Origin of the sequence: Paenibacillus sp. GSMTC-2017, from assembly GCF_016019935.1 — a bacterium.
GTDB lineage: Bacteria > Bacillota > Bacilli > Paenibacillales > Paenibacillaceae > Pristimantibacillus.
Map to the genome: position 1 here is coordinate 1 of NZ_JAECMT010000009.1, position 56,443 is coordinate 56,443.

The 56,443-nt window shown below is 43.7% G+C and carries 70 protein-coding genes, 1 rRNA gene and 1 other annotated feature (2 of these 72 running past the window's edge); of the genes, 4 read left to right on the forward strand and 67 right to left on the reverse strand.

Going from position 1 to position 56,443, the window contains the following annotated elements:
* The 3 genes from I6N90_RS23445 to I6N90_RS23455 form a co-directional block, all read right to left on the reverse strand.
* Positions 1-609, reverse strand: a 16S ribosomal RNA gene (locus tag I6N90_RS23445); the annotation flags it as partial.
* A 433-nt stretch (positions 610-1,042) separates the two neighbouring features.
* Positions 1,043-1,267, reverse strand: coding sequence for a hypothetical protein (locus I6N90_RS23450; protein WP_197938245.1), 225 nt, complete (start codon positions 1,265-1,267; stop codon positions 1,043-1,045).
* Between the two features lie 128 nt (positions 1,268-1,395).
* Positions 1,396-2,022 carry a stage II sporulation protein M gene (locus tag I6N90_RS23455; RefSeq protein WP_197938247.1) on the reverse strand — a complete coding sequence of 209 codons (627 nt, stop codon included), beginning with the start codon at positions 2,020-2,022 and terminating at the stop codon, positions 1,396-1,398.
* 171 nt (positions 2,023-2,193) lie between these two features.
* Between I6N90_RS23455 and pdaB the strand changes: the two genes are divergently transcribed.
* The gene (pdaB, locus tag I6N90_RS23460) at positions 2,194-2,994 is read left to right on the forward strand and encodes a polysaccharide deacetylase family sporulation protein PdaB (protein ID WP_197938249.1); all 801 of its coding nucleotides are present in this window, start codon (positions 2,194-2,196) and stop codon (positions 2,992-2,994) included.
* Positions 2,995-2,996: 2 nt separating this feature from the next.
* Here the strand turns inward: pdaB and I6N90_RS23465 are convergent, their stop codons facing one another.
* Positions 2,997-3,620: a KinB-signaling pathway activation protein gene (locus I6N90_RS23465; protein WP_332262510.1), complete on the reverse strand. Its 624-nt coding sequence runs from the start codon at positions 3,618-3,620 to the stop codon at positions 2,997-2,999.
* Between the two features lie 222 nt (positions 3,621-3,842).
* Here I6N90_RS23465 and gerD point away from each other — a divergent pair, with 222 nt between their 5' ends.
* A complete protein-coding gene (gerD, locus tag I6N90_RS23470) occupies positions 3,843-4,526 on the forward strand; it encodes a spore germination lipoprotein GerD (RefSeq protein ID WP_197938251.1) in 684 nt (227 codons plus the stop codon).
* A 145-nt stretch (positions 4,527-4,671) separates the two neighbouring features.
* Here gerD and I6N90_RS23475 read toward each other — a convergent pair whose 3' ends face one another.
* The 6 genes from I6N90_RS23475 to rplM all read right to left on the reverse strand — a co-directional run bounded on the left by I6N90_RS23475 (position 4,672) and on the right by rplM (position 9,848).
* Positions 4,672-5,778, reverse strand: a complete 1,107-nt coding sequence (locus tag I6N90_RS23475) for an Mrp/NBP35 family ATP-binding protein (protein WP_197938253.1) — start codon at positions 5,776-5,778, stop codon at positions 4,672-4,674.
* Between the two features lie 104 nt (positions 5,779-5,882).
* Positions 5,883-6,677, reverse strand: coding sequence for an N-acetylmuramoyl-L-alanine amidase CwlD (cwlD, locus tag I6N90_RS23480; RefSeq protein ID WP_197938255.1), 795 nt, complete (start codon positions 6,675-6,677; stop codon positions 5,883-5,885).
* A 137-nt stretch (positions 6,678-6,814) separates the two neighbouring features.
* Positions 6,815-7,981, reverse strand: coding sequence for a sulfate adenylyltransferase (gene sat / locus I6N90_RS23485; protein WP_197938256.1), 1,167 nt, complete (start codon positions 7,979-7,981; stop codon positions 6,815-6,817).
* Between the two features lie 117 nt (positions 7,982-8,098).
* Complete coding sequence (locus I6N90_RS23490) at positions 8,099-8,794, reverse strand: phosphoadenylyl-sulfate reductase (RefSeq protein ID WP_197938257.1); 696 nt, start codon at positions 8,792-8,794, stop codon at positions 8,099-8,101.
* A gap of 203 nt (positions 8,795-8,997) precedes the next feature.
* Positions 8,998-9,390 (reverse strand): 30S ribosomal protein S9, encoded by a 393-nt coding sequence (gene rpsI, locus I6N90_RS23495; protein WP_197938258.1) that lies wholly within the window; start codon positions 9,388-9,390, stop codon positions 8,998-9,000.
* Positions 9,391-9,410: 20 nt separating this feature from the next.
* Complete coding sequence (gene rplM / locus I6N90_RS23500) at positions 9,411-9,848, reverse strand: 50S ribosomal protein L13 (RefSeq protein WP_197938259.1); 438 nt, start codon at positions 9,846-9,848, stop codon at positions 9,411-9,413.
* 573 nt (positions 9,849-10,421) lie between these two features.
* Between rplM and I6N90_RS23505 the strand changes: the two genes are divergently transcribed.
* Together I6N90_RS23505 and I6N90_RS23510 are read left to right on the forward strand one after the other, a co-directional pair.
* The gene (locus I6N90_RS23505) at positions 10,422-11,390 is read left to right on the forward strand and encodes a DUF4097 family beta strand repeat-containing protein (protein ID WP_197938260.1); all 969 of its coding nucleotides are present in this window, start codon (positions 10,422-10,424) and stop codon (positions 11,388-11,390) included.
* Positions 11,391-11,627: 237 nt separating this feature from the next.
* Positions 11,628-12,593 carry a DUF4097 family beta strand repeat-containing protein gene (locus I6N90_RS23510; protein ID WP_197938261.1) on the forward strand — a complete coding sequence of 322 codons (966 nt, stop codon included), beginning with the start codon at positions 11,628-11,630 and terminating at the stop codon, positions 12,591-12,593.
* 58 nt (positions 12,594-12,651) lie between these two features.
* Here I6N90_RS23510 and truA read toward each other — a convergent pair whose 3' ends face one another.
* A complete protein-coding gene (gene truA / locus I6N90_RS23515; RefSeq protein WP_197938389.1) occupies positions 12,652-13,392 on the reverse strand; it encodes a tRNA pseudouridine(38-40) synthase TruA in 741 nt (246 codons plus the stop codon).
* 125 nt (positions 13,393-13,517) lie between these two features.
* Positions 13,518-13,883: a 50S ribosomal protein L17 gene (gene rplQ / locus I6N90_RS23520; protein ID WP_197938263.1), complete on the reverse strand. Its 366-nt coding sequence runs from the start codon at positions 13,881-13,883 to the stop codon at positions 13,518-13,520.
* 42 nt (positions 13,884-13,925) lie between these two features.
* The gene (locus tag I6N90_RS23525) at positions 13,926-14,870 is read right to left on the reverse strand and encodes a DNA-directed RNA polymerase subunit alpha (RefSeq protein ID WP_197938265.1); all 945 of its coding nucleotides are present in this window, start codon (positions 14,868-14,870) and stop codon (positions 13,926-13,928) included.
* A gap of 127 nt (positions 14,871-14,997) precedes the next feature.
* Positions 14,998-15,393 carry a 30S ribosomal protein S11 gene (gene rpsK, locus I6N90_RS23530; protein ID WP_197938267.1) on the reverse strand — a complete coding sequence of 132 codons (396 nt, stop codon included), beginning with the start codon at positions 15,391-15,393 and terminating at the stop codon, positions 14,998-15,000.
* Between the two features lie 19 nt (positions 15,394-15,412).
* Positions 15,413-15,781 carry a 30S ribosomal protein S13 gene (gene rpsM, locus I6N90_RS23535; RefSeq protein ID WP_197938269.1) on the reverse strand — a complete coding sequence of 123 codons (369 nt, stop codon included), beginning with the start codon at positions 15,779-15,781 and terminating at the stop codon, positions 15,413-15,415.
* Positions 15,782-15,800: 19 nt separating this feature from the next.
* The gene (rpmJ, locus tag I6N90_RS23540; protein WP_003333770.1) at positions 15,801-15,914 is read right to left on the reverse strand and encodes a 50S ribosomal protein L36; all 114 of its coding nucleotides are present in this window, start codon (positions 15,912-15,914) and stop codon (positions 15,801-15,803) included.
* A gap of 42 nt (positions 15,915-15,956) precedes the next feature.
* Positions 15,957-16,172 (reverse strand): translation initiation factor IF-1, encoded by a 216-nt coding sequence (gene infA, locus I6N90_RS23545; RefSeq protein WP_006037922.1) that lies wholly within the window; start codon positions 16,170-16,172, stop codon positions 15,957-15,959.
* A 3-nt stretch (positions 16,173-16,175) separates the two neighbouring features.
* On the reverse strand, positions 16,176-16,457 hold the full coding sequence (locus I6N90_RS23550) for a KOW domain-containing RNA-binding protein (RefSeq protein ID WP_197938271.1): 282 nt from the start codon (positions 16,455-16,457) through the stop codon (positions 16,176-16,178).
* 2 nt (positions 16,458-16,459) lie between these two features.
* The gene (map, locus tag I6N90_RS23555) at positions 16,460-17,224 is read right to left on the reverse strand and encodes a type I methionyl aminopeptidase (protein WP_197938273.1); all 765 of its coding nucleotides are present in this window, start codon (positions 17,222-17,224) and stop codon (positions 16,460-16,462) included.
* Entirely contained in the window at positions 17,224-17,874 is a 651-nt protein-coding gene (locus tag I6N90_RS23560; protein WP_197938274.1) for an adenylate kinase, read from the reverse strand. The genes map and I6N90_RS23560 overlap by 1 nt, the downstream gene beginning before the upstream one ends.
* 93 nt (positions 17,875-17,967) lie before the next feature.
* Entirely contained in the window at positions 17,968-19,269 is a 1,302-nt protein-coding gene (gene secY, locus I6N90_RS23565) for a preprotein translocase subunit SecY (RefSeq protein ID WP_197938276.1), read from the reverse strand.
* A complete protein-coding gene (rplO, locus tag I6N90_RS23570) occupies positions 19,270-19,710 on the reverse strand; it encodes a 50S ribosomal protein L15 (protein ID WP_197938278.1) in 441 nt (146 codons plus the stop codon).
* Between the two features lie 161 nt (positions 19,711-19,871).
* A complete protein-coding gene (gene rpmD, locus I6N90_RS23575) occupies positions 19,872-20,051 on the reverse strand; it encodes a 50S ribosomal protein L30 (RefSeq protein ID WP_116050228.1) in 180 nt (59 codons plus the stop codon).
* A gap of 13 nt (positions 20,052-20,064) precedes the next feature.
* Positions 20,065-20,562, reverse strand: coding sequence for a 30S ribosomal protein S5 (rpsE, locus tag I6N90_RS23580; protein WP_232243296.1), 498 nt, complete (start codon positions 20,560-20,562; stop codon positions 20,065-20,067).
* A gap of 24 nt (positions 20,563-20,586) precedes the next feature.
* The gene (gene rplR, locus I6N90_RS23585) at positions 20,587-20,955 is read right to left on the reverse strand and encodes a 50S ribosomal protein L18 (protein ID WP_197938281.1); all 369 of its coding nucleotides are present in this window, start codon (positions 20,953-20,955) and stop codon (positions 20,587-20,589) included.
* Positions 20,956-21,015: 60 nt separating this feature from the next.
* Positions 21,016-21,558, reverse strand: coding sequence for a 50S ribosomal protein L6 (gene rplF, locus I6N90_RS23590; RefSeq protein ID WP_197938282.1), 543 nt, complete (start codon positions 21,556-21,558; stop codon positions 21,016-21,018).
* Between the two features lie 31 nt (positions 21,559-21,589).
* Positions 21,590-21,988 carry a 30S ribosomal protein S8 gene (gene rpsH, locus I6N90_RS23595; RefSeq protein WP_197938283.1) on the reverse strand — a complete coding sequence of 133 codons (399 nt, stop codon included), beginning with the start codon at positions 21,986-21,988 and terminating at the stop codon, positions 21,590-21,592.
* Between the two features lie 32 nt (positions 21,989-22,020).
* Positions 22,021-22,206: a type Z 30S ribosomal protein S14 gene (locus I6N90_RS23600; protein ID WP_197938284.1), complete on the reverse strand. Its 186-nt coding sequence runs from the start codon at positions 22,204-22,206 to the stop codon at positions 22,021-22,023.
* Between the two features lie 26 nt (positions 22,207-22,232).
* Positions 22,233-22,775, reverse strand: a complete 543-nt coding sequence (gene rplE, locus I6N90_RS23605; protein ID WP_197938285.1) for a 50S ribosomal protein L5 — start codon at positions 22,773-22,775, stop codon at positions 22,233-22,235.
* Between the two features lie 31 nt (positions 22,776-22,806).
* Positions 22,807-23,160: a 50S ribosomal protein L24 gene (gene rplX, locus I6N90_RS23610; RefSeq protein WP_197938286.1), complete on the reverse strand. Its 354-nt coding sequence runs from the start codon at positions 23,158-23,160 to the stop codon at positions 22,807-22,809.
* A 51-nt stretch (positions 23,161-23,211) separates the two neighbouring features.
* The gene (rplN, locus tag I6N90_RS23615; protein ID WP_197938287.1) at positions 23,212-23,580 is read right to left on the reverse strand and encodes a 50S ribosomal protein L14; all 369 of its coding nucleotides are present in this window, start codon (positions 23,578-23,580) and stop codon (positions 23,212-23,214) included.
* Between the two features lie 48 nt (positions 23,581-23,628).
* Positions 23,629-23,892, reverse strand: coding sequence for a 30S ribosomal protein S17 (rpsQ, locus tag I6N90_RS23620; RefSeq protein WP_197938289.1), 264 nt, complete (start codon positions 23,890-23,892; stop codon positions 23,629-23,631).
* Positions 23,893-23,946: 54 nt separating this feature from the next.
* Positions 23,947-24,147, reverse strand: coding sequence for a 50S ribosomal protein L29 (rpmC, locus tag I6N90_RS23625; protein ID WP_197938291.1), 201 nt, complete (start codon positions 24,145-24,147; stop codon positions 23,947-23,949).
* On the reverse strand, positions 24,137-24,571 hold the full coding sequence (gene rplP, locus I6N90_RS23630; protein ID WP_197938293.1) for a 50S ribosomal protein L16: 435 nt from the start codon (positions 24,569-24,571) through the stop codon (positions 24,137-24,139). The genes rpmC and rplP overlap by 11 nt, the downstream gene beginning before the upstream one ends.
* 2 nt (positions 24,572-24,573) lie before the next feature.
* The gene (rpsC, locus tag I6N90_RS23635) at positions 24,574-25,239 is read right to left on the reverse strand and encodes a 30S ribosomal protein S3 (RefSeq protein WP_197938296.1); all 666 of its coding nucleotides are present in this window, start codon (positions 25,237-25,239) and stop codon (positions 24,574-24,576) included.
* 13 nt (positions 25,240-25,252) lie between these two features.
* Positions 25,253-25,588 (reverse strand): 50S ribosomal protein L22, encoded by a 336-nt coding sequence (gene rplV / locus I6N90_RS23640; RefSeq protein WP_197938298.1) that lies wholly within the window; start codon positions 25,586-25,588, stop codon positions 25,253-25,255.
* A gap of 43 nt (positions 25,589-25,631) precedes the next feature.
* On the reverse strand, positions 25,632-25,913 hold the full coding sequence (gene rpsS, locus I6N90_RS23645) for a 30S ribosomal protein S19 (RefSeq protein ID WP_197938300.1): 282 nt from the start codon (positions 25,911-25,913) through the stop codon (positions 25,632-25,634).
* A gap of 67 nt (positions 25,914-25,980) precedes the next feature.
* Complete coding sequence (rplB, locus tag I6N90_RS23650) at positions 25,981-26,811, reverse strand: 50S ribosomal protein L2 (RefSeq protein WP_197938302.1); 831 nt, start codon at positions 26,809-26,811, stop codon at positions 25,981-25,983.
* A gap of 17 nt (positions 26,812-26,828) precedes the next feature.
* Entirely contained in the window at positions 26,829-27,122 is a 294-nt protein-coding gene (gene rplW, locus I6N90_RS23655; RefSeq protein ID WP_197938304.1) for a 50S ribosomal protein L23, read from the reverse strand.
* Entirely contained in the window at positions 27,122-27,745 is a 624-nt protein-coding gene (gene rplD / locus I6N90_RS23660; RefSeq protein WP_197938305.1) for a 50S ribosomal protein L4, read from the reverse strand. Before rplD ends, rplW begins: the two co-directional genes overlap by 1 nt.
* Positions 27,746-27,773: 28 nt before the next feature.
* A complete protein-coding gene (gene rplC / locus I6N90_RS23665; RefSeq protein ID WP_197938306.1) occupies positions 27,774-28,424 on the reverse strand; it encodes a 50S ribosomal protein L3 in 651 nt (216 codons plus the stop codon).
* Between the two features lie 41 nt (positions 28,425-28,465).
* Positions 28,466-28,774, reverse strand: a complete 309-nt coding sequence (gene rpsJ / locus I6N90_RS23670; protein ID WP_197938307.1) for a 30S ribosomal protein S10 — start codon at positions 28,772-28,774, stop codon at positions 28,466-28,468.
* 799 nt (positions 28,775-29,573) lie between these two features.
* The gene (locus I6N90_RS23675; protein WP_197938308.1) at positions 29,574-30,368 is read right to left on the reverse strand and encodes an ABC transporter ATP-binding protein; all 795 of its coding nucleotides are present in this window, start codon (positions 30,366-30,368) and stop codon (positions 29,574-29,576) included.
* On the reverse strand, positions 30,368-31,282 hold the full coding sequence (locus tag I6N90_RS23680; protein ID WP_197938309.1) for an ABC transporter permease: 915 nt from the start codon (positions 31,280-31,282) through the stop codon (positions 30,368-30,370). Before I6N90_RS23680 ends, I6N90_RS23675 begins: the two co-directional genes overlap by 1 nt.
* 81 nt (positions 31,283-31,363) lie before the next feature.
* Positions 31,364-32,362: an ABC transporter substrate-binding protein gene (locus I6N90_RS23685; protein WP_197938310.1), complete on the reverse strand. Its 999-nt coding sequence runs from the start codon at positions 32,360-32,362 to the stop codon at positions 31,364-31,366.
* Between the two features lie 300 nt (positions 32,363-32,662).
* Positions 32,663-33,853, reverse strand: coding sequence for an elongation factor Tu (gene tuf, locus I6N90_RS23690; RefSeq protein ID WP_197938311.1), 1,191 nt, complete (start codon positions 33,851-33,853; stop codon positions 32,663-32,665).
* A gap of 114 nt (positions 33,854-33,967) precedes the next feature.
* Positions 33,968-36,043: an elongation factor G gene (fusA, locus tag I6N90_RS23695; protein WP_197938313.1), complete on the reverse strand. Its 2,076-nt coding sequence runs from the start codon at positions 36,041-36,043 to the stop codon at positions 33,968-33,970.
* Between the two features lie 29 nt (positions 36,044-36,072).
* Positions 36,073-36,543 (reverse strand): 30S ribosomal protein S7, encoded by a 471-nt coding sequence (gene rpsG, locus I6N90_RS23700; protein WP_137186572.1) that lies wholly within the window; start codon positions 36,541-36,543, stop codon positions 36,073-36,075.
* Between the two features lie 65 nt (positions 36,544-36,608).
* A complete protein-coding gene (rpsL, locus tag I6N90_RS23705) occupies positions 36,609-37,031 on the reverse strand; it encodes a 30S ribosomal protein S12 (protein WP_197938315.1) in 423 nt (140 codons plus the stop codon).
* Between the two features lie 650 nt (positions 37,032-37,681).
* Positions 37,682-41,308, reverse strand: coding sequence for a DNA-directed RNA polymerase subunit beta' (rpoC, locus tag I6N90_RS23710; protein WP_197938316.1), 3,627 nt, complete (start codon positions 41,306-41,308; stop codon positions 37,682-37,684).
* Positions 41,309-41,408: 100 nt separating this feature from the next.
* Positions 41,409-44,954, reverse strand: coding sequence for a DNA-directed RNA polymerase subunit beta (gene rpoB, locus I6N90_RS23715; protein ID WP_197938318.1), 3,546 nt, complete (start codon positions 44,952-44,954; stop codon positions 41,409-41,411).
* A gap of 384 nt (positions 44,955-45,338) precedes the next feature.
* On the reverse strand, positions 45,339-45,938 hold the full coding sequence (locus tag I6N90_RS23720) for a class I SAM-dependent methyltransferase (protein ID WP_197938320.1): 600 nt from the start codon (positions 45,936-45,938) through the stop codon (positions 45,339-45,341).
* 127 nt (positions 45,939-46,065) lie between these two features.
* Positions 46,066-46,425, reverse strand: a complete 360-nt coding sequence (gene rplL, locus I6N90_RS23725) for a 50S ribosomal protein L7/L12 (RefSeq protein ID WP_197938322.1) — start codon at positions 46,423-46,425, stop codon at positions 46,066-46,068.
* Between the two features lie 88 nt (positions 46,426-46,513).
* The gene (gene rplJ / locus I6N90_RS23730; RefSeq protein ID WP_197938324.1) at positions 46,514-47,017 is read right to left on the reverse strand and encodes a 50S ribosomal protein L10; all 504 of its coding nucleotides are present in this window, start codon (positions 47,015-47,017) and stop codon (positions 46,514-46,516) included.
* 56 nt (positions 47,018-47,073) lie between these two features.
* Positions 47,074-47,237: a sequence feature (ribosomal protein L10 leader region), on the reverse strand.
* 20 nt (positions 47,238-47,257) lie between these two features.
* On the reverse strand, positions 47,258-47,950 hold the full coding sequence (rplA, locus tag I6N90_RS23735; protein ID WP_197938326.1) for a 50S ribosomal protein L1: 693 nt from the start codon (positions 47,948-47,950) through the stop codon (positions 47,258-47,260).
* Between the two features lie 129 nt (positions 47,951-48,079).
* The gene (gene rplK, locus I6N90_RS23740; protein WP_197938328.1) at positions 48,080-48,505 is read right to left on the reverse strand and encodes a 50S ribosomal protein L11; all 426 of its coding nucleotides are present in this window, start codon (positions 48,503-48,505) and stop codon (positions 48,080-48,082) included.
* 63 nt (positions 48,506-48,568) lie between these two features.
* Positions 48,569-49,102 carry a transcription termination/antitermination protein NusG gene (gene nusG / locus I6N90_RS23745; protein ID WP_197938330.1) on the reverse strand — a complete coding sequence of 178 codons (534 nt, stop codon included), beginning with the start codon at positions 49,100-49,102 and terminating at the stop codon, positions 48,569-48,571.
* Positions 49,103-49,126: 24 nt separating this feature from the next.
* Positions 49,127-49,336: a preprotein translocase subunit SecE gene (gene secE, locus I6N90_RS23750; RefSeq protein WP_197938332.1), complete on the reverse strand. Its 210-nt coding sequence runs from the start codon at positions 49,334-49,336 to the stop codon at positions 49,127-49,129.
* An 18-nt stretch (positions 49,337-49,354) separates the two neighbouring features.
* A complete protein-coding gene (gene rpmG / locus I6N90_RS23755; RefSeq protein ID WP_082967189.1) occupies positions 49,355-49,504 on the reverse strand; it encodes a 50S ribosomal protein L33 in 150 nt (49 codons plus the stop codon).
* Between the two features lie 294 nt (positions 49,505-49,798).
* Positions 49,799-50,452: an RNA polymerase sporulation sigma factor SigH gene (sigH, locus tag I6N90_RS23760; protein ID WP_197938334.1), complete on the reverse strand. Its 654-nt coding sequence runs from the start codon at positions 50,450-50,452 to the stop codon at positions 49,799-49,801.
* A gap of 178 nt (positions 50,453-50,630) precedes the next feature.
* Entirely contained in the window at positions 50,631-51,161 is a 531-nt protein-coding gene (locus I6N90_RS23765; protein WP_197938336.1) for an NYN domain-containing protein, read from the reverse strand.
* Positions 51,162-51,164: 3 nt separating this feature from the next.
* A complete protein-coding gene (gene rlmB / locus I6N90_RS23770) occupies positions 51,165-51,920 on the reverse strand; it encodes a 23S rRNA (guanosine(2251)-2'-O)-methyltransferase RlmB (protein WP_197938338.1) in 756 nt (251 codons plus the stop codon).
* Between the two features lie 48 nt (positions 51,921-51,968).
* Complete coding sequence (locus I6N90_RS23775) at positions 51,969-52,424, reverse strand: ribonuclease III domain-containing protein (RefSeq protein ID WP_197938340.1); 456 nt, start codon at positions 52,422-52,424, stop codon at positions 51,969-51,971.
* On the reverse strand, positions 52,421-53,833 hold the full coding sequence (gene cysS, locus I6N90_RS23780; protein ID WP_197938342.1) for a cysteine--tRNA ligase: 1,413 nt from the start codon (positions 53,831-53,833) through the stop codon (positions 52,421-52,423). Before cysS ends, I6N90_RS23775 begins: the two co-directional genes overlap by 4 nt.
* Positions 53,833-54,492, reverse strand: coding sequence for a serine O-acetyltransferase (cysE, locus tag I6N90_RS23785; RefSeq protein ID WP_197938344.1), 660 nt, complete (start codon positions 54,490-54,492; stop codon positions 53,833-53,835). Before cysE ends, cysS begins: the two co-directional genes overlap by 1 nt.
* 493 nt (positions 54,493-54,985) lie before the next feature.
* Positions 54,986-56,443, reverse strand: partial view of a glutamate--tRNA ligase gene (gltX, locus tag I6N90_RS23790; RefSeq protein WP_197938346.1) — the 3' portion only. It continues 3 nt past the right edge of the window; 1,458 of the gene's 1,461 nt are visible here — the last part of the coding sequence; the start codon falls outside the window, past its right edge — the gene reads right to left on this strand; it ends in the stop codon at positions 54,986-54,988.
* Position 56,443: a 1-nt sliver of a 2-C-methyl-D-erythritol 2,4-cyclodiphosphate synthase gene (gene ispF / locus I6N90_RS23795; RefSeq protein WP_197938348.1), read on the reverse strand. Its footprint extends 491 nt past the window's final position; just 1 of its 492 coding nucleotides falls inside the window; its start codon lies beyond the right edge, outside the window; the stop codon is cut by the window's right edge — 1 of its three bases falls inside, at position 56,443. Before ispF ends, gltX begins: the two co-directional genes overlap by 4 nt.

Below are 56,443 nucleotides of genomic sequence, written 5' to 3' on the forward strand. Positions count from 1 at the left end.
GACTTAATTAACCGCCTGCGCGCGCTTTACGCCCAATAATTCCGGACAACGCTTGCCCCCTACGTATTACCGCGGCTGCTGGCACGTAGTTAGCCGGGGCTTTCTTCTCAGGTACCGTCACCTTGAGAGCAGTTACTCTCCCAAGCGTTCTTCCCTGGCAACAGAGCTTTACGATCCGAAAACCTTCATCACTCACGCGGCGTTGCTCCGTCAGACTTTCGTCCATTGCGGAAGATTCCCTACTGCTGCCTCCCGTAGGAGTCTGGGCCGTGTCTCAGTCCCAGTGTGGCCGATCACCCTCTCAGGTCGGCTACGCATCGTCGCCTTGGTGAGCCGTTACCTCACCAACTAGCTAATGCGCCGCAGGTCCATCTATAAGTGACAGATTGCTCCGTCTTTCCCGATTCGGCCATGCGACCAAATCGTGTATCCGGTATTAGCATTCGTTTCCGAATGTTATCCCAGTCTTATAGGCAGGTTACCTACGTGTTACTCACCCGTCCGCCGCTAACTATCAGAAGTGCAAGCACTTCATCAAGCCCGCTCGACTTGCATGTATTAGGCACGCCGCCAGCGTTCGTCCTGAGCCAGGATCAAACTCTCCAAATTGGTGTTTGACTTGCTCATTACTTATACCGCATTGGAAATCAAGATTTCCAATCGGCGTTTCAATCAACCTCTAATCGCGGTCGCTCATCGCTGAGTTACTTCGATAAAGATTGAAACATATTGCTTTTTCATTTATCCGTTAGGATCAATGAGGCAGTTTCGCTCGTTGTTCAGTTTTCAAAGAACAATCACTTCTTGTTTGTTTCTTGTTTGTCGGCGCTTTGTTTCAGCGGCGACTTTTATAATATATCACAGGTGCCTAGCTGATTGCAAGTCTTTTTTTTCGAGATTCGACATTTTCTTTCGTTTGTCTCATTTCGTTGTCGACACTTACTAAAAGCGGCGAGATCTAATATAACATAGGGGTCCAATTAAATGCAACCCCTTTTTTTCATTTATTTTAAAAAACGTTATATCAACATGAAAAAGCATGTTACGAGCGGTGTGAACGGACATTTAGCGCGTAACGAGAAAGCTCTTTAGGCGAAGCTATACGGGCATACATCCTAAATATGATCTTGTACCTTCTTGTTATCGCCCCTTTAATATCTCCATCTAATCTAGAATCACTTAGATCTAGCAGCATTTCATCTAACTCTTTACGTAGTACATAATCGAGTTCCTTACATTCCTTATCGTTGAATAGTATTCCAAGCATAACGAATAGCGGCCTCCTTTGGGATGTATAGCGCGTATAGACCGTCCTGAGACGAACAAAAAAAGCGGCTCCTCTCGCAAATGCGTTGGACACCGCCTTACTGTTATGCTCAAATATTGGAAATAATATTACAAGGAAAGCAACCAAACTGTAAATGTACTTTCAATTATAGAAGCAACAAGCAACGAAACCGTCAAAATAACGATCATTGGTACTGTTCTAGTGACGAAGTCTCCAATGTCTTTACCAGTAGCTCCAAGCTTTGATCTTACAAATAAAAGATTACCTGTTGCTCTTAGTATTAACGTTCCGAATTTCATTCCGTATGCGCAAGCAATGATAATAGCCGGAATTTCAATAATACCGTGTGGCAATAATCCTTTAAAGATAACTTCCAAAACGGTATGTGATCCAGGTGTTTCAGATATCCTTTGAAGCAAATAACCAATGATCATGCCATTTACAGCTAGAAACAGGAGCGGTAACAACCCAAAAAAAGCTCCCAAGTACATAATAAGTATTGATTTAATGGCATTATTCAAAAAGATAACGATCATCATTGTTAATGTAGGATTCGCACTTTGATCAACCATTCCCTTCAGTTGTCCTAATCCTGCTAGTTGTCCCTCCAAGAAGGCATGAAACTCCGAATTGGTGCCGCCAATGATAATACCAGCAAAAAAGACCATGAACGAAAATATGATATACGAACGCATTTGCTTCAAATGTAGAACGATTGCACTTAACTTAAACATTAAACAGCCTCCCATAATAGATATGCATAATTAATCATCACTCTCATCCATTACTGCTTGTTATGAAATTAGAATGAATAACTTTTATGTACGAGCATAGATTGTACTACTAGTGTAAAATGCTGACGCCCTTGATTAGAGGCGAAGCGAATGAGAGGAGCATACTTCCCAATGAACGTATTTTATGTAATGAACGGAAAGAAAATTAAAAGGTACTTTTTTATCGCTATCGCTCTCGTCTTTTCTATTGGCATCATATATGCCGAACGCGATAACATCACTGTCTTCGCACCACAACAACCCGCAGCTATATACAGTGTTCCTACAGATAAGAAAGTTGTTGCGCTAACTTTCGACATAAGCTGGGGTGATAAACGTGCGGAGCCGATTTTGGAAGTGTTGAAAGAAAAAAAAATCACGCAAGCGACCTTCTTCCTATCCTCTCCTTGGAGCCAGTCACATCCTGAGCTGGTCAAAAAAATTCAAGATGCGGGCTACGAAATTGGAAGCCACGGTCACAAACATGATTTCTACAGCAAACTTACCGAAGAAGAAATTAGAAAACAGATTACTACTGCAAACACCATTTTAACTGATTTAACTGGTAAAAAGCCGAGCTTGATCCGTCTTCCTAATGGTGATTTCGATAAACGTGTACTCCGCATCGCCGAAGAACTTAAATACACAGTCATTCAATGGGATACGGACTCGCTAGATTGGATGAATATCGGTACCGAAAAAATCGTTAACCGTGTCGTAACACGAACACATCCAGGCGATATTATTCTCATGCACGCAAGCGACTCGGTTACTCAAACACATATTGCGTTACCTGCTATTATTGATCAGCTCCGCGGTGACGGTTATGATTTCGTTAACGTTTCTCAGTTAATTTCACAAACCGATGCTGAAGGCAATGCTGTTCAAGACAAAGTATCTTCAACGAAGCAAATCAGTGCTTCAGAAAAATAAAGTTATACGGCCGTCTTAGCAGGAGCTTCTGCTGGTGCGGTCTTTTCTTTTTTCACAAGACGGTGCATCATCATATTTTGGTATGCATTACAGATAAACAACGGGATCATCATAAAAGCAATTGCGGGTATGTCTGTTTCACCTTGAATGGCTGGCCACGCTTCGATAAACGTAACGAAGAACAGTACAAACATAGTTGGAACAAAAGCACTTTTATTCGTCTGCTTCACTTTTAATCTAGCTACAAGCAATGATGCAACAAGCAATATTAGCGGTAATACCCAGAAGAACCAGTTGTTTGTACGATTTTCGTAGAGCACATACCCTAGACCAAATACTGCAAATATTGTTGTATAGGCTTGCAAAGCATTCCACAAATACTTTTTGCGGAACACGCTAAGTGCAATATAACTCAGAGTCAGATAAGCAAAAAAGCCCATTTGACTAAACGCACCTATCATTAAACCAGCAGTAACCATCATAATCAGATTGATCCCATTATTGTCAAAACCAAAGAAACTAACGTTACTATTCGTTGACAGTATAATAAAACCGCTGATGATACAAACTACAGCCCCAATACCCATGGTGCTCCAAAATAAAAAGAACCAATTCCGTAAACTCACGTGATATATCCTCCCAATTGTGCTTTTTCCCGCAGGTTTTCCCTTTATTTTACCACGATCACAACAAAAAGCTAATGCTTGTCCATGATAAAACAGTGAACAATGCGCATATTAAAAACGATCATGTGCTATACCGTCGAATGACGTTGGCCATAGGCATGCCGGATTACGTGCATCCCCATTATCATACCGAGCTTTAACATAGAAGGGAGCAAGCGACATATGCGCATTCGCTGGATTATGTGGTCGTCTCTAATGGCTTTTGCACTTTTGTTGACCAGTTGTGGAGGCGGCGAGTCATCTGGTAGTAATCAACAAATGAACTACAAGGACATGAAAACGATGGTTATTGACATTTTGAAAACGGAAGATGCTCAGAAGGCACTTCAGCAATCAGCAGAAAAGCTTTCTGGTTATTCCGCTCAACCGTCTAAACTTCTTTCCGTTCAAGATCAAGAAGAAGTTCGATTGGCTGTAAAAGATGTAATCAGTGCCCCAGACTATGATAAAGTAATCAAAAAATTAATGACTGATACGCGATTTGCTGGGGAATTTGCTAAATCCGTTAACAAACAAAACAAGGATATCCATAAGGAACTTATGAAAGATCCGGCTTATCAAGCTGAATTGGTAAAAACGATGAAGGCTCCCGAAATGGAGAAGGTCATCATGGATTCATTAAAGAGTCCTCAATATCGCAAAGAAGTTATGGCTATTATGCAGGAATCAATGCAAAACCCCCTCTTCCGACTTGAAGTGCTCGATTTGTTGAAAAAAGCAGTACAAGAAGAACTTCAACCAAAACCAGATGAGAAAAAGAAAGAAGGCGGATCTGGGGGAGAGCAAAAAGGACAAGAAGAGGAACAAAAAGGGCAACAGGAAGAACAATCTTCAGATAGCGAATAACAACGGTTGACACTAGTTATAAAAATAGCCCGATCCCACATCTAGACGCGTTGCTAACGCTTTGGATGTCAGGATCGGGCTTTTATTTAAACAGCAAGTGATGATAATAATTATATTAAAATTTGAATGAATTACATCTTATTTGCTACACGCGTCTTAGAACGTTATCTGCAAGTTCTAAGTAGAGCTTACCCGTCTCGGATTCCGCTTTATAGACGGATGGTGAGAAATCTGCTTCAGATGGATGATTGTCAGGAGCACCGAGTGGTATTTGCGCAAGCAAATCACTATGAAGTGTCTCTGCTAGCCTTGCTCCGCCTCCACGTCCGAATACATATTCCTTTTCACCTGTCAGCTTTGACTCGAAGTAGGACATATTTTCTACAACACCAATAATTTCGTGATCAGTCTTAATTGCCATAGCACCAGCACGTGCTGCAACAAATGCAGCGGTCGCATGTGGTGTTGTGACAATGATTTCTTTGCTTTGCGGGATGATCTGGTGAACATCCAGCGCAATATCGCCCGTACCCGGTGGTAGATCGAGGAGCATATAATCAAGCTCTCCCCATTCGATTTCTTGGAAGAAGTTACGCAACATCTTACCTAGCATCGGACCACGCCAAACGATCGGGCTATTGTCTTCTACAAAAAAGCCCATCGAAATCACTTTTACACCATAACGCTCGATCGGAATGACTCGATCGTTCACAACTTCTGGGCGTTCCTCAATTCCCATCATGTCAGGAACGCTGAATCCGTAGATGTCGGCATCAATGATGCCGACGCGTTTGCCCCTGCGGGCTAAGGCGACCGCAAGATTGACGGTCACCGTTGACTTGCCGACGCCGCCCTTACCGCTCGCGACGGCGATAAATGTTGTTCCGCTGCTAGCCGAAAGCAGCGGACTAGCGAGATCAGCCCCGTGCCCTTGTACGGGGCTGGCAGCTCCTTCGCCGGCGCTACTTCCCGCCGGCGCCGCTTTTGCTGCGGGCGCTTGCGCAGCGCCGCCCGCTACAGCTTGCGCTCCCTCGTCCCGAAACCGGCAATGCACGGTTTCGGCGCCGAGGGGCGCAAGTGCCTCGCGAAGCGAGGCCTCAAGCGCGGGCTGCGCAGCCGCGCTCGCTCCTAGAACCGTCAACGAAACTTGACGGTTCCGAACCATGACATCGCGGAAGCTGATGCCTTCCGCGGAATATTTCTTAGCCATCAAAGCTTCGATGGCTTCTAGTGCTTGTTCTCGTGTCAACATAATATGTGTCCCACCTTTATGTATTAAGAAAACTATGTCTCTAGTATAACACAGGATGTCCGTCTACTATGAGTCTCTATTCTGCCTCAATTACAGCTAAATCGCTAATTGCCATTTTGTAATTCCAACTCTTGATTAGCATTCCCACTCAACTTTTCACCTGAATGATATCGAAGCACACCTTGGTAAATAGACGCTGCCACTTTACGTTGATACTCTGCATCAACTAGTCGTTCAGCCTCGCCAGGATTAGATAGAAAACCAACCTCAACTAGTGCGGTCGGTATATCTTTGATGGCCTTCATCAAATACACGCCGTTTACAACCGCTGCTATTCTAGTCGTATTTTCTAAATTGCGCTTGATCTCATCCTGAATGAATGCTGCTAATACACGATTGTCTGGGTGGTTTCCAGGTTGATAAAACGTCTGTGCCCCCGACCATTTTTGCTGCGGAATGCTGTTCATATGTATACTAATAACCGTCGCCGGATTATTTTCGTTAATAAGCGCCGCCCTACGCTTTAAATCTTCTGTCTTCCGTTTACTATAAGCATGTGCATCGCCTGTCGCAAGATCATAATCTCCTTCTCTCGTCATAATGACAACTGCTCCAGCTTGCTGCAAATAATCACGCAAGTATAGAGCGATAGCCAAGTTCAAATCCTTTTCAATGGCTCCTTGCTTGCTGACTGCCCCACCATCCGCGCCTCCGTGCCCTGCATCAATGGCTATTGTCTTACCCGAAAGCGGCAATGTCCAATAGGTCCACGTACTAGCCGATGGTATGTTCTGCCGTAGCATAATGGCTGTTAGTACAACGACAAGAACAGCGATTCCAATACGAACTGCTCCCTTGTATGTCATCCAAATTACGAAATGCCGTCTTATTCGGCGCATCAAAAAACCACCTCGTCCTCCATGAAATGAATAAGCGTCATGAAAGACTATCCCGTAGGATAAGCCTTATGCGCACATTCATATATATGGGACGAGATGGTCAATTATGTTCTTATTAATTGATCTGCGCGGCTTCCTTATCCAACAGGCTGCTCGGACATACCTTCTATCAATATTTTTGCAACTTCTGGACGTGAAAACTCTGGTGGCGGGCATACCCCGTCACGCAATAGAGCACGAACTTTAGTTCCTGACAATGTCAGATGAGACGTTTTGTCATGCGGACATGTTTTGGAAGTCGCCATGTTGCCACAAGTCGTACAGAAAAAACTATGTTCAAAATATAGTGGTGTAATGCCAAGATCTTCTGCTGGTATCGACTTGAGCAAGTCTTGCGCCTCATAAGTTCCGTAGTAGTCACCTACACCCGCATGGTCACGGCCTACGATAAAATGGGTACAACCATAATTTTTCCGAACGATAGCATGGAATATTGCTTCACGTGGCCCTGCGTAACGCATTGCTGCTGGGAACACTCCAAGAAATACACGATCGGCCGGATAATAATTATCAAGAAGAGCTAAATAACTTTTCATTCGAACATTAGCTGGTACATCATCGGATTTTGTTTCACCCACAAGCGGATTCAAAAATAACGCATCTACGATTTCCATAGCTGTCTTCTGAATGTACTCATGTGCCCGATGAACGGGATTACGTGTTTGGAATCCAACAACCGTTTTCCAACCCTTCTCCGCAAATAAACGACGGGTTTCCGCTGGGTCGAAATAAAACTCTTGAAACTTCACAGGTTGCGGACGATTTAATACTGTTATTGCACCACCAACATATATAGAAGAGCGCTCAAGTAGCTTTTGCACACCTGGATGCTCCAAATCATCCGTTTTAAACACATTTATCGCTTCTAGCTTTTGATCTACGTTATAAATGCTCTCAATCGCAATAATGCCATACGTTATACCATCTTCACCGATCAATGCGGAACGCTCGCCAACTTTAAGCTCGGCCGCTTTATCTACATCAACAGCAAGTGTAATCGGAATACTCCAGACAAGACCGTTCGCAAGTCTTGTCTTCTCGATAACAGATTTATAATCTTCTTCATTCAAAAAACCTGTAAGCGGGGAAAAAGCACCTACCCCTATCAAATCTAGATCAGAAATAGTCCACGTATTAATCGTAATTGAAGATAATAACTTTGCTTCATTAAGAAGTGATTCACGTTCTGCGCCTTCGGCGATCCGGTTAACCAGTACACCGCCATGTGGTGAAATTTGACTCATTTTCGTTGAAAGCCTCCTCAAAATTTTACGTTAGTAAAATTGACTTCGTAAGCATAAACATAAGTTTTTCGTAAGAAAAACTGACTTCGTATGCACAAGCTTAAATTTGAGCAATTCTTATTTATGAAGTCCACATTCTGTTTTCTCTTGACCTGACCAACGACCTGCACGCGGGTCCTCACCTGGCATTACTTTGCGTGTGCAATATTCACAACCAATACTTGGGTAATGCTGGTCATGCAACGGATTATATATAACATCATTCTCACGGATGTAGTTCCAAACATCTTCAGTTGTCCAATTGGCAATTGGATTAAACTTCACTAGTCCAAACTTGAGATCATATTCGATTTTTTTCGCGTTAGCACGTGTCGGTGCTTGATCACGACGAATACCTGTAATCCAAGCCTCATACTTAGTCAAAATATGAGTTAGTGGTCTTACCTTGCGAATATCACAACATTTATTGGCATCTGTCTTCCACAATTCCTCGCCAAACTGTGTAACCTGTTCCTCAGGTGTAATTTCCGGTTTCACTTCAACAAATGGAATGCCTGGGTAACGTTCGATCATACGATCACGTGTTTCGTAAGTCTCTTTAAAATGAAAATCAGTGTCGAGGTAAAAAATATCAGTTGTAGGGCTGACTTTCTGTAGCATATCAACCAGAACAACATCTTCTGCCCCAAAGCTGCATGCGAAGGTGATGTTAGGGAATGTCTCTACAGCGAAACGAATAATTTCCTCTGGTGTGGCATGCTCAAGCTCAACAGCCTTCTGCGCAATAAGCGCTTCTTTTTCAAATAAATTCATGAGACGCGACCTCCGTTTTTAATTCCAAGTAAAGTAGTCTGTATTATCGATTATAAACCTTTCATTAACGTAGTTCAATAATAAGTTTACATTTTGTAGTACTTTATTCCAAAAACAAAAAAAGAGTCCAAATACTAAAAGACTCCATAAACAAAAAAGAGTCCTTGACCAATAAAGGCCAAAGACTCTTTTGTAAAAGAATATTAACGTTTCGAGAACTGTGGAGCGCGACGTGCCGCTTTAAGACCGTATTTTTTACGCTCTTTCATACGTGGGTCACGCGTTAGGAATCCTGCACGCTTCAAAGCTGGGCGTAATTCAGGATCTGCTTTAAGCAATGCACGGGAAATACCGTGACGGATTGCTCCAGCTTGTCCAGACATTCCACCACCGTTAGCGATAACTAGCACATCGTATTTCGACAATGTGTCAGTCAACACAAGCGGTTGTTTTACAATCAGCTTGAGTGTTTCCAAACCGAAATATTCATTCAAATCGCGTTTATTAACAACAATTCGTCCTTCACCCGGCACAAGACGTACACGTGCAACAGAGTGTTTACGACGACCGGTTCCATAGTATTGCACTTGAGCCATGAAACGTGTCCTCCTCTTTATTACCCGCGAAGCTCGTAGACTTCAGGGTTTTGTGCTTGATGTGGATGTTCCGCACCTGCGTATACTTTAAGTTTAAGCTTCATTTGGTTGCCAAGACGGTTCTTAGGCAACATGCCATGCACAGCCAGTTCGATTACACGCTCTGGTTTGTTTTTGATCATTTCATGTGCAGGTGTAACTTTCAAACCACCTGTGTACATGGAGTGACGGTAGTACATTTTGTCTGACATCTTCTTACCTGTCAAAACAATTTTCTCAGCGTTGATTACAACAACGAAATCGCCAGTATCAACGTGAGGCGTAAATTGCGGTTTGTGTTTGCCACGGATCAGGCTTGCAGCTTCGCTAGCCAGACGACCGAGCGTTTTGCCTTCCGCATCAATGACGAACCATTTACGCTCAACTTCATTTGGCTTAGCCATATAGGTGGTACGCATGGATGATCCTCCTTAATTTCATACATTAATCGTTTTTATAACAACGTAAACGTTGGTTTGTTATTCATTATAAAGCCTTACTTTTGGCGGCCATTCTTAGTCGGGGCTGTGGGAGAGCCACTAAGAAAGCACAAGTTATATACTACTATATATAGTGCCTAGATGCAAGTCATTTTTCATATTCTTATTCATTTTCAGGTAGTTATTTTTTCCTCTTAATTACAGAAGTTTATTATCGCTACTACTTAGGCTTCTCAATCAGTGCATTTCCCGTTGAATACTAAAAAAATAATGATTCCACCAAATTTATGCAACTGGTGAACTATCGATAATCTAGTTATATTTCGTACCACGAATTTAAACGATCTTTATTAGAATCAGTGCTTGTTTACTACGTTAAGCGTTATGCAAGCAACAAACTACTTTTTATACCCTAGACCTAAGTCGGGGTATTCGATACATCATCAGTCTGTTCCACCCTATTCCAATCGTTGGTAATATGAAGTCATACTATGAGCGTCCAAGGCATCCAAAGATGCGGGAGCCAACAAAACGATAGGAGAGAAAGATACAATGAAAAAGCGATCAAAACTAGGAACCCTCCTCGTAATTATAGGAATAATCGGTTTAGTGTATGTTTACTTTAACGATGGAAATTCTCCTCTTGATGGTATGAAATCCTTCTTCACATCCGAGATCAATGATCAGCAAACGGCTGATATTAGCAAAATATCTAATGTTAACATTAAATCAGATATCCTTGATGTCCAAGTCGTACACGGTAATCAATCAGAAGCTGTCATTACTGTACAAGGCCTTGCTTCTAAATCCATAACTTCAAACCTGAATCTGACCGTAAATCCTAAGGGGGATACATTAGAGATTAATTTAAAGGGAAAAGATAAAAGTTTCTTCGGTTTCGACTGGAATAATGTGAGAATGACTGTAGAACTTCCTGAGAAGGATTGGAACATACTTACCGTTGCTACCGAAAATGGTGACATTAAAATAGATCAACTTGTATTTAATGATGTAAACCTTCAATCCGATTATGGAGATATTAACACGGATCAATTTACGGCATTAACTTCGTTAACCGCTAATGTTAATAGTGGAGATCTTCATTTTTACAAACTTACTGGCAAAAATGTCGATCTTAAAGTCGATGGAGATGTTTACTTCAAAGAATTTAAAGTAGATCAAATAGATTTCGATGTAGATCGTGGCGATGTAGCATTCATTGATGGCATCAGTCAGATTCATGGGGTAGTAGGTAAAGGTGACATTACGATCAAAACAGATGATCTTCTACAAGATACGGAAGTAGAAACCGATGACGGTGATATTTACATTCAATTAAAAAATAAACCCTCTTCCCTGGCAGTCAAGATGATTACTGGATCGGGAGATACTCACATAGGTAAAGATGGTTTCATTTATGAAGAGGGTTCTGCAGGCTCCAAGGAGCTCAAGGGTGCTTTCGGCGATGGACATATCAAACTAAGTTTGCAGTCGAATTCCGGTGATATTGCTTTGAAATAACGACGTAAACATGAGAACTGGCGCTTCTATAAGAGATGGTTCTCTTTTTAAATACTTAGTATTCTCAAGTCTAGATGCTCATCAGTCCTCAGACCTAGTGGATACTCCATCAGTAGGATGTTTTATTACTACAATATCATTGGTACAATTTAGAAAGAGATTGTAGTTACTGTGTATTGCTATCTATGCCATATTCATCATTAAACGATAAACACATTTTAACAAGGAGTGAATGCAGTGAAGGGGAAAAAAACTTTAGGTATTTTACTAATCGTTATAGGGGTAGTCGCATTATTTAATATGATTAACTTTGAGGGGGAATCACTGTTGAAAAAAGTGTTTAAATCATTTACGAATGACCTTTCAATGGAAGAAAAATATGATCTTGATGATATCAAACACCTATCCGTAGAAGATAGTAGTATTAACATTACTGTATTACAAGGAAACTCATCTCAAGCTGTCGTACGTATGGAGGGTTCCGTCAGTAAAAACTTGTTTGATGACTATAAGCTGGAAGGTCAAAGAGATGGAGATACTTTGCATATACGAACAAAATCTGGTGATGGATGGAACTGGTTCACCTGGTCTACTGTCAAGCTAACAATCGAGCTTCCACCTAAGCAATGGGAAGAAGTAACTATAAATAGCAGCAGTGGTAATATAACTGTCGATCAATTGTTATCAGCAAAACTTTCACTTAAAACAAGCTCCGGAAACATCAAAGCCGAAAAAATCGATGGTCACGATTTGAGTCTTAGAACTTCCAGCGGTAATATAAAGTTGTTACAAGCAACTGGAGATGAGCTCGAGCTTAAATCATCTAGTGGTAACATCACAATCGAAGAATACAAAGCAACACAACTTGATCTACATTCCGTTAGCGGCAATATTAAAGCGATTGAAGGTACCTCTGAAATAGTAGCCCAATCAACATCAGGTAACATTACAATTGAAAGTGATGATCTCTTATACGATGCAGATCTAAAATCAACTAGTGGAAATGTATCCGTTGCTCTACGTAATGATCCGACGTCATTAGCGATTGACTTTAATGCTGGTTCAGGAATTGGGAAAATTAAAAAAGATGCATTTGTTTACGAGGATAACGATAAAGATCGCGACGACTTTAGAGGAGCTTTTGGAACAGGTGACACTAAACTAAAAGTTCGTACATCTTCAGGAAATTTTACACTAAAATAATAAATGGGCCCTCCTTTAGTCGATTTCACGACTCTTGGATGGCCCATTTTATTTATTGCTAATCGTTATATTCTACATCTACAAGCATTAACCCATGTGCTACGGCAGTTGGACCAGCAAGTGATCTTGATTTCCCTTCCAAAATACGTTTCATGTCTTCCGGCTTCAGCTTGCCTTGGCCTACCCATAGCAATGTCCCCATAATGACGCGTACCATGTTATACAGGAATCCGTTCCCCGTCACGATCATATGAACCGCTTGGTCCTCCCGTATGAAGTAAGCCTCGTAGATCGTCCGGATATGATGTGGCTTCGTCGAATGTATGGACGTATAAGAAGTGAAATCATGAGTGCCTACCAAATATGAAAGTCCTTCCTCCATCGCATCCAGATCTAGCTTAGTTGGATGATGGAATCGATAGGCCCTTCCGAATACATTCGGAAATCTCCCCGTATCGATCGTATAACGATAAGTTTTACGTTTTGCAGAACGTCTAGAATGGAACTCAAGCGGCACATCCCAAGCTTCCAGTATGACAATGTCTTTTGGAAGTCTTGTGTTCAGTGCAATTGCAAAACGTTCCGTTGGAATCGACGAATTCGTATGAAAATTAAACACCTGTCCTAACGCATGCACGCCGGCATCCGTCCGCCCCGATCCGATAATTGATATCGTCTCACCGCTCAATCGATGTATCGCCTTTTCAAGCTCATCTTGAACGGTTCTCCCAAACGGCTGTGATTGAAAGCCATTAAATTCAGAACCATCATAGCTTACTTTCACGCAGATGTTACGCATCTCATCACCCTCTACCATTCCTCTAAGCGTTCTTCAAAATAAAAAAAGGTGGCCGCAAGGGTCCACCCTTTCTCATAACACAAGAAAAGATAAGGTGAACCTTATCTTTTTCTTCTATTGTGATACTAAACGCGGTCAACTAGTTCTAGGTAAACCATAGGCGCAGCATCGCCGCGACGAGGTCCTAGCTTAAGGATACGCGTGTAGCCACCAGCACGCTCCGCATAACGAGGAGCTAGCTCGGAGAATAGCTTTTGGATTGCGTCTTTTTCACCATCAACGGTTTCACGACGTACAAAAGCTGCTACTTGACGACGAGCATGAAGATCACCTTTTTTAGCTTTAGTGATCAACTTTTCAGCGATTGAACGAACTTCTTTCGCTTTAGCTTCAGTCGTTTGGATACGCTCATACAGGAATAGATCAGTAACGAGGTCACGGAACAATGCTTTCCGTGCACTAGCGTCACGTCCCAATTTTTGATATGCCATTTTGTTTTCCCCTCCCTTGCTCGGTCTTAACTTGCTGTTTTACTACTCTTCCATGCGTAGGCCAAGACCAAGTTCTTCAAGCTTCTCTTGAACTTCCTCAAGGGATTTACGGCCCAAGTTACGGACCTTCATCATATCCTCTTCGGATTTCGTGATTAGCTCTTGAACCGTGTTGATGCCAGCGCGTTTCAAGCAGTTATATGAACGTACGGAAAGATCAAGTTCCTCGATAGTCATCTCTAGAACTTTCTCTTTTTTGTCCTCTTCCTTCTCAACCATGATCTCCGCGTCTTTGGCTTCATCCGTTAATCCAACGAACAAGTCCAAGTGCTCGGTTAGAATTTTAGCGCCAAGGCTTACAGCCTCTTCAGGGCGGATGCTGCCATCCGTCCAAACTTCAAGCGTCAGCTTATCGTAGTTAGTTACTTGACCGACGCGAGTGTTTTCTACGCTATAATTAACGCGAGTAATCGGCGTGTAGATCGAATCGACAGGAATTACACCAATCGGTTGATCGTCGCTCTTGTTCCGGTCCGCTTGCACGTAACCGCGTCCCCGATTAGCAAAAATCCGCATATGGAGGCGCGCTCCGGAGGCCAAGGTCGCAATGTGAAGATCAGGGCTTAAAATCTCAACATCGCTATCAGCTCGAATATCGCCCGCTGTTACGTTGCCTTCGCCGTCTGCGTCGATCTCCAGCACCTTCTCTTCGTCGGAGTGGATCTTTAACGAGAGGCCTTTCAAGTTCAGGATGATTTCCGTTACATCTTCAATCACTCCTGGAACCGTTGAAAACTCATGCAGTACCCCGTCAATTTGCACTGACGTTACAGCTGCACCAGGCAAAGACGACAACAGAATTCGGCGAAGCGAATTTCCAAGCGTCGTGCCGTATCCGCGTTCCAGCGGTTCGACCACGAAACGTCCGTAGGTTCCCTCATTGTTCAGTTCTACGGTTTCGATTTTCGGCTTTTCGATCTCAATCACTAATAGTACCCTCCTTCAAACGTCGCTCCGTTACCTAGTCGTTTTATTATGTCAAACCTCGTAGTATGCCAAACCTTCACAACCATTATTCACAAGTTGTTGTCATTTGATACCACCGTGGAATCAACTATACGCGACGACGTTTCGGCGGACGGCATCCGTTATGCGGAACTGGGGTTACATCCTTAATGAGGTTAACTTCCAATCCAGCAGCTTGAAGCGAACGAATCGCAGCTTCACGGCCAGCGCCTGGTCCTTTAACCATTACTTCAACCACTCTCATGCCATGCTCCATTGCCGCTTTTGCTGCGGATTCAGCAGCCATTTGAGCTGCGAACGGCGTGCTTTTACGGGAACCTTTAAATCCAAGGTTACCTGAGCTTGCCCAAGAAATTGCATTACCGTGTGGGTCTGTAATAGTAACGATCGTATTGTTAAACGTCGAACGAATGTGAGCGACGCCAGTATCAATATTTTTCCGATCGCGACGTTTTGTGCGAACGACTTTTTTTGGTTTAGCCATTGTCCATTATCCTCCCTTCTTATTTCTTCTTGTTAGCTACAGTCCGACGAGGACCTTTGCGTGTACGCGCATTTGTTTTCGTACGTTGACCGCGAACAGGAAGACCGCGACGGTGACGAAGACCACGGTAGCAGCCGATCTCAGTTAGACGCTTAATGTTAAGTGAAATTTCACGACGTAGGTCGCCTTCCACTTTAACGTTTTTGTCGATGGCTTCGCGCAAACGAGCCAGCTCATCTTCAGTTAGATCGCGAACACGAGTGTCCGGATTAACTTCAGATGCAGCAATTATTTTCTGTGAAGTTACTTTGCCGATTCCGAAAATATACGTCAGGGCGATTTCAACGCGCTTGTCGCGCGGAATATCTACACCAGCTATACGTGCCATGGGCTATATTCTCCTCCTTCTATCCTTGTTTTTGTTTGTGTTTCGGATTTTCACAAATCACCATAACGTTGCCTTTGCGACGAATGACTTTGCATTTCTCGCAGATCGGCTTAACCGAAGGTCTAACCTTCATTGTGATTACCTCCCGAATCTTTCGTAGTAAGCCGCACGCGACTTACTTACGATAGGTGATGCGCCCTCTTGATAAATCATAAGGCGATAACTGTATTACCACTTTGTCTCCCGTCAAAATGCGGATAAAATGCATTCTGAGTTTGCCGGAAACATGTGCGAGAATCTGATGACCGTTCTCCAGCTCCACCTTGAACATGGCATTTGGCAACGGTTCTACGACCGTACCTTCGACCTCAATGACGTCTTCCTTAGCCAACCGTCATTCTCCTTTCGCATGCGCAAACTTCTGAATCACATAACGTAACTTGGTATTGGTCACCCTGCCTGTTTCTAGCAAGCTGTTTATTACCTCTTGACTAACGACAGGCTGTAACTTAAGATGCAGAACGTTCTTTTTCTTCGGTAAATCGAATTTCCGCTTGTCACCGTCAGCAATCATAACGAATCTGTCGTCGATGATTGCAATAACAACTGCCAAGCTTTCTTCGTCTTTCCCTCGAAGCACTTTGACGAACTGACCAATCTGGGGACGCGCATCCATTATCAAACCTTTGGCTGCTGCGGCAAAATGGTCAATATTTCAAAGCCGTCCTCCGTTACGGCAACTGTATGCTCAAAATGAGCGCACCATGTGCCGTCTTGTGTTACGACTGTCCAATCGTCTTCGAGCGTGCGAACATATCGTTCACCGATATTGACCATTGGCTCGATTGCAAGCACCATACCCGGCTTTAGCCGCGGCCCTCGATCCGGGATGCCATAGTTCGGTATTTGCGGCTCTTCATGAAGTTCCGCGCCGATTCCGTGCCCTACGTATTCCCGAACAACAGAGAAACCTGCTGCTTCAATTACCTTTTGTATAGCGTGCGATATCGTATAGAGCCTGATATCTGGTTTAATGAGCGCAAGTCCCGCATAAAGCGATTCTTCCGTTACATCAAGCAGTCTCTGAACTTCAGGCGTTACTGTTCCAACCGCATAGGTCCAAGCAGAATCACCATGATAGCCTTCATACTGCGCACCGATATCAATACTAATAATATCGCCTTCGTTCAACTTGCGAGATCCAGGGAAGCCGTGTACCAGCTCGTCATTTACAGAAGCGCATATGCTGGAAGGAAATCCATTGTAACCCTTAAAGGATGGTGAAGCGCCTTGGCTTCTAATGTACTTTTCTGCAATTGCATCAAGCTCACCAGTGGTGACACCTGGTTTAACTGCAGCGGCCATTAGACGATGCGTTTCCGCAACGATGCGTCCGGCTTCCCTCATATATCGCAGTTCCGTTTCGGATTTGCATATAATCATTACAATGTACCTTTCAAGCAGGAAACAATATCGGATGTAACGACATCGATATCCTTCTCGCCATCGACTTCGCGCAGGAGACCCTTACTGCTGTAATAATCAAGAAGCGGCGCAGTTTTGGATGAATACTCATCCAAACGAGTGCCAACTTTCTCTTCTGTATCATCAGAACGTTGATACAGCTCCCCACCGTCTTTGTCGCAGATACCTTCGACCTTAGATGGGTTGAATATTACATGGTAAGTTGTACCGCAAGTTTTGCAGATGCGTCTGCCAGTTAAACGGGCAAGCAACAATCCGCGGTCAATTTTTAAATCTACAACATGGTCGATGTTGCGACCCAATTCCGACAACATAACATCAAGCGCTTCAGCTTGTTGCAATGTGCGGGGGAATCCGTCAAGCAAAAACCCTTTTTGGCAATCGTCAAGAGCAAGACGCTCTTTCACGATACCATTTGTTATTTCATCTGGAACAAGTAGACCTTGATCTACATATTCTTTAGCTTTCAAACCAAGCGCCGTGCCTTGCTTCATAGCAAGACGGAAAGCGTCGCCTGTCGAAATGTGCGGAATACCGAATTCTTCTACGATCCGCTCAGCTTGTGTTCCTTTGCCGGCTCCCGGAGGGCCCATGAATAAAATGTTCATTACCGTGTTCCTCACTTTAAACACAATAGGCCCGTTCGGGCTCCGCACCTCTCGAATTGCGCTAGGCGCGGCAGCCCGCATTCGAACCTAAAGTTATTTATTGATAAACCCTTTGTAATGGCGTTTGATCAACTGGCTCTCAATCTGTTTCATCGTATCAAGCGCAACACCGATAACGATGAGAAGCGAAGTGCCACCAAGCTGTACTGAGCGCGGTAATCCAGCCAATGTTCCGAATGCTACTGGAAGAACAGAGATTACTGCCAAGAAAACCGCACCAGTCAACGTAATACGCGATAATACGCGAGTTAGGTAAGATGATGTTGGTTTGCCCGGACGAATGCCAGGAATGTACCCGCCATTTTTCTTCATCTGATCAGCCATTTGAACCGGATTAATTTGCACGAATGTGTAGAAGAAAGTAAAACCGATAATCAGCAATACGTACAATACCATACCAAGTGGTTTGTCATAGTTCATATTGTCGATAATCCATTTTGCCCAAGGTTGTGTTGACCAGAAGTTCGCAATTGTAATTGGGAACAAAATCAGGGAAACCGCGAAGATGACCGGGATAACCCCTGCGCCATTAACCTTCATCGGAATGTGAGTTGATTGACCACCATACATTTTGCGTCCTACAACACGCTTAGCGTACTGTACTGGAATTTTACGAATACCTTGTTGGATAAAGATAACTCCAACGATGATCGCAATTACCGCAAGTACAATTAGAACTGCTTTTGCAATGTTCAAGAACAAAGCATCTTGAGCATCTACAAAAAGATGACTATACAGCGTACGAATTTGAGCAGGAAGACCTGCTACGATCGCTGCGAAGATCAAAACTGAAATACCGTTTCCGATACCTCTCTCCGTAATTTGCTCACCAAGCCACATCAAGAATGCAGTACCTGCAGTCAAAATAATAGCAATTAGCAAGTAATCAACGAAGGTAGCGCCTGGAATCATTTCAAGACCGAAAGAGCGGTTAAACCCGATCGCTGTAGCGAAACCTTGCACCAAACCAAGAATAACTGTACCGTAACGTGTAATTTGCGCTAACTTTTTCTTACCGTTTTCGCCTTCTTTAGCCCACTCTGCAAACTTTGGAATTACATCCATCGACAACAACTGCACAATGATGGAAGCTGTAATGTAAGGCGTAATTCCGATTGCTAGAATGGAGAACTGGAAGAGCGCTCCGCCAGAAAATGTGTTGAGCAAACCGAACAAGTCTGATCCGGCCATATCTTCATTCTTGAATACATCTTTGTTAACACCTGGTACCGGAATAAAAGATCCGATACGATAAATGAATAAGATGAAAAGTGTGAACAAGATCCGCGAACGCAGATCCGCTACTTTCCATATGTTGGACACGGTTGTGAACAATTAGATCACCTCGGTTTTACCGCCGGCAGCCTGGATTTTCTCTACCGCAGATTGAGAGAACTTAGTAGCTTTTACAGTGATACCTACATTCAATTCACCATTACCCAAGATCTTAATTCCTGCCAATGGATTTTTTACAATCCCTTGCTCAAGAAGAACCGCTGGTGTAACTTCTGTACCTGCTGCAAAGCTGTTTAGATCTTCAATGTTGACAATCGCATACTCGGTACGGAAACGGTTATTAAAGCCGCGCTTAGGAACTCGACGGTACAAAGGATTTTGTCCACCCTCGAAACCAGGGCGAACGCCGCCGCCGGAACGAGCGTTTTGACCTTTATGACCTCTGCCGGCTGTTTTACCGTTACCGGAACCGATACCGCGACCTTTACGCTTAGGAGCGCTAAAGGATCCTGCTGCTGGTGCTAACTCATGCAATTTCATCGTTCGTGCACCTCCTTATAGATTTCGTAAAAACCCGCTATTTTTTCCAAATAAGAAATTGTAAGTTCCGAGGTTATCGGAACAATACATTCTTATTGGCGATAAGAACTACCGATTAAACGCGGTCGTTCATCCTCGAATTGCTTCGAAGGACGTTTTTATCACACTTCTTCAACTTTGACCAAGTGGCTAACATGGTTAACCATGCCGCGAATAGCCGGGTTGTCGTTAAGAACGACAGATTGACGAATTTTGCGAAGGCCGAGCGATTCAACCGTTGCACGTTGTTTCTCGTTGCGGCCAATCAAACTGCGAACGAGAGTGATTTGCAATTTTGCCATCGTATGTGCCTCCTTAACCCAACAGCTCTTCGACTGTTTTTCCACGAAGCTTGGCAACATCTTCCGCACGCTTAAGACGGGAAAGACCTTCTAGCGTCGCGTTTACCATGTTCAAGGAATTCGAAGATCCAAGAGATTTCGTTAAAATGTCGCCTACGCCAGCCAGTTCAAGAACTGCACGAACTGGACCGCCTGCGATAACACCAGTACCTTCAGAAGCTGGCTTCAGAAGTACTTCACCTGCGCCGAAATGTCCGAGCACAAGATGCGGAATTGTAGTTCCAACTAGTGGAACAAGGATCAGGTTTTTCTTAGCGTCTTCAATACCTTTGCGAATAGCATCAGGTACTTCTCCCGCTTTACCGATCCCTGCGCCTACGTAGCCTTTGCCGTCTCCGACAACTACTAGCGCGCTAAAGCTGAAACGGCGTCCGCCTTTTACAACTTTTGCTACGCGATTGATATGAACAACTTTTTCAGTCAAATCTAACGTATTAGGATCTACACGCAAGTCGATTAACCTCCTTATTGATTATTAGAAATTCAAGCCTGCTTCACGAGCTGCTGTTGCCAGCGCTTGAATTCTGCCGTGATACAAGTAACCGCCACGGTCGAATACGACCTCAGTTACGCCATGTGCTTGTGCGCGTTTCGCGATCAAATCGCCGACTTTCGCAGCAGCATCAACGCTACCGCCGTTGCCGATTGCTTCAACTAGTTCTTTGTCCTGTGTGGACGCGGATACTAATGTTACACCTGCTACATCGTCGATCAATTGTGCGTACATATGCTTGGAGGAACGGAATACAGACAGACGCGGACGTGCTGCTGTGCCGTTAATTTTTTTACGAACACGAAGGTGTCTTTTCAGACGAGCCTTGTTTTTGTCGCCTTTCGTAATCATGCAAGGTTCACTCCTTTCCGTATGCCTTAAACCGCTATCTTAAGCGAGCCTTCTGGCTGCTTATTTTTTCTTACCAGCTTTACCTTCTTTACGAAGGATGCGCTCGCCTTCATACTTGATACCTTTACCTTTATACGGTTCAGGTTCACGTACGGAACGAATTTGAGCAGCAACTGCACCTACACGCTCTTTATCAATACCGCGAACAGTGATCTTCGTGTTAGCTGGAACTTCAAACTCGATATTGCTCTCAGGAGCAATTTCAACCGGATGAGAGTAACCAACGTTTAGAACGATTTTGTCGCCGGATTTGCTTGCACGGTAACCTACGCCTACTAGCTCCAAATTTCTTGTGAAGCCATCAGTTACGCCAGTAACCATGTTTGCGATGATACTGCGAGTTGTTCCATGCAAGGAACGATGCAATTTATTATCGGAAGGACGTTCAATTACGATTTCTGTTTCCGCTACGTTCACTACCATATCTTTGTGAATCTCACGGGAAAGCGTGCCTTTAGGTCCTTTTACAGTAATGATTGTGTTTTCCAAGTTGATGGAAACGCCGTTAGGCACTTGGATTGGTTTACGACCAATACGGGACATTGTTACACCTCCTGTCTTTGTGACTTATTTCTTACCATACGTAGCAGACAACTTCGCCGCCGGATTTAACCTGACGAGCTTCTTTGTCTGTCATGATACCTTTAGACGTAGAAATAATTGCTATTCCTAGTCCACCAAGTACACGCGGAATTTCAGTTGATTGCGTGTAAACGCGCAGGCCTGGTTTGGAGATACGCTTCAAACCAGTGATTACACGCTCTTGGCTAGGGCCATATTTCAAGAAAATACGGATAATCCCTTGTTTGCTATCTTCGATATATTCAGCGTCGCGGATGAAACCCTCGCGCTTCAAAATTTCAGCAATTTGCTTCTTCACTTTCGAAGCGGGCATTTCCACGGTCTCGTGACGAACGACATTCGCATTACGAATACGTGTCAGCATATCTGCAATCGGATCAGACATAACCATTTATGTGAACCTCCTTCCCGAACTAGGCTTGATTACCAGCTTGCTTTTTTAACGCCAGGAATCTGACCTGCGTGTGCTAACTCGCGGAAACAAATCCGGCAAACTTTAAACTTTTGCAAAACAGAGTGCGGACGGCCGCAACGCTCACAGCGCGTGTACGCACGCACCTTAAATTTCGGTGTGCGTTGTTGCTTCACTATCATCGAAGTTTTTGCCACTGGGTATTACACCTCCTACAAGTGGATTACTTCGCAAACGGCATGCCCATTTGGGTAAGCAATTCACGAGATTCTTCGTCCGTTTTTGCCGTCGTGACGATGACGATGTCCATACCGCGAACTTTATCAACTTTATCATACTCGATCTCTGGGAAGATCAATTGCTCTTTCAATCCGAGCGTATAGTTTCCGCGACCGTCGAATGCTTTAGTTGATACACCGCGGAAGTCACGTACACGTGGAAGCGAGATGTTGAACAATTTATCAAGGAAGTGATACATACGCTCACCGCGTAGTGTAACCTTTACCCCGATTGGCATGTCTTCACGAAGCTTAAATCCAGCGATGGACTTCTTAGCGCGAGTAACAACTGGCTTTTGACCAGAGATAATACGAAGCTCTTCAACAGCTACATCAAGAATTTTGGAGTTGGAAACTGCTTCGCCAACACCCATGTTGATAACAACTTTCTCAATTTTCGGAACTTGCATTACCGAAGTATAGGTGAACTTCTGCATGAGAGCAGGAGTGATTTCATTAAGAAACCGACCTTTCAATCTTGCTGTCATTGATCATGGACCTCCTTTCCTACCATAACGATTAGTCAATCACTTCTCCGGAACGTTTTGCGATCCGAACTTTTTTGCCGTTTTCCAACGTTTTGTACCCAATGCGAGTTACTTTTCCGCTCTTCGGATCAGCATGCATTACATTTGATACATGAATTGGAGCTTCCTGCTCGATAATTCCGCCTTGCGGGTTCGTTTGGGAAGGACGCGTATGCTTCTTCACCATGTTTACGCCCTCTACAAGAACGCGATTTTCACGCGGGTATGCTGCGATGATGCGGCCCTTCTTACCTTTGTCTTTACCGGTAATTACGATAACCGTATCGTCCTTTTTAACATGTAGCTTGTTGTTATGGGATTCCAATACTTTTTTAAGCCTTGGCATTTGTTACACCTCCTGCTCGCTTAAGCTTTCAGGTTTTATCTGTTCAAGCAATTAGATTACTTCTGGCGCTAGCGATACGATTTTCATGAAATCTCTATCACGTAGTTCACGAGCAACTGGTCCAAAGATACGTGTGCCACGCGGGCTCTTATCTTCTTTAACAATTACTGCTGCATTCTCATCAAATGCGATGTAAGAACCGTCTTTACGACGAACCGAACGTTTAGTACGAACGATTACCGCTTTAACAACGTCACCCTTTTTGACAACGCCGCCTGGTGTTGCTTGTTTGACTGAGCAAACGATTAGATCGCCGATATGACCTACGCGGCGTCCTGTGCCACCTAGTACACGGATACACATAAGTTCCTTAGCACCAGAGTTGTCAGCAGTTTTCAATCGCGAAAATGGTTGAATCATTTCAACGTCCTCCTTTCGGAAAAAATGCTAGGGTATAGATAACGCTCTTTAAAGAACAACAGCAACTTCAACAATCTCGATCAGTCTGAAACGCTTGTCTTTCGACAATGGACGAGTCTCCATAACTTTCACGATGTCGCCAATTTTCGCTTCGTTGTTTTCATCGTGCGCTTTGTATTTCTTCGTATATTTAATGCGTTTATGGTACAAATCATGTTTTTTGTAGGTTTCTACAGCCACCACGATTGTTTTGTCCATTTTGTCGCTTACGACTTTGCCGATTTGAACTTTGCGGGCATTGCGTTCGCTCATGTTCTTCCTCCTCTCCTTCATCCGTGATCATACTTTTTCAAGTAAGGAATTTAATTAGCTGCTGATACCGAGTTCTCTTTCACGCAAAACGGTTTTAGCGCGAGCTATTTCCTTACGTACGTCACGAATCCGAGTCGGGTTGTCTAATTGACCAGTAGCCAATTGGAAACGAAGGTTGAACAGCTCTTCTTTGAAACCAGCGATCTGTTGTTCAATCTCAGCAGAGGTTTGGTTACGAAATTCACTAGCCTTCATTTGCTTCACCACCCACTTCTTCGCGTTTCACGAACTTCGTTTTAATAGGCAGTTTGTGTGCTGCAAGACGCATAGCTTCACGAGCTACATCCTCAGGTACACCAGCAAGTTCAAACATGATCTTACCTGGTTTTACAACTGCTACCCATTTCTCAACGTTACCTTTACCGCTACCCATACGAACCTCTAGAGGCTTTTGAGTAATTGGCTTATCTGGGAAGATCTTGATCCAGACTTTACCGCCACGCTTAATGTAACGAGTCATTGCAATACGAGCCGCTTCGATTTGACGGTTCGTAATCCATGAAGGCTCAAGCGCTTGTAGGCCGTATTCGCCGAAAACTACTTCAGTGCCGCCTTTAGCGCGACCTTTCATATTACCGCGTTGTTGCTTACGGTGTTTAACACGTTTAGGTACCAACATGATTAGTTGCCTCCTTCCTGGGGAGCTTTCTTCTTCGTCGGAAGGACTTCGCCACGGTAAATCCATACTTTTACGCCAATGCGGCCGTAAGTTGTATGAGCTTCAGCAGTGCCGTAGTCAATATCAGCGCGAAGTGTATGAAGTGGAACTGTTCCCTCGCTGTAGCCTTCCGAACGTGCGATTTCCGCGCCACCGAGACGACCGCTAACAGCAGTTTTAATCCCTTTAGCACCAGCGCGCATCGAGCGTTGAATCGCTTGTTTCAATGCACGGCGGAAAGATACACGACGCTCAAGTTGTTGTGCGATGCTTTCAGCTACTAAGATAGCGTCAAGATCGGCTTGTTTAATTTCAGAGATATTGATATGAACTTTTTTGCCATTGGAAATTTTGCCGATAGCTGTACGCAAGTTTTCTACTTCAGAACCGCCTTTACCAATAACCATACCTGGTTTTGCGGTTTGAATCGTAACGTTAACGCGGTTAGCCGCGCGCTCGATTTCGATATGGGAAACTGCTGCATCTTTCAGCTTAGTCTTCAAAAATTCACGAATTTTAACGTCTTCGATTAGAAGAGTACCAAAGTCTTTGTTGCCAGCGTACCATTTGGATTCCCAATCACGGATGACACCGACACGAAGACCGACTGGATTTACCTTTTGACCCACACGTTATCCCTCCTTATTTCTCAGATACCACCAAGGTGATGTGGCTGGTTCTTTTATTAATCCGGCTTGCACGTCCCATTGCACGTGGACGGAAACGTTTCATTGTTGGTCCTTGGTTCGCAAATACTTGCGAAACAACCAATTTAGTTACGTCAAGCTGGTAGTTGTGCTCAGCATTTGCAATTGCAGAGTTGAGCAGCTTCTCCAAGATAGGGGAAGCAGACTTAGGCGTATGACGCAAAATTGCAATCGCTTCGCCAACTTTCTTGCCGCGAATCAAATCCGCAACTAGCTGGGCTTTACGAGGAGCGATACGTACAAATCTTACGTGCGCTTTAGCTTCTGACATGTGGGAACCTCCTCTCGTTCATTGAAAAATGTTAAAGGGCAAATTAACGTCTGCCCGTTTTCTTGTCATCGTTAGCATGGCCTTTGTACGTACGAGTCGGCGCGAACTCTCCGAGCTTGTGTCCAACCATATCCTCAGTCACATATACAGGTACATGTTTACGTCCATCATAGACAGCAAACGTGTGACCAATGAATTGTGGGAAAATAGTCGAGCGACGGGACCAAGTCTTAATAACTACTTTTTTCTCGGATTCGTTAAGAACCTCGACTTTTTTAAGCAGGTATCCATCAATAAACGGACCTTTTTTCAAACTGCGACCCATGTGTGTTCCTCCCTTCACGTAAGCGCTGGCGCGATGCCTCCATCACGCGGACTGTATCAAGCAATTATTACTTCGTACGACGACGAATAATGTATTGGCTCGATGCTTTCTTTTTCTTGCGTGTTTTGTAGCCGAGAGTCGGTTTGCCCCAAGGAGACAATGGCGACTTACGTCCGATTGGAGCGCGACCTTCACCACCACCGTGTGGGTGATCGTTAGGGTTCATTACTACACCACGAACTGTAGGACGCTTGCCAAGCCAACGGTTACGGCCGGCTTTACCGATCTTAATTAGTTCATGATCTTCGTTACCAACAGAACCGATTGTTGCACGGCAAGTGCTAAGAATACGACGAACCTCACCAGAGCTCAAGCGGATTGATACGTAATCTTCTTCTTTACCCAACAATTGAGCTTCTGTTCCAGCTGCGCGTACCAATTGGCCGCCTTTACCTGGTTTCAACTCGATGTTGTGGATAACTGTACCGACAGGGATATTCGCAAGCGGCAACGCGTTACCGATTTTGATATCAGAGCCAACACCAGAAGTGATTTTATCGCCTACTTTAAGGCCTTTAGGAGCGATGATGTAAGCTTTCGCACCGTCAACGTAATGGATCAAAGCGATGTTAGATGTACGGTTTGGATCGTATTCGATCGTCGCAACGTTACCAACAATGCCGTCTTTATTACGTTTGAAGTCAATAATACGGTATTTACGTTTGTGTCCACCACCGTGGTGACGAACCGTGATTTTACCTTGGTTGTTGCGGCCTGCTCTTTTGAAAAGAGGTGCTAGCAACGATTTCTCCGGTGTGCTTGTCGTAATTTCTTCGAATGTCGATACGGACATGTTACGACGCGCAGGAGATGTCGGTTTGTACTTTTTGATTGGCACTTGTATTCCCTCCTTTTCTAAACAGACGTTTCAAAGAACTCAAGTTCTTTGCTGTCACCGCTCAATTGAACGATCGCTTTTTTCCAGTCAGGTCTGTAGCCGCTATGTTTACCATAACGTTTCGGTTTACCCGCTACACGCATTGTGTTAACGCCGGTTACTTTTACGTTAAAGATTGCTTCGATAGCTTGTTTTATTTCGGTTTTGTTCGCGCGAAGATCTACTTCAAACACATAACGTTTGACAGCCATGTAATCGCTCGTACGTTCCGTAATAACCGGGCGCTTGATAATATCGCGTGGATTTTTCATTACGCAAGCACCTCCTGTACTTTCTCTACTGCTTCTTTAGTAATGATAAGCTTGTCATAGACAAGAACATCACGAACATTAATGCCGTCAGCTGCTACGAATTTCACACCAGGAATGTTACGTGCAGACAATGCAACGTTATCCTCATAGTTTGCTGTAACTACTAGTGCTTTACGGTCAGCTTTAAGGTTTGTCAAAATGTTTGCGAATTCTTTCGTCTTAGGAGCCGCGAATGTCAATTGATCAAGAACGATAATTTCGTTAGCGATCACTTTTGAAGACAATGCAGACTTGATTGCAAGACGACGAACTTTCTTAGGCAATTTGAAGCCGTATGAGCGTGGAGTTGGACCAAATACTGTTCCACCGCCAACCCATTGCGGGGAGCGAATGCTACCTTGACGAGCGCGTCCAGTACCTTTTTGTTTCCAAGGTTTACGACCACCGCCGCGTACTTCGGAGCGACCTTTTGTCTTATGCGTTCCTTGGCGCTCTGCAGCTTGCTGCAAAACAACCATGCTGTGCATAACATGAGTGTTAGGCTCGATGCCGAAGATGCTTTCAGCTAGTTCAAGCTCTCCAACTTGAGCACCGCTCACGTTAAATACTGTTACTTTAGGCATTTCGTGTTCCTCCTTTCCTTAAGAGCGATTAGTTCTTAACTGTTTGTTTTACTTTAACGAATCCGTTTTTCGGTCCTGGTACAGAACCTTTAACTAGAATTACGTTGCGATCTGTGTCGATGCGGATAACTTCAAGCTTTTGAATAGTAACTGTTTCACTACCCATATGTCCTGGAAGGCGTTTGCCTTTCGGTACACGGTTTGCTTGAATGGAACCCATCGAACCCGGTCCGCGGTGATAGCGGGAACCGTGAGACATTGGTCCAGTACTTTGTCCCCAACGTTTAATTACGCCGGCAAAGCCTTTACCTTTGGAAATACCTGTTACGTCAACGAATTCGCCTGCTGTGAACAAGTCTGCTTTAACTTGTTGACCAACTTCGTAGTCAGCAAGGTTAATGCCACGAATCTCACGAACGTAGCGCTTAGGAGTCGTACCAGCTTTGCTAGCGTGACCAGCTTCCGTTTTATTAAACCTTTTTTGCTTTGTTTCTTTGTCTGTAATTCTAGGTTTTTGGTCTGCGAAACCGAATTGTACAGCTTCATAGCCGTCAGTTTCTACATCCTTCTTCTGAAGTACTACGCAAGGGCCAGCTTCGATTACAGTTACTGGAATTACGTTTCCTTCAGGAGTAAACACTTGAGTCATTCCAAGTTTTTTCCCTAAGATACCTTTCATGTTGACACCTCATTCCCTCTCTATGATCGTATATACGTTTATTACAGTTTGATCTCGATATCTACACCAGACGGTAAATCAAGGCGCATAAGCGCATCAACCGTTTGTGGCGTCGGGTTTACAATATCGATCAAACGCTTATGAGTGCGCATTTCGAATTGTTCCCTGGAATCCTTGTACTTGTGTACCGCACGAAGAACAGTGATAATTTGCTTTTCCGTTGGCAACGGAATCGGCCCGGATACACTTGCACCGGAACGTTTTGCAGTTTCCACGATTTTCTCTGCGGACTGATCAAGAATTCTGTGATCGTATGCTTTCAAGCGGATACGAATCTTTTGCTTTGCCATATAAGTCCCTCCTTCTATCGCCCAATTTTTTAATCGGACATACTCCGTGAGAATAACCCTTCACGAGCCCCATGGCAAAGGGGCCGGGTGTGTCGGCAACCTCTCACATCAACGCAACGTCAGACCAACATTCAATATTATATCGAATTAGGCGGGCGATTGCAACTATAATTTTAACTTCTATTCATAAATGTTTTAGTTGGGAAATATATCATTGAATTTGGTCATCGATGTGAGTGGTGTACATTCTTTCGTATCTCTATGCATACTAAGAACCGGCAGTACTAAATCGATCTATCGGTAGAAGTCCACGAATTATGTGTATTAATAAAATTGAAGCCAGACTTTATTGGAGACTTAAGTTTCATCTAAGTACATTACTGCGTTTATTTATCTACTTTAAAAGGTTCTATCTGCAATTAAGCGTATATCTACACTTAATTACAGATTTTTTCGAAGGTGACCCAAAACTAGGCGCATTTCTACACTTAAAGCAAGAATCATCTTTAATCATCATCTAGACAAGTTCATTACAAGCATAAAGCAACAATTACTCTGTTTCGCCCCTGAATTAGCCCTGTTCCCTGTTCTACATTTAAAACCATTTAGGACTTGAGTACATTGACAGCAACCATTCCAGATCGAAATTAGCTCAGCATTATCAACTGTAACTGACGCTTTTTCATCGGTTATTCATCAACTTTCAATGTGTTTCTTCTATTATAAAGAAAAGCAACGACATCGTCGCTGCTTCCTCAATTATTATAACTGCTACACATACTTAATCGATAGTATAAATTTATCCCAATACGACACGATCATCTGCCATCTTCTTACCGCTGATCTGCTCGAACTCCCCGAGCAACTGCTCTACAGTCAGATCCTTTTTACGTTTCTCATCAACTTGGAGAATGATTTTACCTTTATCCATCATAATAAGTCGATTGCCGAGTCGAATGGCTTGCTCCATATTATGTGTAACCATTAATGTTGTTAGGTTGAGATCACGCACTATGTTTTCCGTAAGTGTGGTGACTAGTTCCGCACGAGCAGGATCTAATGCTGCTGTATGCTCGTCCAACAATAAAATTTGCGGGGAAGTGAACGTTGCCATAAGAAGACTTAGTGCTTGGCGTTCGCCACCTGACAACATTCCTACTTTTGCTTTCATTCGATTTTCAAGGCCGATACCAAGACGACTAAGTTCTTCTCGGAATATTTTTCGTGTATGTCCCGTAACACCAAAGCTTAGAACTCTCGACTTACCGCGCTTATACGCGATTGCTAAGTTTTCTTCGATTGTCATTCTTGGCGCTGTACCTGCCATTGGATCTTGGAATACGCGACCTATCCATTTACTTCTTTTGAATTCAGAAATTTGACTTACATCATTATTATCAATATATACTTTTCCCGCATCAGGTTTCATTACTCCTGAGATAATATTCATAAGCGTCGACTTACCAGCACCATTACTTCCGATTACTGTTACAAAATCACCCGGGTTAAGCTGAAGGTTCGCATTCATAAGAGCAATCTTTTCATCAACCGTCCCAGGATTAAAGAGCTTTGATACTCCATCTATCCTTAACATTATCGCGCACCTCCCGTACCTGATTGCCCTAGGGAAGCCAATACTTCTTCCGTCCGCTTCTTAGCCAGTGATTTCTGCTTAATCGCTCTTCGTACACTTGGAATAACAAGTGCACATATAATAATTACTGCTGTTATCAGTTTCATATCTTGCGAATCAAGCCAAGGCACTCGAAGTGCAAGCGCATAAATAATTCTATAAATGATTGCACCAACTACAACCGCAATTAATGATCGGATAAGCGACTGTGAACCGAAAATTGCTTCTCCAATAATAACGGATGCCAAACCAATAACAATCATACCTATACCCAATGAGTTATTTGCACCATTTAAAGAATGTGCTACTAGTGCACCAGAACATGCAACTAATGCATTCGATAACGCTACTCCCAAAATAATCGTATTGTCTGTATTAGCACCGAAACTACGTATCATTCGGTTATTGTCGCCTGTAGCTCGCAAACTTAATCCCATATTTGTTTTCAAAAATAATAAAAGTAATACTACAACCGAAATTGAAATGATTGAGCCTACTAACCAAATAGGAGCCTCGTCAAAAGCGTTTGCTTCATTACGAAGTGATAAAACAGGTTTGCCCAGTATTCTTAAATTAATGGAATAGAGTGCAATCATCATAATAATACCTGATAATAATCCGTTAATTTTACCTTTAGTATGAAGTAGCCCTGTGCACATTCCTGCCAAAGCACCACCTATAAATGCATAAATAATTGCAAGCCACGGGGGTGTACCACTAATAGTCATAACTGTTCCAATTGCAGCCCCTGTCGTAAAGCTTCCATCGACAGTTAAATCGGGAAAATCCAAAATTCGATAAGTAATAAATACGCCTAAAGCCATTAATGAGTACAATAATCCACTCTCTAATGCTCCTATCATAGATGTCATCATGAGGCATGCCTCCCAGTTTTCATAGAAATGGGGTGAACCAGTAACTCGTCACCCCATTTTTAAAATAAATTCAGGTAATACCTATTCAAATATATTTGTTGCAGGATCTTTTACGTAAGCTTTCATTGCATCTGTAACGGTAATACCTTGTTCTGCTGCAGCCTTCAAGTTAAGAATGTAGTCTAATTTTTGCGGAACAGTTACATCTAAATCACCAGGTTTCTTGCCATTTTTCAAAATTTCAATAGCAATTTGGCCTGCTTCATAACCGTGGTCATAATATTTAAAACCGTATGTCGCGAATGCACCTTTTTCAACTGTATCGCGGTCTGCTGAGAAAAAAGGAATATCATTTTCATTTGCAACATCAATGATGGAATCAACTCCAGACACAACATTATTGTCCAAAGTAATATAGATTGCATCTACGCGTCCAACTAACGATTGAGCTGCTTGTTGAATGTCTGATACGTTAGCAATCGGAGCTTTTATTAATTTAATATTGTGATTTGCTAACGCCTTTTCTGCAATACCACTCATAATGACTGCATTATCTTCTGACTCATCAATAACGAGGCCGACAGTTTTCACATTCGGAAATTCTTTTGCAATAAAATCCATCGTTTTCCCAACGGATTCTGGGTTCATATCTGCTGCACCCGTAACATTGCCTCCCGGTGCTTTAAGTTGCGATACGATTCCTGCTTTTACTGGGTCTGTAATTGCCGCGAATACGACTGGAATGTCTTTGACAGCTTCAACTAGTGATTGAGTATTCGGTGTTGCAATTCCTAACGCCAAATCTGCATCACTTGAAGCAATTTTTTCTGCGATCGCCTTGAAGTTGTTTGCATCACCTTGCGCATTATTATAATCCAATTCTATCTCTATGCCTGCATCTTTTAGTGCCGCCAAAAATCCTTCACGTGTTGCATCAAGTGATGGATGTTCTACAACTTGTGAGATTGCAACTTTGAACTTTTTATCACTTGAAGTTGTCCCTCCACCATTCCCGCCACATGCCGTTGTTACAACCATAAGTGAAGCAAGTGCTAGTCCAAGCCAAAATTTCTTTTTCATTTGAGTACCCCTCTCAATTATATATGGCCAAATAATTTCGTCGCTGTACAACAACTTCGCAGTAATGCTTTATCGCTTTTAGTAAATAAAGTTGATGGACGCACTCTGCCAGTTCGATTTTTGTATGAAAGTAAGCGACTTCATTCTATTAACTATACTAGCTATCTTAATTCCAGATAAGGTAATCAGTCAATCCAAACTTATCAGTAAATTCAAACAAATACACCTTTTTTATAAAAATGCAAAAAACCCTCACCGAAGTGAGGGTTTCTATATACTATGCGGCTAAGCCGCATTGTATTATTTTTGGATAGTTGCTACTGCGCCAGCGCCTACAGTACGGCCGCCTTCACGGATGGAGAAGCGAGTTCCTTCTTCAACTGCGATTGGAGCAATTAGTTCAACTGTAACTGTGATGTTATCGCCAGGCATAACCATTTCAGTACCTTCAGGCAGGTTGATGATACCTGTTACGTCAGTTGTACGGAAATAGAATTGTGGACGGTAACCAGTGAAGAAAGGCTTGTGACGGCCACCCTCTTCTTTAGTTAGAACGTAGATTTGAGCTGTGAAGTCAGTATGTTGCTTTACTGAACCTGGTTTAGCCAAAACTTGGCCACGCTCGATGTTGCTGCGGTCTACACCACGAAGCAATGCGCCTACGTTGTCGCCTGCTTGAGCTGAATCAAGCAATTTACGGAACATCTCAACGCCCGTAACAACGGATTTGCGAGTTTCTTCTTGAAGACCAACGATTTCGATCTCGTCGCCCACTTTGATAATTCCACGCTCTACGCGACCTGTAGCAACTGTACCACGGCCTGTGATTGTGAATACATCCTCGACTGGCATAAGGAAAGGCTTAGCCGTGTCGCGTTCTGGAGTTGGGATGAAAGTATCGATTTGGTCGAACAATTCGATAATTTTACCAGCCCAATCGCCATCTGGGTTTTGCAAAGCTTCACGAGCAGAACCACGGATGATTGGAGTATCATCGCCTGGGAAATCGTACTCGGAAAGAAGGTCGCGAACTTCCATCTCAACTAGTTCAAGAAGCTCTTCGTCTTCAACCATATCACATTTGTTCAAGAATACTACGATGTGAGGTACGCCAACTTGCTTAGAAAGCAAGATGTGCTCACGAGTTTGTGGCATTGGGCCGTCAGTAGCGGAAACAACAAGGATTGCTCCGTCCATTTGTGCAGCACCAGTGATCATGTTCTTAACGTAGTCGGCGTGACCTGGGCAGTCAACGTGTGCGTAGTGACGGTTAGGCGTCTCATACTCAACGTGAGCTGTCGAGATCGTGATACCACGCTCGCGCTCTTCTGGAGCTTTATCGATTTGGTCGAATGCAGTTGCTACACCGCCGTATTTTTTAGAAAGTACAGTTGTGATTGCAGCAGTCAAAGTTGTTTTACCGTGATCGACGTGACCAATTGTACCGATGTTAACATGCGGTTTATTACGTTCAAATTTTGCCTTAGCCATTGAACAGATGCCTCCTCAATTTAACTTAAATTTTTATGTGGGGGCCATCACCGAGAGTGCAAGCATACCTGATGACGGCCAGAAACTAACTTTATTTATGCGGGGAGCAATGAATTACTCACCTTTGTTTTTAGCAATGATTGCTTCAGCAATCGATTTTGGTACTTCTTCATAGTGCGAAAGCTCCATGGAGAATACACCGCGTCCTTGAGTACCGGAACGTAGAGTTGTGGAGTAACCAAACATCTCGGAGAGAGGTACCTTGGAACGGATAATTTGTGCACCTGCACGGGAATCCATACCTTCGATACGACCACGACGGGAGTTAAGCATACCCATAACATCGCCCATGTACTCTTCAGGAACAGTAACTTCAACTTTCATGATTGGCTCAAGAAGAACTGGCTTACATTTTTCTTTAGCAGCTTTAAGCGCCATAGAACCTGCAATTTTAAACGCCATCTCCGAGGAGTCAACATCATGGTAAGATCCGTCAACAACTACAGCTTTAACATCAACGAGTGGGAAGCCAGCGATAACGCCGTTCTTCATTGACTCTTCGATACCAGCTTGGATTGGAGCGATAAATTCACGAGGAATCGATCCACCAACCGTTTTGTTTTCGAATATGAAGCCTGAACCTGGCTCAAGTGGTGAGAATTCAACCCAACAATGTCCGAATTGACCTTTACCACCGGACTGACGAACGAACTTACCTTCAACCTTCGCAGCTTCACGGAACGTTTCACGGTAAGCAACCTGAGGTGCACCAACGTTTGTTTCAACTTTGAATTCACGCAACATACGGTCAACTAGAATCTCAAGGTGAAGCTCACCCATACCAGAAATGATCGTCTGGTTAGTTTCTTCGTCTGTACGTGCACGGAAAGTAGGATCTTCTTCAGCAAGCTTGGAAATTGCGATACCTAGTTTATCTTGGTCAGCTTTCGTTTTTGGTTCGATAGCAACCGAGATAACTGGCTCAGGGAAGTTCATAGATTCAAGAACAATGATGTTCTTCTCTTCGCAAAGTGTATCACCTGTAGTTGTATCTTTAAGACCAACTGCAGCAGCGATGTCACCAGCGTAAACTTCCGAGATTTCTTGACGAGAGTTCGCATGCATCTGAAGAATACGTCCAATACGCTCACGTTTGCCCTTAGTTGAGTTAAGAACATACGAACCGGATTTTAGTACGCCTGAGTATACACGGAAGAACGTCAATCTACCAACATAAGGATCCGTCATGATTTTGAAAGCCAATGCTGCGAAAGGCTCAGTATCGGAAGATGGTCTTGAACCCTCTTCACCGTCTTCAAGAGTACCTTTGATAGCTGGTACATCAAGTGGCGATGGAAGATAGTCAACAACAGCATCCAACATCAATTGAACACCTTTGTTACGGTAGGATGAACCAACGATAACTGGGAAGATTTTAACTTCGCAAACACCCTTACGTAGTGCTGCTTTGATTTCTGGAATAGTGATTTCTTCACCTTCCAAATATTTCATCGTTAATTCTTCGTCCAGCTCAGCAACCTTCTCGATCAATTCCGTGCGTAGCTCTTCCAATTGGTCAGCGTACTCAGCAGGAATATCAACTTCGATTGGGTCTTTGCCTGTATCGTCTTTATACTTGTATGCTTTACGTTCAACGATATCGATTACGCCGACAAAGTCAGACTCTGCGCCGATCGGAATTTGAATCGCAACAGCATTAGCTTGAAGACGCTCACGCATGTCTTTGATAACATTTAGGAAATCAGCACCGATGATGTCCATCTTATTAATGTAAGCGATCCGCGGAACGTTATAACGATCTGCTTGACGCCATACAGTTTCAGACTGTGGCTCAACGCCCTCTTTAGCACTGAAAACCCCAACGGCCCCGTCCAATACGCGTAGGGAACGTTCTACTTCAACTGTGAAGTCAACGTGTCCTGGGGTGTCAATAATATTGATGCGGTGACCATTCCACTGTGCAGTTGTCGCAGCAGAAGTAATCGTGATACCACGCTCTTGCTCTTGCTCCATCCAGTCCATCGTAGCTGCACCTTCGTGCACCTCACCGATTTTGTGAACTCGGCCTGTGAAGAACAAGATACGCTCAGTAGTAGTCGTTTTACCAGCATCAATATGAGCCATAATCCCGATGTTACGCGTATTGTTCAAGGAGAACTCTCTTGACATAAAATTGTCTCCTCTCGTTTATGGTTATTCTACCAACGGTAGTGAGCAAACGCTTTGTTTGCTTCAGCCATTTTGTGCGTGTCTTCACGCTTTTTAACAGATGCACCAGTGTTATTGGAAGCATCAAGAATTTCAGCAGCTAGACGCTCTTCCATTGTCTTTTCGCCGCGGTTACGTGAATAGTTTACCAACCAACGAAGACCAAGAGCAGTACGGCGCTCAGGTTTAACTTCGATAGGTACTTGATAGTTAGCTCCACCTACACGGCGTGCTTTAACCTCAAGAACTGGCATAATGTTTTTCAAAGCTGCTTCAAAAACTTCCATTGGATCTTTTCCCGAGCGTTCTTGAATAAGTTTGAAAGCATCATATAGTAGTGTTTGTGCAACGCCTCTTTTACCGTCAATCATAATACGGTTGATTAGACGAGTAACCAATTTACTATTGTAAACCGGATCTGGAAGCACATCACGTTTCGTTACAGGACCTTTGCGTGGCATGAGAAAGTCCCCCTTTCTTCTAATAGTCAATTAGTCTAGCATGTTGTAACCCGTTAGGGGTCATATTATGATTTTTTAGCTTTAGGACGTTTCGTACCGTATTTCGAACGAGCTTGCATACGGTTGTTAACACCCGCAGTATCAAGTGCACCACGAACGATATGATAACGTACTCCTGCTAAGTCTTTTACTTTACCGCCACGGATCAAAACAACGCTATGCTCTTGTAGGTTGTGTCCGATTCCTGGAATGTAAGCCGTAACTTCTAAGCGGTTCGTTAAACGAACACGAGCATATTTACGAAGTGCGGAGTTCGGTTTCCTTGGAGTCATAGTTCCTACACGAGTGCACACACCACGCTTTTGAGGAGCGCTCATGTTTGTTGATTCACGTTTCAATGCGTTAAAACCTTTTTGCAAGGCTGGCGATTTCGATTTAACTACTTTCGCTTGACGACCTTTACGTACTAGCTGGTTAATTGTTGGCATGTTGCCACCCCCTTCCCTTATTTCATGCCTTTATGTTGGTAGACATTTTACCCCTAATTTAAGCCCACAGATCCAGGCGGTTCATAAATGAACAATAAGAATTCTTATACCTAGTCATCAGGCGCACTCCGATATAATATCATTGAATGCCTATGCATGTCAAGTAAGTTAGATCGACTTTCTCATCATTTGAATTTTTTGCAATATGTTATATCACTTTCACAACTAGATATCACTCTCAACTAATTTGATAATTATTAATCGTAAACTTCTTACACCTATTCAGTGTGCAAACAAGTAGCTAACGAACTCATTAAATCTTATATGTTCAAAAATCAGCAAATTCTTACTCTAACAAACTGTATAGTCGTTATTTTGGAAAAAATACCTTGTTTCTATATACTCATCTCACAATAACGTCTGTCAGATTCGTTAGAACAAAAAAATGTTACTTTTCAACGTATTAAGGTTATTAGGATTCGTTAGAGCGCGAATTGTTAATTAACAACATTGAAATTTGTTATAAATGATCTCTGTTACAGCTTGCTTCACATCTTCTTTACTTACAAAAAAGCGATACACACTCCATTGCACAAGTTGTGCTAGAGCATATATCGCTTTTATATTTAGCCGCTGAAAGGGGCTGTTATTTATTCTACTACTACAGCTTCCGTTACTTGTTCAGTAACTTCGCCATCGAGAATTTCGTCATCTAAACCTTTAAGGCGAATGTTGCGGTAACGCTGCATACCCGTACCAGCTGGGATTAGCTTACCGATGATAACATTCTCTTTAAGACCTAGAAGCTGATCGACCTTACCTTTAATTGCTGCATCAGTTAGGACACGAGTAGTCTCCTGGAAGGATGCTGCAGACAAGAACGAATCTGTCTCAAGGGACGCTTTCGTAATACCGAGCAATACCGGTTTCGCAACAGCAGGCTCTTTATCAGCGAAGATAGCTTCGCGGTTAGCTGCTTCGTATTCATGAATGTCTACGAATGCACCTGGTAACAAAGTAGTGCCGCCAGCATCAACGATACGGATTTTCCGTAGCATTTGTTTGATCATAACTTCAACGTGCTTGTCATTGATCTCAACGCCTTGGTTACGGTAAACGCGCTGTACTTCTTGCAAGATGTAGTTCTGTACGCCGCGGATACCTTTGATACGCAACATATCCTTCGGATCGATAGAACCGTCAGTCAACTCGTCGCCAGCCTCGATGTGCTGACCAAGTGCCACGCGAATACGTGAACCGTAGGTAACAGCATATACTTTAGACTCAGCTTCGCCTTGAACTTCGATTTCACGACGATCTTTAGCTTCACGAATCTCTTTAATAACGCCGTCAAGCTCAGAGATAATCGCTTGGCCTTTTGGATTACGTGCCTCAAATAGCTCTTGGATACGCGGTAGACCTTGTGTAATATCGTCTCCGGCAACACCGCCGGTATGGAATGTACGCATTGTCAACTGTGTTCCTGGCTCACCGATGGATTGTGCTGCGATAATACCAACCGCTTCACCAATCTCAACATGTTTACCAGTAGCTAGGTTACGACCGTAACAGATCTTACATACGCCATGACGAGCACGACAGCTTAGTACAGAACGAATTTGCAAACGTTCTACGCCAGCATCGATAATCGCATCTGCTCTGTTCGAGTCGATTAGTTCGCTACGGTTAACGATAACTTCACCCGTTTGTGGATGACGAATCGTTTCAAACGCGTAACGACCTTCGATACGGTCATACAGATCTTCGATTACTTCTTTACCGTCTTGGATCTTGCTTACTGAGAAGCCTTTATCTGTTCCACAATCGTCCTCACGAACGATAACATCCTGTGCTACGTCTACTAGACGACGAGTCAAGTAACCGGAGTCAGCTGTACGAAGTGCTGTATCGGCAAGACCTTTACGCGCTCCATGCGTCGAGATAAAGTACTCGAGAACCGTTAGTCCTTCACGGAAGTTCGATTTAATAGGCAACTCGATAATACGTCCAGATGGATTGGCCATTAGACCACGCATACCGCCAAGCTGCGTAATTTGAGATTTGTTACCCCGTGCTTTGGAGTCAACCATAAGCATGATGTTGTTGTAACGATCCATCGACTTCATGAGGATTTCTGTAATCTCGTCCTTACATTTGCTCCAGATGCTGATGATACGGTCATAACGCTCTTCGTTTGTAATCAAACCACGACGGTATTGATTCATAACGATAGCAACCTTCTCGTCTGAAGCCTTCATGATTTCCACTTTTTCTGGAGGAATAATTACGTCGGATACACCGATTGTAATACCAGCTTTTGTGGAATACGTGAAGCCAAGCTGCTTAATACGGTCAAGAATAACCGCAGTTAGCGTTGTATGATATTGACGGAAACATTCCGCAATAATCAATGCCAAGTAATCTTTGCCTACAGCGCCTGGGATAGCAGTATCATCGATGAACTTCTTCAGATCTGCGCCCTTCTCGTAAACAAAGTATTTATCTGGTGTACCGTGTAGTAGATTTGATTTTGTAGCTTCATTGATATACGGGAAATCTTCTGGGAAGATTTCATTGAAAATAATTTTACCCACTGTCGTTACAAGCATAGAAGCTTGTTGTTGTTCAGTGAAGACCACTTTCTTCAATACGCGTACTGGGATGAAGATACGTGCATGCAAGGAAACAATACCGCGTTGGTAAGCAGAAATTGCCTCATTGATCGATGCGAATGCGGAACCAGTTCCTTTTGCATTCGTGTTATCCATTGTTAAGTAGAAGCTTCCTAGAACCATATCCTGTGAAGGGGTAACAACTGGCTTACCGTCTTTCGGGTTAAGGATATTGCCTGATGCAAGCATCAACAATCTAGCTTCAGCTTGCGCTTCAGCAGACAACGGAACGTGAACAGCCATTTGGTCACCGTCAAAGTCGGCGTTGTAGGCTGTACATACGAGTGGATGCAACTTAATCGCGCGTCCTTCTACTAGAATTGGTTCAAATGCTTGAATACCAAGTCTATGCAGCGTCGGGGCACGGTTTAGTAGAACCGGATGTTCTTTAATAACTTCTTCTAGAACATCCCACACTTCAGGGCTTACGCGTTCAACTTTGCGCTTCGCACTCTTAATGTTATGGGCAAGACCTTTATTTACTAGCTCTTTCATAACGAAAGGCTTAAATAGCTCAAGTGCCATTTCCTTCGGAAGTCCACATTGGAACATCTTCAGGTTAGGACCTACTACGATAACCGAACGACCAGAATAGTCAACCCGTTTACCAAGTAAGTTCTGACGGAAACGTCCTTGCTTACCTTTCAGCATATGGCTGAGAGATTTAAGCGGACGGTTACCAGGACCAGTAACAGGACGACCACGACGACCATTATCGATTAGAGCATCGACTGCTTCTTGAAGCATCCGTTTCTCATTTTGTACGATAATGTCAGGAGCGCCAAGATCAAGAAGACGCTTCAGACGATTGTTACGGTTGATAACACGGCGATACAGGTCATTCAGGTCAGACGTTGCAAAACGTCCACCATCAAGTTGTACCATTGGACGAAGCTCCGGTGGAATTACCGGAAGTACATCAAGAATCATCCACTCAGGTGCATTACCTGAGTTACGGAATGCTTCAATGACTTCAAGACGCTTGATTGCACGATTACGGCGTTGTCCTTGCGCTGTACGCAATTCTTCCTTAAGCTGCACAAGCTCTTTTTCAACGTCAATGTCCTGAAGCAATTTTTTAACTGCTTCAGCACCCATGCCAGCATGGAATCCGTAGCCGTATTTTTCACGGTAGCTGCGGTATTCTTTTTCGGACAAGAGCTGTTTTTTCTCAAGTGGAGTTTCACCTGGATCCGTTACAACATAGGATGCAAAATAAATGATCTCCTCAAGTGAACGAGGGGACATATCAAGTGCTAGACCCATACGGCTTGGAATACCTTTGAAATACCAAATATGTGATACTGGTGCTGCGAGTTCAATATGGCCCATACGTTCGCGACGAACCTTAGCGCGAGTAACTTCCACGCCGCAACGATCACAGACTACGCCTTTATAACGTACACGCTTATATTTACCGCAATGACATTCCCAATCTTTAGTAGGTCCAAAAATCTTCTCGCAGAAGAGACCTTCCTTCTCGGGCTTAAGCGTTCTGTAGTTAATGGTTTCCGGCTTCTTGACTTCTCCGCGGGACCACGAGCGAATTTTATCCGGCGAAGCCAGACCAATTTTCATATACTCGAAGTTGTTCACGTCCAACAAGGAGCAACCCTCCTTCGTCATGTATGACTGTCTTTTCAGAAGCTGAACTTCAATCACAGGTCCATAGTAGTCGAACCGGATTGAAGCTCAGTTTCCCTTTTTATTCAGCGCTTGCTTCAGCGCCCTCTATATTGAGGTTTAGCTTATCACCAGTAGCCTCATCGTCATCATCCGATTCTTTCATTTCGATCTCTTGCTCATCCTCGGCTAGGATTTTGACATCCATACCTAAGCTCTGAAGCTCTTTGATCAATACTTTAAACGATTCAGGAACGCCTGGTTCAGGAACGTTTTCACCTTTGACGATCGATTCGTACGTTTTCACACGACCGACAACATCATCGGATTTGACTGTAAGAATTTCTTGAAGCGTGTAGGCTGCGCCGTATGCCTCAAGTGCCCAAACCTCCATCTCACCGAAACGCTGTCCACCGAACTGAGCTTTACCGCCCAGTGGCTGTTGTGTAACGAGTGAGTAAGGACCAGTTGAACGGGCATGAATCTTGTCGTCAACCATGTGGGCAAGTTTGATCATATACATGACGCCGACAGTAACTTCACGTTCGAAGTTCTCACCAGTACGTCCATCATATAGAATCGTTTTACCGTTACGTTGCATACCTGCTTCTTCCATTGTATCGAATACGTCGTTCTCACGAGCGCCGTCGAATACTGGAGTTGCTGCATGCAAACCAAGATGTTTACAAGCCATACCAAGATGAACTTCAAGTGCCTGACCGATGTTCATACGTGATGGTACGCCTAGCGGGTTAAGAACAACCTCTACAGGTGTTCCGTCCGGTAGGAATGGCATATCTTCTTCTGGCATGATACGGGCAATAACACCCTTGTTACCATGTCGTCCGGCCATCTTGTCACCTTCGGAAATTTTACGTTTTTGAGCAATATAAGCACGAACTAGCTGATTAACGCCTGGTGGCAATTCATCGCCGTTCTCGCGAGTAAATACTTTAACGTCAACAACGATACCGTCAGTACCATGCGGTACACGTAGCGATGTATCACGAACTTCGCGTGCTTTTTCTCCGAAGATCGCATGTAGCAATCTTTCTTCTGCTGTAAGTTCTGTTACACCTTTAGGTGTTACTTTACCTACTAGAATGTCGCCTGCACTAATTTCAGCACCGACGCGGATAATGCCTCGCTCGTCGAGATTGCGTAGAGCCTCTTCGCCAACATTCGGGATATCTCGAGTAATTTCTTCAGGGCCGAGTTTAGTATCACGAGCCTCTGATTCATATTCCTCGATGTGAATGGATGTGTAAACATCCTCTTTCACTAGTTTCTCACTAAGCAAGATAGCATCCTCGTAGTTGTAACCTTCCCAAGTCATGAAGGCAACGACTACGTTGCGGCCTAGCGCCAATTCGCCCTTTTCAGTGGAAGGACCGTCTGCCATGATGTCACCTTTTTTGATAACATCGCCCTTGCGTACTAGTGGACGTTGGTTAATACATGTACCTTGGTTAGAACGCATAAACTTATGCAATTTATGTTTAACCAAGTCACCGCTTACTTGTTTACCGTCGACTGTCTCGATACGACGTAGCCAAATTTCATTAGCTGATGCGCGTTCAATCACACCGTCATATTTTGAAACGATACAAACGCCGGAATCCTTCGCAGCTTTATGCTCCATTCCAGTACCTACTAGAGGTGATCTTGGAATTAGAAGAGGTACCGCTTGACGTTGCATGTTTGATCCCATTAGTGCACGGTTGGAGTCATCGTTCTCTAGGAACGGAATGAGCGCCGTTGCAACCGATACAACTTGTTTAGGGGAAACGTCCATGTAGTCAACGCGATCGCTCGGCATTGTTAGGATGTTGTCTGCTTGCTTATTGTAACGAACAATTGTGCTCGTTTCTTTAAATTTGCTATCTTCAGTCAATCTCGCATTCGCTTGCGCGATTACGTAATTGTCCTCTTCATCAGCTGTCAAATAAGCTATTTGATCAGTAACAATTCCTGTTTTCGGATCTACCCAACGATAAGGAGCCTCAATGAAGCCATATTCGTTAATACGGGCAAATGTAGATAAGGAGTTGATCAAACCGATGTTCGGACCCTCTGGCGTCTCGATTGGACACATACGACCGTAGTGAGAGTGATGGACGTCACGAACTTCAAAGCCCGCGCGCTCACGCGTCAAACCGCCGGGTCCTAGTGCTGATAGACGACGCTTATGCGTTAGTTCCGCAAGCGGGTTCGTCTGATCCATGAACTGGGACAACTGTGAGGAACCAAAGAACTCTTTAATTGATGCAATAACTGGTCGAATGTTGATTAGTGCCTGAGGCGTAATCGCATTCGCATCCTGAATGGACATTCTCTCACGAACAACACGTTCCATACGGGATAGACCGATACGGAATTGATTTTGAAGCAATTCGCCAACCGAACGCAAACGACGGTTACCAAGATGGTCAATATCATCTGTGCTGCCCACGCCATGAAGCAAATTAATGAAATAGTTAATGGAGGAGATAATATCCGCAGGTGTAACATGCTTGACGGATTTATCAATAATACCATTAGCAATTACTTTAATAACTTTGCTATCGTCATGAGGCGAGAATACGCTAATTGTTTGTAGTGGAATACTATCAGCATCCAATACGCCATTAGCAACATGATACGTCTTGAAGCCAACATCTTTCTCGAGGTTTTCGAGAATTTCGTCAAGAAGACGACGGTCAATCATCTGGCCTGACTCAGCAATGATCTCGCCAGTTGACGGATCTACCAAGTTTTCAGCAAGACGCTGATTGAACAAACGGTTCTTGATATGCAGCTTCTTGTTTATTTTGTAACGGCCGACATTGGCCAGGTCATATCGTTTTGGATCGAAGAAGCGAGCAACTAACAAGCTCTTCGCGTTGTCCAAAGTAGGCGGCTCACCCGGGCGAAGACGCTCATAAATTTCAATCAGCGCTTTCTCCGTAGAATCCGTGCTATCCTTGTCCAGCGTATTGCTAATGTACTCGTCATGGCCGAGCAAATCTAATATCTCAGCGTCTGTGCCAAATCCAAGCGCACGCAAAAGCACCGTTACCGGTATTTTCCGGGTCCGGTCAATACGAACGTAGATAATATCCTTGGCGTCAGTCTCAAGCTCTAGCCAAGCGCCGCGGTTTGGAATAACTGTCGCGGTGTAATTTTTCTTCCCGTTCTTATCAACCTTCGTGCTGAAGTACACACTAGGGGAGCGCACCAATTGGCTGACGATAACACGTTCAGCTCCGTTAATAATAAACGTGCCCGTTTCCGTCATAAGCGGGAAATCACCCATGAACACTTCTTGTTCCTTAACCTCGCCCGTTTCCTTATTGAACAGACGTACTTTGACGCGTAGTGGAGCTGCATACGTCACGTCGCGTTCTTTTGATTCATCCACCGAATATTTCGGTTCGCCTAAGTTATAATCGATAAACTCTAGCGATAGATTGCCCGTAAAGTCCGAAATCGGAGAAATGTCCTGGAATAACTCGATCAAGTCATTGTCCAAAAACTTCTCATACGATTTTTGTTGGATTTCAATCAGGTTCGGGACTTCCAGCACCTCGTTGATCCGAGCGTAGCTTCTGCGCGTCCGCCGACCATACTGAACAAGTTGTCCTGCCAACTTAACCTCACCCCTCGTGTCTGTCTCACAGCATCGATACTCACTGCGTTACCATTGGGCGGCACCAGCCGCCTGTATAGATAAATAAAGAAAAGCCCTTATCGAATAGTTCGAAAAAAGAGCATGTTTCCGGCAGCTTACCATTCGCAGCGCGGGTGCGATGGTCTCATATCAAGTAATTTTGCCCAAAATGTAACCATTATACGTCAAATGCTCCAAATATATGCTTACCGCGCTCGAAATTTGCACTTGACATTTTAGTTGACTAAAGAGAATTCGAGCAATTTTATGCTGACATTTTATAATATTACCATATCAAAAAAGTCAAGTCAAATCATTTTCTTGCATTTTGCAAAAAAATATTGACTTTTTTATTAGCTACCATTAAAATTTGATGGCTTTTAGAATTCTATAGCCTTTATCTTTCGTAACTTCCTCTACTTCTCCAAACAATTGCGTAAGTTTCTCCATTGCTGATGGAGCACCTTGCTTCTTCTGAATAACGACCCACATCGTGCCGCCAGACTCTAATAATGCATAACCTTCCTCAAAAACGCGATGAACAGTTGCCTTACCAGCGCGAATAGGAGGGTTCGTCAAAATGACGTTAAACGTTTTATTATTTACTGCCTCATACAGATCACTTTGTAATGCAGTAATATTAGTAATCCCATTCTGTTTTGCATTTTCTTTCGAAAGTTCTACTGCTCTTTCATTAATATCAATCATCGTAACATGTCCGCCCTTGGCTATCATAGCAGCCGTTAGGCCGATCGGCCCATAGCCACAGCCAACATCCAGGATGCGGTCGTCTTCTTTTAACTCCATAGCGTCAATAAGTACACGACTTCCGTAGTCGATTCCTGTTTTCGAAAAAACACCTGCATCCGTGACAAACTTCATCGAATATCCACGAAGTTCCGCGGAATGAACTTGTCGATTATGCTTAACTTCTGGCGTTTTGGAGTAATAATGATTAGACATGGATACCGCCTCCTTCACTTTTTTACCCGATAACATACAACGAACCCCTTGAAACATGACGTTTCAAGGGGTTCTTCAACCTAAACCTACTAGTTAGCAGGCTTGGCTGCTGTATGATGAAGAAAAATTACTTAACTTCAACGGAAGCGCCAGCTTCTTCAAGCTTAGCTTTAACGCCGTTAGCTTCTTCTTCGCTAACTTTTTCTTTGATTGCTTTAGGAGCGCTATCAACAAGATCTTTAGCTTCTTTCAAGCCAAGACCAGTGATTTCGCGAACTACTTTAATTACGTTGATTTTGGAAGCGCCAGCGCTGTTCAAAATAACGTCGAATTCAGTTTGTGCTGCAACTTCTGCAGCGCCGCCAGCTGCTGCTGCAACAGGAGCTGCTGCAGTAACGCCGAATTCTTCTTCAATTGCTTTTACAAGATCGTTCAATTCAAGAACGGTCATAACTTTAATGGCTTCTAAGATTTGCTCTTTAGACATGGTTATACCTCCGAAAGTGGTTTATTTTTTTTGTGTTGCTAATTAAGATGCCGATATTAAATCGACTCTGTATAAAAAACTGATCGTATTAAACGCCAGCTTCTTGCTTTTCTCCAACTGCTTTAACCGCAAGCGCGAAGTTGCGAACTGGAGCTTGAAGCACGCTGAGGAGCATGGAAAGCAAACCATCGCGGGACGGAAGTTCCGCAAGTGCTTTGATTTCTTCCGAACTAACAACTTTACCTTCTACAACGCCGCCCTTAAGTTTAAGTGCTTCATTCTTTTTAGCAAAATCGTTAAGGATTTTAGCTGGAGCAACAGTGTCTTCGCCACTGAATGCAACTGCTGTAGGTCCTGTCAGAATATCGTTAAGTGCCGTCAATTCTGTTCCTTCAGTAGCACGACGAACGAGCGAGTTTTTCAAAACTTGGAAATCAACGCCAGCCTCGCGGAGCTGCTTCCGTAGTTCAGTTACTTGCGCAACGTTCAATCCGCGGTAGTCAGCAATAACCGTGCTGGAGCTAGTAGTAAGCTTCGAAGCGATTACCGCAACTGCCTCTTGTTTCTCTTGGATGATCTTTGCGTTAGCCAATTTGTACACCTCCCGTAATATTATACATCCCGTGAATACGACGGATAGTCCTCTCCTCGATGCATGAGAAAGGCCTCCGCAGAGACTGCGAAGGCCATGATGTCGTTATCAACTGCAGCAAGTAACCAAGCTACATTCATAAACGTTTTATCATAACACCTCGGTAGGAAATTAAGCCCTCATGGGCACCTACTGTCTACGGTATGCGTGTTCGAATTTGAGTAGTTGTTTCTTCTCAACTTAACGGAATTGTGAAGTTGATACGCGAGCACCAGGGCCCATTGTTGAAGAAACAGCAATGTTTTTCAGGTAGACACCTTTAGCAGCAGCTGGTTTAGCGCGTACTAGAGCATCGATTAGAGCTTTCAAGTTTTCGTTCAGCTTTTCAGCGTCGAACGATACTTTACCGATTGGAGCATGGATTTGACCAGCTTTGTCCAGACGGTACTCAATTTTACCTGCTTTGATTTCTTGAACGGCTTTAGCAACGTCAAACGTTACTGTACCAGCTTTAGGGTTAGGCATTAGACCTTTACCACCAAGGATACGGCCGAGCTTACCAACTTCAGCCATCATATCCGGCGTTGCTACGCAAACGTCGAAATCGAACCAACCTTGTTGGATTTTGTTGATCATGTCTGCGTCGCCAACGAAGTCAGCGCCTGCAGCTTCCGCTTCTTTCACTTTTTCGCCTTTTGCGAAAACGAGAACGCGTTTAGTTTTACCAGTACCGTGCGGAAGTACTACTACTCCACGTACAGCTTGGTCTTGTTTACGCGGGTCTACACCCAAACGTACTGCTACTTCAACGGATTCGTCGAACTTAGCTGTTGCAGCCTTTTTCACAAGATCAATTGCTTCTGAAGGCTCATAAGTTGCTTCGCTATTAATTAGCTTAGCTGCTTCTACATATTTTTTACCATGTTTAGCCATTGTAATTTCCTCCTTATGTGGTTATAACGGAACATCCTCCTAGGGATGATCCTCCCACCTGCGAAGTCATAGACTTCGCAAAGCGAGATGTCATAAGACATCTACTTCATCCCGAAGGACGAAGCCGTATTAGTCGACGATAGTAACGCCCATACTACGAGCAGTACCTTCGATCATACGCATTGCTGCTTCAACAGAAGCTGCGTTAAGATCTTGCATTTTGGACTCAGCAATTTCACGTACTTTCGCACGATCAACTTTTGCGACCTTTTTCTTATTCGGCTCGCCTGAACCTTTTTCGATACCTGCTGCTACGCGAAGCAATACTGCTGCCGGTGGCGTTTTAGTTTCGAATGTAAAGGAACGGTCCTCGAATACAGTGATCACGACTGGAATAATCAAACCTGCTTGATCTGCTGTACGAGCGTTAAACTCCTTACAGAATGCCATAATGTTAACGCCTGCTTGACCTAGTGCTGGACCGATTGGTGGCGCTGGGTTAGCTTTACCTGCAGGAACTTGCAGTTTGACCATCTTGATGACCTTTTTTGCCATGACTCACACCTCCTTGCCCTGTTATACAAGCGCTAAGTGAGCGCCTGTTTCGGAAACCAGATATTATATCTTTTCCACTTGAGTATAGTCTAGCTCAAGAGGGGTTTCCCTGCCAAACATGTTAACGTGAACCTTAAGCTTCGCTTTGTCCAGCAAAATTTCTTCTACTGATCCGACAAAGTCCGCAAAAGGACCAACTTTCACGCGTACCATCTCTTTCAGCTCGAACTCGATCTTCGGTTTCGGCTCTTCCATACCCATGTGTTTCAAAATTTGATCCACTTCATCGGGTAATAGAGGAGTCGGCTTTGAACCGGAGCCGGTCGATCCAACAAACCCAGTTACACCAGGCGTATTACGAACAACGTACCAAGAATCGTCAGTTTGAACCATTTCCACAAGAACATATCCAGGGTAGACCTTACGTTGAACGGTCTTTTTCTTACCGTCCTTCTCTACCACTTCATCTTCCATAGGAACTAGAACGCGGAAGATTTTGTCTTCCATGCCCATAGATTCAACACGGCGCTCCAAATTGGCTTTTACCTTGTTCTCATAGCCAGAGTAAGTGTGCACGACATACCATCTTTTTTCCATCACAAATCCACCTTTGGTCCCTTCCTAGACAATGAGCTGAACCAATTCCGAGATTCCGATGTCAAGAAGCCAGAAGTAAATAGTTACAGCCACTACCGTTACGAAAACGATAACTGAATAGCTTGTCAACTCTTTACGACTTGGCCAGCGAACCTTCTTCAGTTCCGCCCAGCTGTCGGCAAAAAAACTAGTCGTCGTACCAAAGCCTTGCTTCAGTTTAGCCAAAAAACCCACGGTTACACCTCCAATGGACTATCGCGTCTCGCGATGAGGAGTCTGCTCGTTACAGAACTTGCAAAACTTCTTCAACTCGATGCGGTCGGGGTGATTGCGTTTGTTCTTGGTTGTCGCATAGTTTCTCTGTTTGCAGTTTGTGCATGCCAACGTGATAATAACCCGCATTGAATTACACCTCCCGAACTGCTTAAAAATACGAATCATGAAGCTCTATAGTAAGTTCATTGATTCCATCGAAAATACAAAAAAAAACCTCGAATCCAGGCCTACCTAAACACTTTATCACAAGGTATACCTCGTGTCAACGAATTAGGCCGCCCCACAGCTTGTGAATAATTGGCATCTTCATCTGGATTTGGACTCTACCAGTATGGTCGAATCCTCCTCTTTTAAAACCAATGGACTGTCTTTCCTGTCTGAAACTTTCAGACAGGAAAGACAGTCCGTCGTCAGATGAATCTACTTATTGCCGAAATCACGTACTTCTAGATACTTCTCAAGTTTGCGTTTTACACGTTGCAACGCATTATCAATTGACTTTACATGCCTCTTAAGATCAACTGCAATCTCTTGGTATGACCTTCCATCGAGGTAGAGCATGAGAACTTTACGTTCAAGATCACTCAATATCTCAGACATCTTGTCTTCCAAACCTGAGAATTCTTCTTGATTGATAATTAACTCTTCTGGATCAGACACTCGTGTGCCACAAATCACGTCAAGTAATGTTCGATCAGAATCTTCATCATAGATAGGCTTGTCCAGAGAAACATAAGAATTAAGAGGGATATGCTTCTGTCTAGTGGCTGTCTTGATTGCGGTAATAATTTGCCTTGTTATGCACAATTCAGCAAAGGCTTTAAAGCTAGCAAGCTTGTCACCTTTAAAATCTCGAATTGCTTTATAAAGGCCGATCATTCCCTCTTGTACAATATCTTCGCGATCGGCGCCGATTAGAAAGTAAGAACGAGCCTTGGCTCTCACGAAGTTTTTGTATTTGTTTATCAAATATTCAAGCGCCATACTGTCGCCATTACGGACTGCTTCTACAATATCCTCGTCCGTGCTGCTTTCATACTCGAGCGTACTCCATTCTTTGAGGTCGATACTCACACACTATCCCTCCGGCCTGCAAGGCGTACACCGCGCTAGATTCATAAGCTTGAAACATAGAGTCAGTATACATTATGTAACCTTGCACAGTCAACCAATCTCAGCCCCGTAAACTATCGATTTTATAGAAAAAATGTAACTTTGTGGCATTATTTGAAAGACCTACATTAGGAGTAAATTATACGTCTTTTTCGCCTCTGCGTAGCCGTTCGAGCTTACTCCATACATCAAGACTTACATTTTGATCGAGTGTATTTCGCTTTATTGGCCTATCATTTTTGATGGAGCTTTCAATCTGCTTACGATTTTGCCCAATATCGATGAGCAGCTCACGAGCAGATAATCGAAGCGCACCTTTACCAAATGCGACATGTTGCTCCACGAGGTCAGAAGTAGCAACATATATGTTCCTTCTTCTTGCCATCAATTCGGAGCAAAGTCGCTCAATACACTCGTCCGCTGTTTCCTTCTCTTTTGTATAGACGATCGTTATTCTATGTTGCTTGAATGTGGAACCAAGCCCCGGGACCAGATGGGCATCGAATATAACATAAACTAACATTCCGGTAAACCCTTGATAATCGGCCAATAAATCTAGAAGCCTATCCCGTGCGTCCTCCAGATCCTGCTCCTTTAGCCTCGCGAGTTCTGGCCAAGCTCCAATAATGTTGTAGCCATCAACGAGCAGGACATCATTACGCCGGTTCATGACTTAGACGCTCCGGCGCTGTCTAACGACCTCATACATAAGCACACCCGCTGCAACTGAAGCATTTAAAGAATTAAGTTGGCCAAGCATAGGAAGCTTAACTAGGAAATCGCATTTCTCCCCGATAAGTCTACCCATTCCTTTGCTCTCGTTTCCTATAACGACGGCAAGGGGCATATCGAATTTCATCTTATATACATCCTGAGATGCGCTAACATCTGTTCCTGCAATCCATACGCCAGCCTCTTTAAGCTTCTCAATTGTCTGTGCAAGATTTGTTACCCTTGCTACAGGCACATGCTCTGCAGCACCAGCAGATATTTTCAGCACAGTAGCCGTAAGTCCTGCAGCGCGACGCTTCGGTATAATAACACCATGTACACCCGTACATTCTGCTGTACGTAGAATGGAACCTAAGTTATGCGGATCTTCAATCTCGTCTAGTAGCAAAATAAATGGCATTTCACTTTTTTTCTTTGCTATTTCAAGAATTTCTTCTACTTCAACGTACTCAAATGCTGCCGCTTGTGCGATTACACCTTGATGCGCTACTCCAGTCACCATACTATCAAGCTTGCGCTTATCGACGAACTGAACGATAATGCCTTGTTTTTTTGCTTCCGCCGTAATCGGCAGCGTTAAACTCTTTTGTGCACCATCAGCAATCCAAATTTTATTAATTTCTCTTCCGGAGCGTAATGCTTCAAGTACTGGATGTTTGCCTGCAATTAGCTCTTCTTGATTGATTTCTTCGTTCATTGTGCTCCTCCTATCATTCATGTGAATAGTTAGTTTTCAATTTTTCCGTTATTCTCGGTCAGCTAGCGCAATATGGAACAACTCGCCTAATCGCTCAAGCCTTCCTTCAAAATATAAATATCCTACAAGACATTCAAGCGCTGTCGCTTTACGATAATCAGCAGGGTCAGCATTTTTCGGCGGTGCCCCTGACTTCGTGTTCCGACCGCGTCTTACGATATCCGACTCTTCTTCCGTTAAGTGCGGCAACCAACGTTCCAGCAATTCGCGTTGCGCCTTAGCTGAAACCATCTTTGTTGCTTCCTTATGAAGATGATGCGATTTGTTGTTAGGTAAAGAGATCAAGTATTGGCGTACTAGAAGCTCGAACACTGCATCGCCCATATAAGCTAGCACGACAGGATTAACAAGACCAGATTTCTTAGGCGGATGGTGCAAAGCCAGTGGGTTAACCCCGCTTACAACTACTTCGCTTCCATCACCGTTATCCAAATGGCCCGTCATTTGCGCCGCCAACGAATGCCTAGAGGAGTATCTTCTAGCACGATGTTTTTTTCGACTAACAGATCACGAATTTCATCTGCACGCGCCCAATTTTTAGACTTACGAGCTTCTGTCCGCTCTATAATTAGTCCCTCAATTTCTGCATCCAATAACTCTTCTTCAGCCTGCAGCGGCAATAATCCGAGCACATTATCGATCCGTTCAATTGCTGACAGCAACAGTTCAAGTCCTTCTACAGTAGCATTTTGATCCTGCAAATATACATTAGCTTCCCCGACAAGATCGAACAACGCTGTAATGGCATCCGGAGTACTAAAGTCATCGTCCATTTTCGCTGCGAACTGCTCTACAATTCGGTCAACCCGATTTCGTAGCAATGCTACTTCACCTGCTGCACTGTTAGTCCCAGCAATTGCATCAAGTCTATGCTTCAAGTTGGAATAGCAATACGCGATACGGTCCACACTATTTTCTGCTTGAGCTATCGCATCATCACTAAAGTTAAGCGGACTACGATAATGTGTTGCAAGAATAAAGTAACGAATGGCTTGTGGCTTTACTCGCTGAACAATTTCATGTACCGAAATTCCGTTACCTAACGACTTCGACATCTTTTCGTTGTTAATGTGAAGATAACCGTTATGCATCCAATAGTTTGCTAGCGGCTTACCTGTAAGCGACTCTGATTGTGCAACCTCACATTCATGATGCGGGAACTGCAAATCGTGTCCTCCACCATGGATGTCGAGTGTATCACCCAAATATTTGCGAGCCATAGCCGAACATTCAATATGCCAGCCTGGACGTCCCGCTCCCCAAGGACTATCCCACTTAATTTCGCCTGGCTTAGCTCCCTTCCAAAGAACAAAGTCTCCTTGGTTTTCTTTGCGCTCGCCAATTTCAATACGAATACCGAATTGCAACTCTTCGATATTCTGATGCGATAACTTGCCGTAATCCTCGAAGGAAGAGGTTCGGAAATAAACATCCCCTTCACTCTCATACGCATAGCCTTTCTCGACAAGCCCTTCTATAAACGCAACGATTTCAACAATATGATCCGTAACACGTGGATTGATTGTTGCTTTGCGTACACCTAGAGAATCGATATCTTTGTAGAACGCTTCGATAAACCGTTCTGCAACTTCAGGAACTGTTGTACCTAGCTCTTCCGCCTTACGAATGAGTCTATCGTCTACATCAGTGAAGTTGACGACATAATTAACTTCATGACCTGCATCCTCCAAATATCGACGAACAACATCAAAAAATACAACTGGCCTTGCATTACCGATATGAATATAGTCGTAGACCGTTGGTCCACAAACATACATTTTCACTTTACCCGCTTCTTGCGGCTCAAAACTCTCCTTTGTCCGCGACAAAGAATTATATATAGCTATTGTCATTATTGTTTACTCCCCTCATCTTCTGAACCTCGCTCACCATTCACATGGAATTTCAGCTCATCAATTTCTTTCTGCATCATACGGAACATCTCAATAACAGGGTCAGGTAGCTGTGTGTGATCGAGCCTATCGCCTACTCGTTCACCATTGCGTCTAACGACCCGTCCCGGATTTCCTACTACCGTACAATTGTCTGGCACCTCACGCAATACTACTGCATTTGAACCAATATTAGAATTGTCCCCGACAGTGAAGGAACCTAGTACTTTTGCACCTGAACCTATAACTACATTATTGCCGATTGTTGGGTGACGCTTCCCCTTTTCCTTACCCGTACCGCCGAGAGTAACCCCTTGATAAATAACGACGTTATCACCAATTTCACAAGTTTCGCCTATTACTACACCCATGCCATGGTCGATAAAAAGACGCTCGCCAATTCTTGCCCCTGGGTGAATCTCAATTCCAGTCATAAACCTGCTGACCTGCGAAATGACGCGTGCTACTGTAAACCATCCCTTGCGATAAAACGAATGTGCCAGACGATGCCCCCAAATAGCATGGACACCGGAATACGTAAATATAACCTCGAATCGACTACGAGCCGCGGGATCGTTTTCGAAAACCGTTTGTACGTCTGAGCGAAAATGGCGAAGCATTATGAAATCCCCCTTCAAGCTGCTAAGCGATAATTAAGGTATGTAGAAAAAATAAAAAAGCCTCTGCAGCATTAAATGCTACAGAGGCGTGTATTCTCGCGGTTCCACTCTGCTTGAACTTCGCATTCGAGGATTACTCGCAGCGTGTTCATCTCATAGTCCTTAACGTGGACAATACGTTGTTGCCTACCTCACTATTACTACGAAATCGGTATGTAACCATAATTTCGTAAATGATAGAGTCTCGGAACAAAGCTCCCAGGTGCAATTTCCGTTTGTGCGAACTAGACAACTTTCAGCTCCATCCTTATCGTTTGCAAAACAAATACGATTCGAATGACGGTTGTCCTCTCTGCGAATCCACAACGTAACGTACTTCTCCTGTTCATGGCCGTTTCAATATTATTAATAGTCATAGTATACCGAATCGCAGTAAAAGTGCAAGTGTGCATTCAGTAATCTTTATATTAATTAAAAATCAACCATCAGAATGTTACGCCAAACGACCTTGAAGTCTCGCAGTCACTTTAGGCTTGCCAAGCAAAACGATAGATTGATTAAGATCAGGCCCATGCGTTTGACCTGTCAATGCAGCGCGGATCGGCATGAAGAGCGCTTTACCCTTAAATCCAGTTTCCTTTTGTACGGTTTTGATCATCTCTTTAATGCCCTCAACTGTAAATGGTGCTGCATCCGACTCCAATAGTCCAAGGAAAGCACCAAGCACTGTAGGAACTTGTTCTTCTGCAAGGACAGTCGATGCTTCTTCATCTTCAACAACAGAATCACGGAAGAATAGCTCTGTCACAGATACGATATCAGAAGCACTGCGGAGCTTATCTTGATGAAGCCCTACAAGCCCCGTTACCCATTCTCTGCCGTCGCTGTCCAGCGCATCTGGAATACATCCTGCTTTTTGAAGATGAGGAATACAGAGATCTACAATTCGCGGCAAATCTGCACCTTTAATATATTCACCATTCATCCAGCTAAGCTTCTGTGTATCGAACACAGCAGGACTCTTGCTTAGACGATCTGAGTTGAATACTTCAATCAGTTGCTCACGCGAGAACATCTCTTGCTCACCTTCAGGTGACCAACCAAGTAGCGAAATGAAGTTGAACATCGCTTCAGGCAAGTAACCAAGATCATCATATTGCTCGATAAACTGAATAATAGACTCGTCACGTTTACTTAACTTCTTCTTATGCTCATTTACAATAAGTGTCATATGACCGAATATCGGAGGAGCCCAATCAAACGCTTCATAAATCATCAATTGTCTAGGCGTGTTAGATACATGATCTTCACCACGAAGTACATGGCTAATGCGCATGAGGTAGTCATCAAGCACAACAGCAAAGTTGTACGTCGGAATACCGTCTTTTTTAACGATAACGAAGTCGCCCATCTCCGTTGTATCGAAGCTGATTGTGCCTTTTACTAGATCATCGAACGTATAAGTACGTGCTTCAGGTACACGGAAACGAATACTTGCAATACGACCCTCTGCTTCAAAAGCTTGCTGCTGCTCAGCCGTTAAGTTTCTATGTTTACCTGAATAACGAGGTGTCTCTCCGCGCTCAGTCTGTTCTTCACGCTCTTGCTCTAGCTCCTCTTCAGTACAGTAACAACGGTATGCTAGACCACGATCAAGCAGATCTTGCCAATATTCGCGATAAATATCGAGACGTTCCGTTTGACGGTATGGGCCAAATCCACCACCGATGTCAATGCTCTCATCCCACTCGATACCTAACCATTTCAAATATTTAAGCTGGCTTTCTTCCCCTCCAGCAACATTACGTTTCACATCCGTATCTTCTATGCGGATAATAAACTTGCCACCATGTCTTTTTGCGTATAAATAATTAAATAAGGCCGTTCTTGCGTTACCAATATGCAAATGTCCCGTTGGTGATGGGGCATAACGTACACGTACTTCTGTTGT

What these genes read in the sequence shown, in the direction of transcription:
- tuf (WP_197938311.1), bottom strand. Translation starts at nt 33,853, where the DNA reads ATGGCTAAGGCAAAATTTGAACGTAATAAACCGCATGTTAACATCGGT.
- rpsQ (WP_197938289.1), bottom strand. Translation starts at nt 23,892, where the DNA reads ATGAGCGAACGCAATGCCCGCAAAGTTCAAATCGGCAAAGTCGTAAGC.
- rplR (WP_197938281.1), bottom strand. Translation starts at nt 20,955, where the DNA reads ATGATTACGAAAGGCGACAAAAACAAGGCTCGTCTGAAAAGACACCTT.
- I6N90_RS23550 (WP_197938271.1), bottom strand. Translation starts at nt 16,457, where the DNA reads ATGGATGCGCGTCCCCAGATTGGTCAGTTCGTCAAAGTGCTTCGAGGG.
- rpsG (WP_137186572.1), bottom strand. Translation starts at nt 36,543, where the DNA reads ATGCCACGCAAAGGTCCTGTAACGAAACGTGATGTGCTTCCAGATCCG.
- I6N90_RS23720 (WP_197938320.1), bottom strand. Translation starts at nt 45,938, where the DNA reads ATGTCTAATCATTATTACTCCAAAACGCCAGAAGTTAAGCATAATCGA.
- I6N90_RS23475 (WP_197938253.1), bottom strand. Translation starts at nt 5,778, where the DNA reads ATGTTGACACGAGAACAAGCACTAGAAGCCATCGAAGCTTTGATGGCT.
- rpsI (WP_197938258.1), bottom strand. Translation starts at nt 9,390, where the DNA reads ATGGCTCAAGTGCAATACTATGGAACCGGTCGTCGTAAACACTCTGTT.
- rplA (WP_197938326.1), bottom strand. Translation starts at nt 47,950, where the DNA reads ATGGCTAAACATGGTAAAAAATATGTAGAAGCAGCTAAGCTAATTAAT.
- I6N90_RS23490 (WP_197938257.1), bottom strand. Translation starts at nt 8,794, where the DNA reads ATGAATTTATTTGAAAAAGAAGCGCTTATTGCGCAGAAGGCTGTTGAG.
- rplO (WP_197938278.1), bottom strand. Translation starts at nt 19,710, where the DNA reads ATGAAATTGCATGAGTTAGCACCAGCAGCAGGATCCTTTAGCGCTCCT.
- rpsJ (WP_197938307.1), bottom strand. Translation starts at nt 28,774, where the DNA reads ATGGCAAAGCAAAAGATTCGTATCCGCTTGAAAGCATACGATCACAGA.
- truA (WP_197938389.1), bottom strand. Translation starts at nt 13,392, where the DNA reads ATGCGTAACATCTGCGTGAAAGTAAGCTATGATGGTTCTGAATTTAAT.
- nusG (WP_197938330.1), bottom strand. Translation starts at nt 49,102, where the DNA reads ATGGAAAAAAGATGGTATGTCGTGCACACTTACTCTGGCTATGAGAAC.
- rplQ (WP_197938263.1), bottom strand. Translation starts at nt 13,883, where the DNA reads ATGGCATATCAAAAATTGGGACGTGACGCTAGTGCACGGAAAGCATTG.
- rpsM (WP_197938269.1), bottom strand. Translation starts at nt 15,781, where the DNA reads ATGGCACGTATAGCTGGTGTAGATATTCCGCGCGACAAGCGCGTTGAA.
- rpsK (WP_197938267.1), bottom strand. Translation starts at nt 15,393, where the DNA reads ATGGCTAAACCAAAAAAAGTCGTTCGCACAAAACGTCGCGATCGGAAA.
- rpsS (WP_197938300.1), bottom strand. Translation starts at nt 25,913, where the DNA reads ATGGGTCGCAGTTTGAAAAAAGGTCCGTTTATTGATGGATACCTGCTT.
- rpmJ (WP_003333770.1), bottom strand. Translation starts at nt 15,914, where the DNA reads ATGAAGGTTAGACCTTCGGTTAAGCCGATCTGCGAGAAATGCAAAGTC.
- cysE (WP_197938344.1), bottom strand. Translation starts at nt 54,492, where the DNA reads ATGCTTCGCCATTTTCGCTCAGACGTACAAACGGTTTTCGAAAACGAT.
- I6N90_RS23675 (WP_197938308.1), bottom strand. Translation starts at nt 30,368, where the DNA reads ATGTTAAGGATAGATGGAGTATCAAAGCTCTTTAATCCTGGGACGGTT.
- rpmD (WP_116050228.1), bottom strand. Translation starts at nt 20,051, where the DNA reads ATGGCAAAATTGCAAATCACTCTCGTTCGCAGTTTGATTGGCCGCAAC.
- rplM (WP_197938259.1), bottom strand. Translation starts at nt 9,848, where the DNA reads ATGCGTACCACCTATATGGCTAAGCCAAATGAAGTTGAGCGTAAATGG.
- I6N90_RS23455 (WP_197938247.1), bottom strand. Translation starts at nt 2,022, where the DNA reads ATGTTTAAGTTAAGTGCAATCGTTCTACATTTGAAGCAAATGCGTTCG.
- I6N90_RS23685 (WP_197938310.1), bottom strand. Translation starts at nt 32,362, where the DNA reads ATGAAAAAGAAATTTTGGCTTGGACTAGCACTTGCTTCACTTATGGTT.
- rplN (WP_197938287.1), bottom strand. Translation starts at nt 23,580, where the DNA reads ATGATTCAACCATTTTCGCGATTGAAAACTGCTGACAACTCTGGTGCT.
- rpmC (WP_197938291.1), bottom strand. Translation starts at nt 24,147, where the DNA reads ATGAAGGCTAGTGAATTTCGTAACCAAACCTCTGCTGAGATTGAACAA.
- I6N90_RS23450 (WP_197938245.1), bottom strand. Translation starts at nt 1,267, where the DNA reads ATGCTTGGAATACTATTCAACGATAAGGAATGTAAGGAACTCGATTAT.
- map (WP_197938273.1), bottom strand. Translation starts at nt 17,224, where the DNA reads ATGATTATATGCAAATCCGAAACGGAACTGCGATATATGAGGGAAGCC.
- rplW (WP_197938304.1), bottom strand. Translation starts at nt 27,122, where the DNA reads ATGAAAAATCCACGCGATATTATCAAGCGCCCGGTTATTACGGAACGT.
- cysS (WP_197938342.1), bottom strand. Translation starts at nt 53,833, where the DNA reads ATGACAATAGCTATATATAATTCTTTGTCGCGGACAAAGGAGAGTTTT.
- fusA (WP_197938313.1), bottom strand. Translation starts at nt 36,043, where the DNA reads ATGTCAAGAGAGTTCTCCTTGAACAATACGCGTAACATCGGGATTATG.
- rplK (WP_197938328.1), bottom strand. Translation starts at nt 48,505, where the DNA reads ATGGCAAAAAAGGTCATCAAGATGGTCAAACTGCAAGTTCCTGCAGGT.
- rplX (WP_197938286.1), bottom strand. Translation starts at nt 23,160, where the DNA reads ATGCCAAGGCTTAAAAAAGTATTGGAATCCCATAACAACAAGCTACAT.
- gerD (WP_197938251.1), top strand. Translation starts at nt 3,843, where the DNA reads ATGCGCATTCGCTGGATTATGTGGTCGTCTCTAATGGCTTTTGCACTT.
- I6N90_RS23505 (WP_197938260.1), top strand. Translation starts at nt 10,422, where the DNA reads ATGAAAAAGCGATCAAAACTAGGAACCCTCCTCGTAATTATAGGAATA.
- rpsH (WP_197938283.1), bottom strand. Translation starts at nt 21,988, where the DNA reads ATGGTTATGTCTGATCCGATTGCAGATATGCTGACACGTATTCGTAAT.
- pdaB (WP_197938249.1), top strand. Translation starts at nt 2,194, where the DNA reads ATGAACGTATTTTATGTAATGAACGGAAAGAAAATTAAAAGGTACTTT.
- I6N90_RS23680 (WP_197938309.1), bottom strand. Translation starts at nt 31,282, where the DNA reads ATGATGACATCTATGATAGGAGCATTAGAGAGTGGATTATTGTACTCA.
- rplP (WP_197938293.1), bottom strand. Translation starts at nt 24,571, where the DNA reads ATGTTGGTACCTAAACGTGTTAAACACCGTAAGCAACAACGCGGTAAT.
- rplE (WP_197938285.1), bottom strand. Translation starts at nt 22,775, where the DNA reads ATGACAGCAAGATTGAAAGGTCGGTTTCTTAATGAAATCACTCCTGCT.
- cwlD (WP_197938255.1), bottom strand. Translation starts at nt 6,677, where the DNA reads ATGCGCCGAATAAGACGGCATTTCGTAATTTGGATGACATACAAGGGA.
- sat (WP_197938256.1), bottom strand. Translation starts at nt 7,981, where the DNA reads ATGAGTCAAATTTCACCACATGGCGGTGTACTGGTTAACCGGATCGCC.
- I6N90_RS23765 (WP_197938336.1), bottom strand. Translation starts at nt 51,161, where the DNA reads ATGAACCGGCGTAATGATGTCCTGCTCGTTGATGGCTACAACATTATT.
- rpsL (WP_197938315.1), bottom strand. Translation starts at nt 37,031, where the DNA reads ATGCCAACAATTAACCAGCTAGTACGTAAAGGTCGTCAAGCGAAAGTA.
- rplV (WP_197938298.1), bottom strand. Translation starts at nt 25,588, where the DNA reads ATGTCAGAAGCTAAAGCGCACGTAAGATTTGTACGTATCGCTCCTCGT.
- I6N90_RS23775 (WP_197938340.1), bottom strand. Translation starts at nt 52,424, where the DNA reads ATGACGGGCCATTTGGATAACGGTGATGGAAGCGAAGTAGTTGTAAGC.
- rlmB (WP_197938338.1), bottom strand. Translation starts at nt 51,920, where the DNA reads ATGAACGAAGAAATCAATCAAGAAGAGCTAATTGCAGGCAAACATCCA.
- rplD (WP_197938305.1), bottom strand. Translation starts at nt 27,745, where the DNA reads ATGCCTAAAGTAACAGTATTTAACGTGAGCGGTGCTCAAGTTGGAGAG.
- rplC (WP_197938306.1), bottom strand. Translation starts at nt 28,424, where the DNA reads ATGAAAGGTATCTTAGGGAAAAAACTTGGAATGACTCAAGTGTTTACT.
- rplL (WP_197938322.1), bottom strand. Translation starts at nt 46,425, where the DNA reads ATGTCTAAAGAGCAAATCTTAGAAGCCATTAAAGTTATGACCGTTCTT.
- rplF (WP_197938282.1), bottom strand. Translation starts at nt 21,558, where the DNA reads ATGTCCCGTATTGGTCGTAAACCAATCCAAGTGCCTAACGGCGTTTCC.
- I6N90_RS23560 (WP_197938274.1), bottom strand. Translation starts at nt 17,874, where the DNA reads ATGAACATTTTATTCATGGGCCCTCCGGGAGCCGGCAAAGGAACACAA.
- rpmG (WP_082967189.1), bottom strand. Translation starts at nt 49,504, where the DNA reads ATGCGGGTTATTATCACGTTGGCATGCACAAACTGCAAACAGAGAAAC.